Origin of the sequence: Paenibacillus sp. P36 (genome assembly GCF_045866505.1) — a bacterium.
GTDB lineage: Bacteria > Bacillota > Bacilli > Paenibacillales > NBRC-103111 > Paenibacillus_E > Paenibacillus_E chondroitinus.
Map to the genome: position 1 here is coordinate 8,270,567 of NZ_AP038372.1, position 46,934 is coordinate 8,317,500.

General features: G+C 48.1%; 37 protein-coding genes, 12 tRNA genes and 2 rRNA genes (2 of these 51 running past the window's edge). 3 read left to right on the forward strand and 48 right to left on the reverse strand.

Annotation, left to right across the window (positions count from 1 at the left end):
- From kdpB to ACKTT9_RS36165, 5 genes are all read right to left on the reverse strand, one after another.
- Nucleotides 1–920, reverse strand: the beginning of a protein-coding gene (gene kdpB, locus ACKTT9_RS36145) for a potassium-transporting ATPase subunit KdpB (protein ID WP_407869799.1). The gene continues 1,123 nt to the left of window position 1, outside the view; only the first 920 of its 2,043 coding nucleotides appear in the window; it begins with the start codon at nt 918–920; the stop codon falls past the left edge of the window.
- Nucleotides 921–950: 30 nt separating this feature from the next.
- Nucleotides 951–2,621: a potassium-transporting ATPase subunit KdpA gene (gene kdpA / locus ACKTT9_RS36150; protein ID WP_407873182.1), complete on the reverse strand. Its 1,671-nt coding sequence runs from the start codon at nt 2,619–2,621 to the stop codon at nt 951–953.
- Nucleotides 2,622–2,669: 48 nt separating this feature from the next.
- Nucleotides 2,670–2,747: a potassium-transporting ATPase subunit F gene (locus ACKTT9_RS36155; protein WP_379171775.1), complete on the reverse strand. Its 78-nt coding sequence runs from the start codon at nt 2,745–2,747 to the stop codon at nt 2,670–2,672.
- Nucleotides 2,748–2,907: 160 nt separating this feature from the next.
- Nucleotides 2,908–3,342 (reverse strand): hypothetical protein, encoded by a 435-nt coding sequence (locus ACKTT9_RS36160; RefSeq protein WP_407869800.1) that lies wholly within the window; start codon nt 3,340–3,342, stop codon nt 2,908–2,910.
- A gap of 96 nt (nt 3,343–3,438) precedes the next feature.
- Nucleotides 3,439–3,855: a hypothetical protein gene (locus ACKTT9_RS36165; protein WP_157324233.1), complete on the reverse strand. Its 417-nt coding sequence runs from the start codon at nt 3,853–3,855 to the stop codon at nt 3,439–3,441.
- A gap of 295 nt (nt 3,856–4,150) precedes the next feature.
- On the opposite strand from ACKTT9_RS36165, the gene ACKTT9_RS36170 reads away from it, so the two are divergent.
- On the forward strand, nt 4,151–4,672 hold the full coding sequence (locus tag ACKTT9_RS36170) for a hypothetical protein (RefSeq protein WP_407869801.1): 522 nt from the start codon (nt 4,151–4,153) through the stop codon (nt 4,670–4,672).
- 242 nt (nt 4,673–4,914) lie between these two features.
- The gene (locus ACKTT9_RS36175; RefSeq protein ID WP_407869802.1) at nt 4,915–6,018 is read left to right on the forward strand and encodes an IS4 family transposase; all 1,104 of its coding nucleotides are present in this window, start codon (nt 4,915–4,917) and stop codon (nt 6,016–6,018) included.
- Nucleotides 6,019–6,339: 321 nt separating this feature from the next.
- Here ACKTT9_RS36175 and ACKTT9_RS36180 read toward each other — a convergent pair whose 3' ends face one another.
- Complete coding sequence (locus ACKTT9_RS36180) at nt 6,340–8,166, reverse strand: APC family permease (RefSeq protein WP_407873183.1); 1,827 nt, start codon at nt 8,164–8,166, stop codon at nt 6,340–6,342.
- A gap of 162 nt (nt 8,167–8,328) precedes the next feature.
- On the opposite strand from ACKTT9_RS36180, the gene ACKTT9_RS36185 reads away from it, so the two are divergent.
- Nucleotides 8,329–9,219, forward strand: coding sequence for an AraC family transcriptional regulator (locus tag ACKTT9_RS36185; RefSeq protein WP_407869803.1), 891 nt, complete (start codon nt 8,329–8,331; stop codon nt 9,217–9,219).
- Here the strand turns inward: ACKTT9_RS36185 and ACKTT9_RS36190 are convergent, their stop codons facing one another.
- From ACKTT9_RS36190 to ACKTT9_RS36395, 42 genes are all read right to left on the reverse strand, one after another.
- Nucleotides 9,220–10,722, reverse strand: coding sequence for a response regulator (locus ACKTT9_RS36190; RefSeq protein WP_407869804.1), 1,503 nt, complete (start codon nt 10,720–10,722; stop codon nt 9,220–9,222).
- On the reverse strand, nt 10,719–12,512 hold the full coding sequence (locus ACKTT9_RS36195) for a sensor histidine kinase (protein ID WP_407869805.1): 1,794 nt from the start codon (nt 12,510–12,512) through the stop codon (nt 10,719–10,721). The genes ACKTT9_RS36190 and ACKTT9_RS36195 overlap by 4 nt, the downstream gene beginning before the upstream one ends.
- Nucleotides 12,475–13,293 (reverse strand): carbohydrate ABC transporter permease, encoded by an 819-nt coding sequence (locus tag ACKTT9_RS36200; RefSeq protein WP_407869806.1) that lies wholly within the window; start codon nt 13,291–13,293, stop codon nt 12,475–12,477. The genes ACKTT9_RS36195 and ACKTT9_RS36200 overlap by 38 nt, the downstream gene beginning before the upstream one ends.
- On the reverse strand, nt 13,290–14,228 hold the full coding sequence (locus ACKTT9_RS36205) for a carbohydrate ABC transporter permease (RefSeq protein ID WP_127456666.1): 939 nt from the start codon (nt 14,226–14,228) through the stop codon (nt 13,290–13,292). Before ACKTT9_RS36205 ends, ACKTT9_RS36200 begins: the two co-directional genes overlap by 4 nt.
- A 68-nt stretch (nt 14,229–14,296) precedes the next feature.
- Nucleotides 14,297–15,634, reverse strand: a complete 1,338-nt coding sequence (locus ACKTT9_RS36210; RefSeq protein WP_407869807.1) for an extracellular solute-binding protein — start codon at nt 15,632–15,634, stop codon at nt 14,297–14,299.
- Nucleotides 15,635–15,801: 167 nt separating this feature from the next.
- Nucleotides 15,802–17,124, reverse strand: coding sequence for an alpha-galactosidase (gene melA, locus ACKTT9_RS36215; protein ID WP_407869808.1), 1,323 nt, complete (start codon nt 17,122–17,124; stop codon nt 15,802–15,804).
- A 32-nt stretch (nt 17,125–17,156) separates the two neighbouring features.
- Nucleotides 17,157–17,930 (reverse strand): SDR family NAD(P)-dependent oxidoreductase, encoded by a 774-nt coding sequence (locus ACKTT9_RS36220; protein WP_407869809.1) that lies wholly within the window; start codon nt 17,928–17,930, stop codon nt 17,157–17,159.
- Nucleotides 17,931–17,966: 36 nt separating this feature from the next.
- Nucleotides 17,967–18,776, reverse strand: coding sequence for an SDR family NAD(P)-dependent oxidoreductase (locus ACKTT9_RS36225; protein WP_407869810.1), 810 nt, complete (start codon nt 18,774–18,776; stop codon nt 17,967–17,969).
- A 20-nt stretch (nt 18,777–18,796) separates the two neighbouring features.
- A complete protein-coding gene (locus tag ACKTT9_RS36230) occupies nt 18,797–19,786 on the reverse strand; it encodes a sugar phosphate isomerase/epimerase family protein (RefSeq protein ID WP_407869811.1) in 990 nt (329 codons plus the stop codon).
- A gap of 19 nt (nt 19,787–19,805) precedes the next feature.
- Nucleotides 19,806–20,573 carry an SDR family NAD(P)-dependent oxidoreductase gene (locus ACKTT9_RS36235; RefSeq protein ID WP_407869812.1) on the reverse strand — a complete coding sequence of 256 codons (768 nt, stop codon included), beginning with the start codon at nt 20,571–20,573 and terminating at the stop codon, nt 19,806–19,808.
- A complete protein-coding gene (locus ACKTT9_RS36240; protein WP_407869813.1) occupies nt 20,570–21,592 on the reverse strand; it encodes a zinc-binding dehydrogenase in 1,023 nt (340 codons plus the stop codon). Before ACKTT9_RS36240 ends, ACKTT9_RS36235 begins: the two co-directional genes overlap by 4 nt.
- Before the next feature lie 34 nt (nt 21,593–21,626).
- The gene (locus ACKTT9_RS36245; protein ID WP_407869814.1) at nt 21,627–22,772 is read right to left on the reverse strand and encodes a mandelate racemase/muconate lactonizing enzyme family protein; all 1,146 of its coding nucleotides are present in this window, start codon (nt 22,770–22,772) and stop codon (nt 21,627–21,629) included.
- Between the two features lie 214 nt (nt 22,773–22,986).
- Nucleotides 22,987–23,505, reverse strand: coding sequence for a TetR/AcrR family transcriptional regulator (locus ACKTT9_RS36250; protein WP_407869815.1), 519 nt, complete (start codon nt 23,503–23,505; stop codon nt 22,987–22,989).
- A gap of 109 nt (nt 23,506–23,614) precedes the next feature.
- Nucleotides 23,615–24,355: an SDR family oxidoreductase gene (locus ACKTT9_RS36255; RefSeq protein WP_407869816.1), complete on the reverse strand. Its 741-nt coding sequence runs from the start codon at nt 24,353–24,355 to the stop codon at nt 23,615–23,617.
- 182 nt (nt 24,356–24,537) lie between these two features.
- Nucleotides 24,538–25,125 (reverse strand): TetR family transcriptional regulator, encoded by a 588-nt coding sequence (locus tag ACKTT9_RS36260; RefSeq protein WP_407869817.1) that lies wholly within the window; start codon nt 25,123–25,125, stop codon nt 24,538–24,540.
- 99 nt (nt 25,126–25,224) lie between these two features.
- Nucleotides 25,225–25,797 (reverse strand): TetR/AcrR family transcriptional regulator, encoded by a 573-nt coding sequence (locus ACKTT9_RS36265; protein WP_127456678.1) that lies wholly within the window; start codon nt 25,795–25,797, stop codon nt 25,225–25,227.
- A 52-nt stretch (nt 25,798–25,849) separates the two neighbouring features.
- A complete protein-coding gene (locus ACKTT9_RS36270) occupies nt 25,850–26,953 on the reverse strand; it encodes an NADH:flavin oxidoreductase (RefSeq protein ID WP_407869818.1) in 1,104 nt (367 codons plus the stop codon).
- Between the two features lie 73 nt (nt 26,954–27,026).
- Nucleotides 27,027–28,295 (reverse strand): MFS transporter, encoded by a 1,269-nt coding sequence (locus ACKTT9_RS36275; RefSeq protein WP_407869819.1) that lies wholly within the window; start codon nt 28,293–28,295, stop codon nt 27,027–27,029.
- A gap of 133 nt (nt 28,296–28,428) precedes the next feature.
- Entirely contained in the window at nt 28,429–28,956 is a 528-nt protein-coding gene (locus ACKTT9_RS36280; RefSeq protein WP_407869820.1) for a CBO0543 family protein, read from the reverse strand.
- 98 nt (nt 28,957–29,054) lie between these two features.
- Nucleotides 29,055–30,227, reverse strand: coding sequence for an MFS transporter (locus tag ACKTT9_RS36285; protein WP_407869821.1), 1,173 nt, complete (start codon nt 30,225–30,227; stop codon nt 29,055–29,057).
- Nucleotides 30,228–30,485: 258 nt separating this feature from the next.
- A complete protein-coding gene (locus ACKTT9_RS36290) occupies nt 30,486–31,985 on the reverse strand; it encodes an MDR family MFS transporter (RefSeq protein ID WP_407869822.1) in 1,500 nt (499 codons plus the stop codon).
- 212 nt (nt 31,986–32,197) lie between these two features.
- Nucleotides 32,198–34,027 carry a glutamine--fructose-6-phosphate transaminase (isomerizing) gene (gene glmS, locus ACKTT9_RS36295; RefSeq protein ID WP_407869823.1) on the reverse strand — a complete coding sequence of 610 codons (1,830 nt, stop codon included), beginning with the start codon at nt 34,025–34,027 and terminating at the stop codon, nt 32,198–32,200.
- Between the two features lie 459 nt (nt 34,028–34,486).
- The gene (gene glmM, locus ACKTT9_RS36300) at nt 34,487–35,827 is read right to left on the reverse strand and encodes a phosphoglucosamine mutase (RefSeq protein WP_407869824.1); all 1,341 of its coding nucleotides are present in this window, start codon (nt 35,825–35,827) and stop codon (nt 34,487–34,489) included.
- Between the two features lie 27 nt (nt 35,828–35,854).
- On the reverse strand, nt 35,855–37,150 hold the full coding sequence (locus tag ACKTT9_RS36305; RefSeq protein ID WP_407869825.1) for a YbbR-like domain-containing protein: 1,296 nt from the start codon (nt 37,148–37,150) through the stop codon (nt 35,855–35,857).
- Nucleotides 37,143–37,958, reverse strand: a complete 816-nt coding sequence (gene cdaA, locus ACKTT9_RS36310) for a diadenylate cyclase CdaA (RefSeq protein ID WP_127456697.1) — start codon at nt 37,956–37,958, stop codon at nt 37,143–37,145. The genes ACKTT9_RS36305 and cdaA overlap by 8 nt, the downstream gene beginning before the upstream one ends.
- A 178-nt stretch (nt 37,959–38,136) precedes the next feature.
- Nucleotides 38,137–38,742: a zf-HC2 domain-containing protein gene (locus tag ACKTT9_RS36315; protein ID WP_407869826.1), complete on the reverse strand. Its 606-nt coding sequence runs from the start codon at nt 38,740–38,742 to the stop codon at nt 38,137–38,139.
- A 69-nt stretch (nt 38,743–38,811) separates the two neighbouring features.
- On the reverse strand, nt 38,812–39,408 hold the full coding sequence (gene sigW / locus ACKTT9_RS36320; RefSeq protein WP_407869827.1) for an RNA polymerase sigma factor SigW: 597 nt from the start codon (nt 39,406–39,408) through the stop codon (nt 38,812–38,814).
- Nucleotides 39,409–39,725: 317 nt separating this feature from the next.
- Nucleotides 39,726–42,512: a phosphoenolpyruvate carboxylase gene (gene ppc / locus ACKTT9_RS36325; protein ID WP_407869828.1), complete on the reverse strand. Its 2,787-nt coding sequence runs from the start codon at nt 42,510–42,512 to the stop codon at nt 39,726–39,728.
- A 531-nt stretch (nt 42,513–43,043) separates the two neighbouring features.
- Nucleotides 43,044–43,114: transfer RNA gene (locus tag ACKTT9_RS36330), tRNA-Gly, on the reverse strand.
- A 7-nt stretch (nt 43,115–43,121) separates the two neighbouring features.
- Nucleotides 43,122–43,195, reverse strand: a tRNA-Pro gene (locus ACKTT9_RS36335).
- Between the two features lie 22 nt (nt 43,196–43,217).
- Nucleotides 43,218–43,294, reverse strand: a tRNA-Arg gene (locus tag ACKTT9_RS36340).
- Nucleotides 43,295–43,302: 8 nt separating this feature from the next.
- Nucleotides 43,303–43,377 (reverse strand) — tRNA-Gly (locus ACKTT9_RS36345).
- Between the two features lie 38 nt (nt 43,378–43,415).
- Nucleotides 43,416–43,495: transfer RNA gene (locus ACKTT9_RS36350), tRNA-Leu, on the reverse strand.
- A 19-nt stretch (nt 43,496–43,514) separates the two neighbouring features.
- Nucleotides 43,515–43,590: transfer RNA gene (locus ACKTT9_RS36355), tRNA-Lys, on the reverse strand.
- 11 nt (nt 43,591–43,601) lie between these two features.
- Nucleotides 43,602–43,673, reverse strand: a tRNA-Gln gene (locus tag ACKTT9_RS36360).
- 9 nt (nt 43,674–43,682) lie between these two features.
- Nucleotides 43,683–43,755 (reverse strand) — tRNA-Thr (locus ACKTT9_RS36365).
- Between the two features lie 12 nt (nt 43,756–43,767).
- Nucleotides 43,768–43,843 (reverse strand) — tRNA-Val (locus tag ACKTT9_RS36370).
- A 15-nt stretch (nt 43,844–43,858) separates the two neighbouring features.
- Nucleotides 43,859–43,933: transfer RNA gene (locus tag ACKTT9_RS36375), tRNA-Glu, on the reverse strand.
- A gap of 14 nt (nt 43,934–43,947) precedes the next feature.
- Nucleotides 43,948–44,023 (reverse strand) — tRNA-Thr (locus ACKTT9_RS36380).
- Between the two features lie 2 nt (nt 44,024–44,025).
- Nucleotides 44,026–44,101 (reverse strand) — tRNA-Asn (locus ACKTT9_RS36385).
- A gap of 5 nt (nt 44,102–44,106) precedes the next feature.
- A 5S ribosomal RNA gene (rrf, locus tag ACKTT9_RS36390) occupies nt 44,107–44,223 on the reverse strand.
- A 69-nt stretch (nt 44,224–44,292) separates the two neighbouring features.
- Nucleotides 44,293–46,934: ribosomal RNA gene (locus ACKTT9_RS36395) — 23S ribosomal RNA — on the reverse strand; it runs 276 nt beyond the window's last position.

Below are 46,934 nucleotides of genomic sequence, written 5' to 3' on the forward strand. Positions count from 1 at the left end.
GTTTTATCTAAAATCATCGTATCGATGTCGCCTGCGGCTTCAACCGCTTTACCGGACATCGCAAGCACGTTAAACTGTGTGACACGGTCCATCCCGGCGATACCGATCGCGGATAAGAGACCGCCGATGGTTGTCGGAATCAGACAGACCAGCAGCGCGATCAGCGTGGAAATCTCCAATTTCACATTCAAATATTGGGCCATTGGCACCATGGTCATAATGACGATCAAGAAGATCAGCGTCAATACGGCAAGCAGTGTTGTTAAAGCAATCTCATTCGGCGTTTTTTGCCGTTTCGCGCCTTCAACGAGTGCAATCATACGGTCTAAGAAAGATTCACCAGGATCGGTCGTCACTTTGACAACGATATAGTCGGACGCTACCCGTGTACCGCCGGTTACGGAAGAGAAGTCGCCTCCCGCTTCCTTAATAACAGGAGCGGATTCACCTGTAATGGCGGATTCATCAATGGAAGCCAAACCTTCAATGATTTCTCCATCGGAAGGGATGATCTCACCGATTTCGATCCGAACGATATCGCCTTTACGGAGTGTAGTAGAAGATACTTCCTTGTAGGAGCCGTCCTTTTGAACCAGACGAGCTTTCGTATCGGACTTCGTTTTCCGTAGAGAGTCAGCCTGCGCCTTGCCGCGCCCTTCTGCCAAAGCTTCCGCAAAGTTCGCGAACAGCAGGGTAAAGAGCAGAATCAGAAAGACCGCGATATTATAAGCCCTGCCTACTTCCGTCGAGCCAAATAGGTCAGGTGCAAGTGATAACAGAAAGGTAATGACGGTACCTACCTCTACGACGAACATGACCGGATTTTTAATCATTACCCATGGATTTAATTTCTTAAATGAATCCACGATAGCTTGATTGACAATTTCTTTTGTTAATGTTTTTTTACGTTCCACTGCCATGTAAATCCTCCCTCTCTATTACGTCTATCCTTAACGCGCTGCTAAATGTTCAGCAATCGGTCCCAATGCCAGCGCCGGGAAGAACGTTAGAGCACCGATAACTAAAATAATCATGATCAAAATCCCCATAAATAAAGGTGTATTCGTCCGAAGCGTACCTGTTGTAACGGGCACAACACGCTTAGTAGCAAGTGAGCCTGCTATAGCCAGCATGGCGATAATGGAAATATAGCGTCCAACCAGCATGACAAGACCAATGCTCATTGCATAAAAGTTCGTTCCAGCGCTCAAACCGCCAAAGGCAGATCCGTTATTGGCTGCACCGGAGGTGAAAGCATACAGAACTTCAGATAGGCCGTGCATCCCTTGATTCGCTATGGACGTGACCGATTCAGGACGAATCAACGCCCAAGCCGTCGGTGCTAAAATGATGAGCGGATGCGTCAGAATCGCGATCGCAGCCAGCTTCACTTCTTTACCTTCAATCTTTTTGCCCATAAATTCTGGCGTACGTCCAACCATCAGTCCGCAAATGAATACAGACAAGATGAGATAAAGCAGTCCGTTTAATAAGCCGACCCCTTTGCCGCCAAATACGTTATTTAACATCATTTCCGCAAAAGGAACAATGCTTCCTAGCGGTGTAAGCGATTCATGCATCGCATTAACAGAGCCTGTTGTAGCTGCTGTAGTAACGGTTGTGAAAAGGGCCGTTTCGGATAATCCGAAGCGAACTTCCTTGCCTTCCATATTGCCATGAACGCCCAACGCATCTACGGCAGCAATACCTTTATACTCCGCGTAGAACACCGTGGAGAGCATAACCAGGAAGATAATTCCCATAGCAGCGAATACGGTCCAGCCTTGCTTCTTGTTCTTAATCATTAGTCCGAATGCGTAGACGAGTGAAGTAGGCAAAAGCATCATACAAATGATATGGATCATATTCGTAAATGGCGTTGGATTTTCAAAGGGATGCGCAGCATTCGTCCCGAACCATCCGCCACCGTTAGTGCCGATATGTTTAATTGATTCAAAAGAAGCAACTAAACCGCGAGTAATCGTTTGTTCTGCCCCTTCAATGGTTGTCGCTTGAACAGCGCCCAGCAAGGTTTGAGGCACACCTTGAAAAACTAGAACTAAAGCAACAATGAAGCTAAGCGGCAGAAATACGCGAGTAATCGCCCTTGTCATATCCACGTAAAAGTTTCCGAGATTGTCTTGACGGCCAACTAATCCGCGGATAAAAGCTACAGCTACAGCGAAACCGGTTGCCGCCGACGTAAACATCGGAAACGTTAGCCCTACCATCTGTGAGAGATAGGACAGTGTATTTTCACCGCTGTAAGCTTGCCAGTTCGTATTTGTAATAAAAGAAATAGCCGTATTAAAAGCGATTGTTGGTGATACATTATCAATTCCATCGGGATTCAGCGGCAGATACTTTTGAAGCCGAAATACAGCGTACATAAGGATCATCATGACAAAGTTGACGATTAATACAGCTCCTAAATACTTTTTCCAGCCCATCGCTTCCTCTTCTTTAACACCCATTAGGCGATAGGACACACGCTCGAAGGGGCCGAACACACGATCCAAGCCACTCTTTTCATAACCAAACACTTTCACCAAGTAGCTGCCCACCGGCTTCACCAAAAGCATGATAATCACCAGTGTGATGACTACTTGCAACAATCCCATACCCATAGTAGGTTCTCCCCCTGCTTTATATAAGTTCTGATTTATCCATTAAAATTTCTCCGGCTTCACTAAAACAAAACCTAGATACACCATGATCGCTAGCGCAATTAGTCCAATCACAATCATTTGGTTGCCTCCTATAAGTTTTCATTCAAAAACTCGCATCGAAAGCATCAACCTGCCTACGCTTTTTCGCAAAATTTCATAAAGCCCCAAAACCCCAGAAAGGTTAATGCCATTAATAAGACCATCGTTACATCGTTGTACATCGCGCATCTCCTCCAAATCAGACAGATCCTAGTTTATTGGTTTGTAATAGAGATGATAGAAGGAACTTCACATCACCGTTTTTGGAATAAATAACATAGTCAGCGCCTAACCCTTTATAAATCAATCTTGGATTTACACTTTGGGTAATCACATACATCGGCCCTAACGTCCAACTGCGGCATATCTGAATATAGCGGCAGCATAACGTCAAGCTTTCTTCGAATAGAATAATGCTCCCAACCGGATAATCGGGAATATGGGGTGAACCCGGTAGTGACGTATCCACCTGGATGATCTTTTTTACTCCCTGCCCTTCTAGCTTGAGTTTTTCCATCTTGTTGTTCGTTAATGCAACATAAGGAAACCCAGCCAACCTGATCTGTTTCATAAACTCCTCGCCTGCCTTGGTTGGAGCAGCTATTAGCAGCAAATCGCTTTGCATGGCCTTCATCGCTTCCTTTCCTGACTCATTGTAACGCCGAACAGTATAAAAATGAGGTAAAGAATCCCTAGCCTGCATATAAAAAAAACATAAAAATGCGCATGCTTAGAAAGAAACATAGGCCTCTGAATGGTCAAAAATATAAGAACGATTCGATAGAACATCCAATTCTTTGTTGCCTATAGATTTATGTTGAAGCTTCTCTGACAGGTCTGTTAATGCGGACTCGATCACATGAGTCCTTACTTCTCCCCATGCCTCTTTTTTCTGACGGACATAATGCAAACCATCCTCAAGGGAAAGTCCTTTGAGCTTCTGAAAGACAACAGCCCATTGAACGAAGTCTCCCTTCAGATTGCCGCACGGAATTTCATAATCTCCTAAACCGCTTGTTCCCAGGCTTGTTGAGATGGAAAGCATGCCGCAATGGCAGTCGCGGCCATGTCCAGGCAGCAGTTTGTCGGATAACTCATCATCAAAGCGATAGCATTCAATTCGGGTAATCTTGCATTCGGGAACCATGTGTAGATTCACTCTCCTCATTTGATGCTCTGAATCTTACGCCTTGGAGATCCGCCTTGTAAAACGTGCCTCGACCTTCTTTTTGCCGTATAGACGAATGGATGCGCTTTCAAATAATTCATGCATGAATTTTCGCTATTCAAGCTTCGGTTTTCTTTCATTTACGCCATTTTATCGTTTTTTTATGGGTTTCCCCACGTTTCTTTACCCCATTTTTATTCCTCTCAGCCTTACAATTGAGGAGCAAAACACACACATTATTGCTGTAAGTCTTACGTACAAAGGAGAAATGACGATGGCTTCCGCTCCCCGTTATTATTTAGGGTTAATCCCCGAAATGTTAAATCCGATTCCCTTAACTTACGAATGGTTCGGTGTCTTATGGTTAGAAGAGGCTAACCGTTTCCCTGTTATTGTCGGGTATTGGTTCTCTAAGGAGAGGTCAGACATTATTCAAAAAGCAGAGCGAGCCGGTTATGCCAATTGGACCGAAATGTCGGAGCACTACGTGATCATGAACATGTACAGGTCCATACGAAATAAACAAAAGGAGCAAGATTGGGAGAAGCGCTCCAGACTGTCAATTCGCATGAATTTCACAGCACCTTGGAAGAATGTTCCCTCTGGCCTGTATGTTGTCAAATCAAGAGAAACTTTTCCGCTGCATGCTTCCGCCATATGTAAAAAAAGGTTCTTCCTTTGGTTAGAACACGCGGCGGTATGTGAAAGCGAGCAGGAACTTCAAGCGTTCATCCGGAGGGTGCAAAGAGAGCACCACCTTGGGAAAACGATAAAAACAGGGAGCCCTACGCTGTAGGGCAACCTCACCATCCCAGAAATAAAAAAGACACCGTCCACATGGACGATGTCTACCTCTACCTCTACCTCATCCTCCGTTATCGACGAACGAGCTCCATCTCCACTTGACGATATCTCGATTGCAATCCCTATGTTGTACTTTGTGCAGGCCTGTTGATTATCCACAAAATGGCAGGTAAAAAGGCCGCCCATTCGGTAAACTGTTTGTACCCCTACAAACATCCGAAAGAAGGCGACCTCATGAAAAAGTCTACTATGTTCTCGAATATTCTGCAAACAATTATACCGAAAGAAGAAGTGCTTCCTCTTATCAAAGAAGAGTCCTACGTTGATTCTGCGCGGAAATTTACTGTTTATGATCTCTTTCTTTTTTTATCGCAAGCCGCACTCCAGCAATGGGACGGCTACCGAGATGGTGAAAAACGCATGTCTTCTTGTGGACTTGTAAAAGCTGATCACTCCACGATTTCAAAAAAAGCCAAAGATGTCCCATTTGAGGTGTTCAAGCAGCTGTTGCGTCTGATGATTCAGAAATGTAATCGCCCAACGCGTCGTCGTTTAGGTATCCCTAAGGAATTGCTTGTAGTGGATTCCACTAAGATTACGGTTGGTAAAGAACGATGGCCATGGGCGCCGCTAAAAGGTGAAAAAGCAGGAATTAAACTCCACGTTTCAATCATTGCAGATGCAGGTCAGCTACATAAAGTTACAGAAACAACGGGGAATCGCCCAGATCTATTAAGCTGTAATGACGTACGCGACGACCGTTTCATACTAGTAGCTGACCGCGCTTATGGTAAGCATAAACAATTTGATGATTATCAGGAACAAAACCAATATTTCGTGATTCGCCTCAGGGATAACACACATTTTCATGAACCTAAACGGAGGACACGAAAACGTCCATTTGCTGGCACAATTGAACAAGATTTAACCTGTCAGTTAGGAGCGAAGTCGACGCTTTCAAAAAATAGGTTTCGTGTCGTTATTCTAAAGGATCCGCATGGCAATCCTGTTATTCTGGCAACCAATCTACATAGGCCCTCTGTCGAAAAAATTGCTGAGATGTATAAGAAGCGGTGGCAAATCGAGGTTTTTTTTCGTTGGATTAAGCAGCATTTGAATGTACCGATGATATTTGGAACAACGCCAAATGCCGTTTATGGCCAGTTGTACACAGCTTTATTGGTATATGTCTTGCTTAAATTTGTATTTGAACAAGGAAATTCCAAAGTACATCCAAGTGCCCAGTTATCTTTTGCCGAATTCGATCGGTTATTTGGTATGAACGATTTGCAAGCAGAATGGTTGGTCTATTTGACGAGTAATTTTACTTTCTCATGAACCCACTTATTGGTAAATCAACAGGCCTGTACTTTGTGCAATATTATAACCGCATTTTGCCCTCCGCACTCCCCTATATTGTACTTAGTACAATATAACGGACTACAAACCGCTTTTTTCGGGCAACAGCACCAAAATGAGTGTACTTTGTGCAACGAGGGCTGCGATTGCAACCAAAAGACCGCTCTCCTGTTGCACAAAGTGCAACGAAGCATCCCATGGCACCACAGGATGACCCGTGTTAGCCCCTAAACTCATTCTTATATGTTAAAAAAGCACAGAAATAGCGCATTACCGCCGTATCCTGTACTTTATGAACAACTACTTTTTCAAATGATACGGTACCGTCGTCACGATCAGATCCCGCCTGTACAGCAGAAACGCGCGGATCAGCAAGCTGGACTGATTATGGAGTATGTGCTGCCAGTTTCGTTTGGGTATAAACTGGGGGATCAAGACGGTTACCCGGAAATTCGACTCGTTCGCCTTATGCTCCACAGTATCGATGAATTTCGTCAATGGTTGAATAATGCTCCGATAGTGAGAATGCAGGGTGACTAGCCGCACATCCGGCTGCCAACACTCCCATTTCTCTTGGAACTGCTTCTCGGCCTCCCGATCAAAGGCCACATACACCGCAATAATCTGGTCTGGCGCCAGCGATTTCGCGTAATTCATGGAATTTTCCACGACATGGGTAATTCCCGCGACTGGTACGATCATCACATTCCCCTTGATCGGGATAGAAGGCTCACACGTTGTGATCCGCAGCTGCTCGCTCACGGCTTCGTAGTGCTTTTTGATTTTATGGAACGTATAAACAATCAAAGGGAGGAAAATAAACACCGGCCATACCTGCCCCAGCTTCGTGATAAAAAAGATCAGCATGACGGTGAAGCTAATCAAAGCGCCAATCAAATTGATCGTCAGTTTAACAATCCAGCCTTTGGGCTTTTCGCGCACCCATTTGACCAGCATCCCTGTTTGCGCAAGTGTAAAGGGAATAAACACACCCACAGCATATAGTGGAATAAGATGCTCTGTTCGGCCTTTAAACGCAATGATCAAAATGATCGACATAATCGCCAGAAAAATAATACCGTTCGAATACCCTAATCGATCCCCACGGATCGTGAACATTCTAGCGATATATTTGTCCCTGGCCAAATTAACGGCGAGTAAAGGAAAAGCCGAGTACCCGGTATTCGCGGCAAGCACAAGGATCAACGCGGTCGTGCCTTGGATGAAATAGTACATGTAATTTCTCCCAAAGGTTTGAGAGGCGATCTGCGAGACGACGGTTTCCTCCGCTTTAGGGGCAATGCCATAGGCATAAGCCAAATACACGATGCCCGAGAACAAAATGGCAAGCAGCAATCCCATGGCCGCTAAGGTTTTGGAGGCATTCTTCGGTCCCGGATCCTTGAAGTTCGGAATAGCATTGGAGATCGCTTCCACACCCGTTAAGGCCGAGCTGCCCGATGCGAAAGCTTTCAATAACAAGAACAGGGTAATCCCGGCAACCGGTGTCCCTATAGGAGCATGCATCTCAGGTGTAACTGTGCCAGTCACCCCTTTATACAAGCCTACACAGATTAATATAATCAGAGCCAAAATAAATAGATAGACAGGATAGGCCAAGATGGAGGCAGATTCGGTAATCCCTCTAAGATTCAAAATTGTTATGGCGACAACGAGCAGAGTAGCAATATCCACATTGTACGGATGGAGCTGCGGGAAGGCAGACGTAATCGCATCGGTTCCCGCCGAAATGCTGACCGCCACCGTTAGGATGTAATCCACCAGCAAGGACCCTCCTGCGAGAAGGCCAGCGTTCACACCCAAATTTTCCTTCGAAACGACATAGGCCCCGCCCCCATGGGGATAGGCGAAAATAATTTGCCGATAAGACAAAATGAGAGCCAATAACAGAACGAGCACACCCACGCCGATCGGTACCGAGTACCAAAGAGCCGCGGTGCTTATGGTGATAAGCACAATCAGTATCTGTTCAGGTCCGTATGCGACTGATGATAGAGCGTCAGAAGACAGGATCGCTAGCGCCTTTGTTTTATTCAGCTTTTGCTCCCCTAATTCGGCTGATTTCAAAGGCTGACCGATGAGTAACCTTTTCAATGCAGAAAACATCATACCACCGCCAAATGTTTTGAGTTCATCCTCCCTTAAATTACCCCCTAAGATAGAATAAGAACCACAAAACCTACTGCCAAGTTTCTACAAAAGTCGAACAAGCTATGTGATAAAATGGTACAGAGTGACTACCAGTCTATCCATTGGATGGTGATGACATTGACAGGCATCTCCCCGATTCGGCATACCACTTATCGTGATTTGGCACCCAGCGTCCATTGGGCCCAATTGCACCAAAGAACGCCTCAATTCAAATGGGCGCGGCGCATTTACGATTTTCAGTTTCTCTATGTCATTCAAGGCGAGCTGCAGGCCACTTTATCAGGAAAGTCGATGTTGGTTCCTGCGGGGAGGCTGCTCCTTATACCAGCCAATGTTTATCACACCATCGAAGTATTAACAGCGCCGCATGTGCATCTATTAGGGATTCATTTCGATTTCTTTAGCGATCTGCGTGTTAAGCAAGGGGATCTTGTCGTGGATGAAAGCCATCCTCTCATGGATTGTTTTTGCGCGATGCCTTATATCGACGGGGCACCTCTGTTTCCGTACGGTTATTCCATCTCGCTGCCTCCGGCTGTCGTTTCCTTGATGGAAGCGACCATCCATGAAATGACTGAGCAGAAACAAGGCTTCGAAATGGTCTCCAAGGGGCTGATGCTCCAAATGCTCACGCTGCTGATTCGTCATCAAGCTGAGACTAACCGCACCCTTCATCCGAAATATCAAGAAAGCTTACTGCATTTAGCTCATGAACTCAAAACGAGTTACCGAAAAAAGTGGACCAATGTCGAAATGGCCGCTTTTATCAACGTTCATGAAGACTATATGAGTAAGCTTTTTAAAGATATGCTGGGCATGAGCCCTAATAAATACCTGCAATCCGTCCGGCATCAGCAGGCCAAGCGGCTATTGCGCGAAACAGATGATAAAATCGAGCGAATCTCGCTCGAAGTCGGCTATGATGACTTTCATTATTTCAGCCGTATTTTTAAAAAATGGGAAGGCATGTCGGCACAGCAGTATCGCAGGTTCTCTCAATTTATTTGATTAAGCGTGACTCTTCCGGTAATCCGACGGATAGCTGGAACAGTTCTCGACAAACAGTTTGGTAAAATGCCGCGTGCTGTAGTAGCCGACCTTCTCCGCGATTTGCTTCACTTGCAAATTCGTGTTCAGCAGCAGCTCTTTGGCCTTCAGCATGCGAATATTCGTTAAGTATTTAACGAATGGCGTTCCGGTTTTTTTATTAAACAGCATGCTTAAATAATTGGCAGACACATTGAGCTGTTGGGCAATTGAACCTATCCCGATATCGTCCATATAATGCTGCTCCAGATATTGAACAACCTGTTCGACCAAATCCGCCGTGACCGGCTCCCGGGGCTTAATCTCCCGCAGCTTGCTTTCCCCGATCTTCCTAAGCTCCCTGATCACTTCAGCCTCTGAGCGCGCGGCATCATCTGCCTCTGGGGCGCCCAATGCCTGCACCATATACAGGTGAACAGCCTGACGTGTTTGCTCGTTCGAACTTCGTTTGCCCGCTAGCAGCAATCCCTCCAGCTCACCCACCGCCGTTTGGTAATTCAAATACGCCCTGAAATACATATGCTGCTTAATAGCGCAAAAGAGCTGACTGATTTTCGAGCTTTCAGGCACCTGAACCTCCGCCTCCAGCTCCATGTACCTGATGCGTTGGCCGATGCCGCGAACCACACGCAGATGGCTCCATTCCCCGAGCTGAGCGAGCTGGGCATTCAATTGATCGAAGCCGCGGCATTCTCCGGTCTGCAGAATCGTTATAGCCAAGCCATCTTGGCGATACGGTTCAGCCACACCTGCCAGCTCGTCAAAAAATTGCTGCACCTGCTCCCTGCAATCGAACCCTTTCGCCGGATCCCAGGAACCGATCACCGCACACTCCCCATCAGGCAGCGACACCATGGCGAAATTCATGCCATAGACGAGCAAACTCGTCATCCGCTCACGCAAATCATCATAGAAGGCGCAGGTCATGTCCGATAAGGCTTTTCCGGTTTTCGTCGTGTCAAATATACAAACGGCTCCGATGAACCAGCCTTGCACATAGACACTGTCCAGCTCCTCAAACTTCAAAGTCGTTAGCCCATTGCAAAGGGCGAACAAGCTATTTTCGAATTGCTGGTTAAGCATTTGTATGAATTCTTTGTTGTGCTTGGCAGTATTGGTCAGCGCCCTCTCCAAATCCAGCGGATTCACCGGCTTCAGCAAATAGTCAGACGCCCCGAGCTGCAGAGCCTCCTGCACATAAGCAAAATCTGAAAATCCGCTCAAGATGATCCATTTGGTGCGAGGCGAGATCGCTTTGCCCAGACGCATCGCCTCCAGCCCATTCATACGAGGCATCCGGATATCAATAATCGCAACATTCGGCTTATGTTCGCTGACCAGCTCAAGGAGTTCCTCGCCATTGGCTCCCTCGCCAACAATATGCCAGGAGGATTCTACATCCTGAACCATACTGCGAATGCTCGCCCGAATCAGATTCTCGTCATCAGCAATGATCAACTTCATCCTCGTCTCACATCCTTTAAAGGTATTAGGATTTGAACACTGGTTCCTTGATCCTTAGCACTATGAATACTCATGGATGCTCCTTCGAAAGACAGCTGCAACCGTTCCCTAACATTCCGAATACCTAAGCCCTCCTGCACCTTACTGGACTCAAATCCCACCCCGTTATCGCTGATATGTATCGCTAATATTTCTTCCTTCTCGCCAGGAACCGACTGCATCTGGATGTCCATCCGCAGCTCGCAGCTATGATCGCATGGCTCAATGCCGTGAATGATGGCATTCTCAATGATCGGCTGCAGCAGCAGCTTCGGAATTAAGAGCGACAGGGCATCCGGATCACAGCTAATGTGCACCTGAATTTTCTCGGCGAAACGAACCAGTTGAAGTCCGCAATACTTGTTGATAAAATCAATTTCCTCTTGCAGCTGCGCCCAATCGTTATGCTCCAGGGTGTAGCGCAGCATCCCGCTTAACGATAAAATAGCCCGCTCCAGCTGCATGCTCTGGCCCGTTCGATTGAGGCCAATGAAGCCATTTAACGTGTTGTACAGAAAATGCGGCTGGATTTGCGATTGCAAAGCCCGGTACTCCGCGTTCCGCTTCCCGAGTACAGCCTTGTATTCCCGGTCGATCAGCTCATCAAGCTTGTAGATCATCGTATTCAAATTGCTGCCCAACTGGGAAATTTCATCGTTGCCCTTCACCCGATACAACGTATTCATATCCCCGCGTTGGACGCGCTTCATCACCTGAATCATCTGTTTGAAAGGCGTAACAATCCAATGGGATACTGTGAAATACAAAATCAACGCGATCAGCAAGCCGCTGGCCGCAAAAGCCGTGCCAATCCAATATACCCGCTTCAAATGGGCTTGGATAAAAGCCTCCGGCGACAGGATCGCAATCACCCAATTCGAACGGGAAATCGTTTCGCGAACAACCGTGTAGGAATCCTTCACGTCCATGACCGTCCGGCTTCCTGAGGCAATTTGGCTCTGCATGTCGCCCGAAATAGGCTGATTCGAATAGATCAATTGCTGATTATCATCAAGGATGACCACCTTAGCCCCCTTGCTCAGCCGAATGCCTTTCATCATTTGATCCAAAAGCACCGTGTCGGCATCCGCCATAATTATACCCAGCGGCCGACCTGAATCCGGGTCCTTGATCAGACGTGTTACGGAGAAAACCTCACTATCGGCGTTATTCAGATAATCCTGCTTATGCACACCGGTGAACGCTACATTCCCGTCCGCCTTCACCGCCTTGATATACCAATCCTGCTCTTTAAAAGGGAAACCTTTCACCGCTTGATCCGAGAAACTAAGGGGCGGCGTAATGTAAACAGAACCATCCATCGGCAGAAGAATGGTTCCGAGTATGTCCTTTCGCATATTTTTCAAATAGCTGGGGAGGGTCTTATTCAGGACTTCCTCAGCCTCGTATTGCTCATACGGGGTAAGGAGCTTCCACTGTGAAGTCGATTTCAATTTTAAAGCAAGCATTACTTCATTGTTCAAATAAGGGGTGACGGTCATGCGTTCCAAATCGTCCAAATACGTTTGAATATCGAACGTGAGAGCAGTTAAAGTCCCCTCTAGCAGAGAGGACTCTTGTTCTTTTATTAAATCGAGGTAATAGGAAGGTAATTTCACGACAATACCGACAATCGGGATGACAATGGTAATGAAAAATAGCAGAGATAACCGGAATCGAATCGATTGTCTGATTGTATCAACCTCCTGGCGATTAACCTTTGATCGCGCCGGAAGCAAGTCCCGAGACAAAGTAGCGCTGCAAAAATAAATACACAATCGTCATCGGAATCGCGCCCATGAAGGACCCGGCAGCCACCCAACCTACATTGCTCGTGTACTGGCCAAAGAATGATGAAAGCGCTACCGTGATGGTCCGCATCTCTGGTTTTTGCAAGAAAAAGATCGAGAATTGATAGTCGTTCCATACAGCAACACCGGACAAAATAATGACGGTCGCCGTCACAGGCTTCAGCAGCGGCAAGATCACCGTGAAAAACAGCTGGAACCGGCCCGCGCCATCAATCATCGCCGCTTCATCCAAATCACGCGGAATCGTGGAGATAAACCCGGTGTACAAGAAAATCGTCATTGGCAGATTGAAGGTAATGAACAATAGAATGATACCCCAATACTGATTCATCCCACCAATATCTACCATAAATTTATACAACGGAACCAGAATAGTCAATGGGGGAACGATCAAAGCGGATACAAAAAGCGCATAAATGAACTTATTCCAGCTCGTTTGGCGCCGGGCAAGCGGATAAGCGGCAAGGGAGCCGATCACGACAATCAGGACGACCGAAATGACGGTCACGATGAAGTTGCTTCGGAAAGCATCCGCCAGATGCGCTTCCTTCCAAGCATCTCGAAAGTTATCGAAGTACAGATAGCCTGGAAACATCCATTTGGAGCTTAGATCGTCGAAAGCTTTGAGTGAAGTCGTTATCAAAATATAGAAGGGCAAAATATGAGCCAAGCAAATGACGAGGGAAAGCAGCGTTAACAGGCTCTTTCGTTTGTTCTTCATGCGTTAACCTCCCTCTTTCTAAGAAACAGTAAGGCTGTGATACTCACGATAGAGATCATGATGAACATCAGAATACCGATCGTAGCGGCATATCCGGCATCTTCCCGTCCAAAATAGAGCAAGTACATAATCGAAGACAACGACGCGGAGGCATATCCTGGACCGCTGTTGGTCAATGCGACGATGACGTCGAACAATTTCAGACCGCCAATCAGATTGAGCACCATGCTGACCGTAAAAGCCGGTGCAATCAGCGGCCATGTCACATGAGCGAAACGCTGCAAGGGACCCGCTCCATCAATCGTCGCCGCCTCGTAATAATCTCTTGGAATGGATTGCAATCCGGCCAAATAGAGCACCATCGCGATCCCCAAGTACTGATACGTGTTGACGAAGGTAATAATCCACACATTCAGATTCGGGTCTCCAAGCAAATTCGAAGGCTGATCATGGAACAACAGAATAATGTCATTGATCGCGCCGCCTTGATACTGGAAGAAGAAGTACCAGATATACCCCATAATCAAGGAGGAGATAATGACCGGCAAATAAATGACCGTACGGACAAGTCCTCGGGTTCGGATATTCAGATTTAAGAATAAGGCGTATAACAAGCCGATCACATTTTGAAAAACAGCGCTGCCGATACCATAAATTGCCGTATTGCGGATAACCTTGAGGATCTCAGGATCCGTGAACATCCGGCTATAGTTGGTGAAACCGATCCATTTGTAGTCTTGATTGTAGCCGTCCCAATTCGTAAATGAAATTTTGATCCCTTTAAAAAACGGATAAAAAATAAAAATGAAGAATAAAAGAAGCGCCGGAATATAGAGCAAATTCAGCAAAGCCCCGCTGCGCACGAGGCGGCCAAAGGTTGTTTCCGTTTTTTTACCAGAACGGGTCTGCGCAAGCACTGTCCTTGATTCAGCCATAAATTCACCTTCCTCCTTTATGATCATAGACAAAAAGGGAGGGTGGCTGTCACCCTCCCTTTCTACGACTACTGATTGCGCAGACGTAAATATTCGGATTTCATTTTGTCAGAGAATTGCTGAGGAGTAACCGTTCCTGCAAGCAAGGCAACGCCTGTTTTACACATCACGTCCCACATGCCATTTGGCAGATACACACGGTCGAAATAAGGGAACACACGGATATTTTCAAATTGCTTGTAATATTCGGAGAATTCATGCTTGGATTCGATGTTTTTCAGACCTGCAGGCAGCTTGGTCGCATTGGCGATTTTGGACATATTGTCTGCTTTGGCAAAGAAGGCGATCAGCTTCTTGGACTCTGCCAAGTGCTTGCCATCTTTCCAGGCCCCCATCGTATAACGCTCACCGCCAGAGAAAGATTGGCTGTCTCCATCGACCATGGAGGTCAACGGGGCAATACCGATTTTGGCAGCTTTATTGTATTTATACACTTCATCCGCGAAAGAAGGTGCACCGAATACGAAAGCTACTTTGCCCTGTGCAAACAATTGCGGCATGTCACTGTATTTAGCCGTCAACACATCTTTGTTGATGTACCCCTTCTTGCTCATGTCTTGCAGCTTTTGTGCAAGCGGTGTCCATTTGCTCCAGTCAAATGTGCCGTCGAGCAGCGTCTTGGCATCGTTCGTCGCCGGGGAGATGAACATCGATGTGGCGTACAGATCGGAGAAACCGCCGATCATCCCGTTATCCACACCGGACATGAAGAACGGTGTCACCGCTCCGTTGCTGGATGATTTGATTTTCTCGGCTGCCGCCATCAGCTCATCAAACGTTTTTGGCGGGGTGATGCTGTATTTTTCAAGAATTTCAGCGTTATAGGAGATCCCGTCTTTGGCTTCGCTCATAACAAGCGCTTCTACTTTGCCGTCTTTATCCGTAACAACAGGTTTGATTGTGTCCGTCATATCTTTTGCCCATGGCTCATTGCGTAGATCGGCTAGATATTTGCCATAACGGATAATCGCCCAACCGTGCGTATCGAAGACGTCCGGCAAATCGTTTGCCGCCATTTTAACCTTGAGAATGTTCTCGTATTCTGCACCGGGGAATTGGAATTCAACGGCAATGTTCGGATTTTCCTTGGTAAAATCAGCCGCAATGCCCTTCATCATTTCTTGATTCGGCAGTTCGGAGATCGTACTGTACACCGTAAGCTTGATCTTATCCCCACTAGGTTTGGCATCCGGGGTACTTGCCGCCGTCGTCGTTGTCGGTTTCGTAGTCGCCGCCGCCGGACTTTCCGTCGTAGATGTTCCCGAGCTTGGTCGGCTGGAACAGCCCATGAACACTACGGAAACCGTTAGCATCATGGCAGCAACGCTTAAAAATGTTTTTTTCATTTTTACGAATCCTCCCTTTGCATGATTGAAGTGATGACTTGCCCTCTGTGAATACGAAAATGTTTCACACCTTAATCATACCAATTTTGGTTGCGCTTACAAGTGTGCTAAATCTACAGTGGAAGCGCTATTTTCCATGGGAGGAATTCGGATTGGATTAGCTTGCTTTATTTGAGATGTTTAAATTGAGGCAGCCACTCTTTATTCGCTGCGAACATGCGATCAACCATTTCCTGAATCTCGGCCAGGCTGAGAACGGCGGACGTTAAGGGATCGAAGCAAATGGCGTGATAAATCATTCGCGGGTCCCCCGTAAGCGCCCCTTGAACCGCCAACTCCTCGCAGCGAGCGCTTGTATTGACCAGAATAGCCAAGTGATCCGGCAGCGCCCCGACGTGAATCGGGCTTAGCCGTCCTTTGGACGCCAGAACAGGGACCTCCACGCAGCAGCCTTGCGGCAAATTATCGATGTATCCCAGGTTCCGTACATTGCCATTAAATTCAAATAGCGTACCGTCACCGATTGTCGCGTTGAAGATATAAGACGCATACTCCTCGCCGCGCTTCAAATCGATAGGACTGTCCCGCCACTCTTCCATCTGCTTATGCCAGCCTCCGCGCAGCTTCTCGGCATAGTTGATGATCTCTCCATAATGCCCGGGATTCCAGCCTGTTCCATGGGTGCAGTATTTCTCGATCAAATCCGGTCGCTTGCGGAACCAGGCATTATATTCCGAATTATGGCCACTCGATTCCGTCACGTAGTAATCCAGATGGAGAAACATTTCGTTGCGGACCTGCTCCTCCTTGTAAATCTCAGGCCGCTTCATCACCGCTTCGCGAATAAGCGGGTAAGCGTCCTTGCCGTTCCATTTGTAATCCAAATAGAAGGCTTGATGATTGATCCCCGCACAACGGTAGGTAATCTCCTCCATCGGCGCCCCAATCCAACCGGCCAGCATCGAAGCCGTCCCTTGTACGCTATGGCACAAGCCTGTGACTTGCACGTTGCTTTGGCCTTGCATCGCTCTGATCAGCATCGCCATCGGATTCGAATAGTTCAGGAAAATCGCGTCCGGACAATAACGCTCAATATCCCTGCATATCTCCAGCATTACGGGAATTGTGCGCAAAAAGCGGAAAATACCCGATGGACCTCGGGTATCGCCAATATTGATATCGACGCCGTAAGCTTTGGGAATTTCGATATCGGTACGCCAGATCTCCAAATCGCCGACCAGGATCGTACAGACCACGCCGTCCGCACCAGTTAGCGCTTGCGCCCTGTCCGTCGTTGCCTCTACCTTCGCCTTGTATCCTCCTGCGGCGATGATGTTATCAACTGCTGTCTTGGCGTAAGCCAGCCGCTCCTCCGAGATATCCATCAAGGCGATGGTACACGCCTCAAAGGCGGGAAACGTTAATAAATCTCGAACCAGATTTTTCGTAAACACCAAACTGCCTGCGCCGATAAAAGCAATCTTTGTCATCGTCACGATCACTCCTCGCTCATTTATCCGAATTACAAACCAAGTCCACCATCAACTGTAAGCTGCTGGCCCGTAATTTGTCCTGCCTGATCAGAGGTGATAAAAAGAACAGCGGATGCAATATCTTGACCGTTTTGCATTCGCCCCATAGGCATACGTTGCGTTGCTTTCTCCAAAGACTTCTCGTCTTCCCCCGTCGACGCAAGGCGAGCCATCTCCCCTTCGGAAGCGACCCAGCCAGGATGTATGCAGTTCACACGAATCCGGTGTTTGGCTAAAGCTCCTGCCAAATTCAGCGTCAGCGTGACGATACCGCCTTTTGAAATCGAATAAGCCAATGTATCCGGTGATCCCTTCCTTGCGTGGAGCGAGCCAATATTAATGATATTGCCTCCTCCTCGGCGAATCATGCCAGGCACCGCCGCTTGGCAGGTCAAGTAAGCTCCCTTGAGGTTAACCCCCATCACAAGATCCCAGAACGCTTCATCCGTCTGGAATAAGTCCGCTCTGGGGAAGATGCCCGCATTGTTCACCACGATGTCCAGGCCCCCGTACGATGTCTCTGCGAAGGCCACCATCCGCTCCACCTCTGCGCCCTTGGATACATCGCACCGGAAAAATTGCGCTGGACGGCCTTCCTTCCGCCATGCAGCAGCAACATCTTCCCCATGCTCATCTACGTCAGCGATCACAACGTTCGCTCCGGACAGCAGGAACTGCTCGGCTATGGCAGCGCCGATCCCTTTGGCTGCTCCGGTGACGAGCACGGTTGTGCCATCATATTGAAAGCTAGCTGTATCTTTCATCGTACTCCTCCTTCGTCGCTAGAACCTGAACGCCTTCTAGAACTCGTAAGCACCTTCGGCTGCCGCTTTCTCATAAGCCATCCGCGGGATTTGTGTGGCCAGCTTCCCACCGCTGATATCCATCATCGTGCCGGTGATATAACCGGCATAGTCAGAAGCGAGAAAGCAAATCAGGTTAGCAACATCTGACTTCTCCCCCCAGCGGCGCAGCGTCAAGGTGTCGAGCAAGCGCTGCTGCTGGGGTTCCTGAAGCTCAGCGAAATGGTTCATGTCCGTCGGAATCATCCCGGGAGCGTAACAGTTCACCGTAATGTTCCACGGACCCAGCTCACCGGCCAGCACACGGGTAAATTGCTCCACACCGGCTTTGGAGGAGGCATAGGCTGCACTGCCATAGCTCGGCACGATGGCGGCGAACGAGGCAGCATTCATGATCCGGCCCGATCTTTGCTTTTTCATTACCGGCGCAACCGCCTTGCACATCAGAAAAGTCCCTTTCAAATTGATATCAAGGTTCAAGTCCCAAACCTCTTCGGAAAGGATATCCACAGGTGCTCCTCCGGCGACCCCGGCATTATTCACTAAAATATCAATACGGCCATACTGATCCACAACATGTTGAACGAGTTCTTGAATCTGCGTATAGTTGCGCACGTCACATTGGTACGTACTCCCTTTGCAACCGCTGCGATCAAACTCCTTCTGAACGTCCCCCAAATTCGACTCATTGATATCGGTGACAACGGTCGTCACGCCTTCCTTGGCAAGCGCCAGAGCAATCACTTTCCCGATCCCCCGGCCGGCGCCGGTAACGATTGCCACTTTTCCAGATAGGTCAATCTGCATCCTGGTCCCTCTCCTTCCCGTTACATCGTCTGCGAAGCGGTGTTATGCGTTTGCAGCAAATTTTGCAAATAAGACAAGCTCGTCAGGAACTGCCTCTGTTCATAGGCGATAATGTCTTCTTCCGGTGCACTCTTCTCAAAAGGGGTTCGCCAATCTCCGGTCGGTCTGGCATTGGCCTGTGCGAAACGCAACAGGTTGGCAAGCTGTGCTGCTGAACGCTGCGGGTAATCCTGCCAGTAATCCTCACAGAGTACTCTCGTGTGGCGCGCTTCAAGCGCTCCGAGCTCCATTGACATATTGACCTTCGGGCAATATTCAGTAAACACCTGAAGCAGCGCAGCGAAATCCACGACGCCTTGGCCTAATGGAGAACGTACGAGACGATAGCCGTCATCGCTCATGTAGATCCAATAGTCCTTCATGTGCACATGCTTAAGATGCGGTCCTATCCTCCTGGCAAAATCTATTGGTTCCTCGGCCGTTGCCAACGGATTGCCGGTATCCAGCGTAATACCGAAGTTAGGCGAACCGATCTCCTGACAGAGCCATAACAGCTCCTCGGAAGCCAGATCTTGATGATTCTCCACCGCCAGTACGACGCCTGCCTGCTCCGCCACCCTTGCCGCCTCTCCCAATCCAGATAACACTTCCTGCAAAAATGACGGCCACCGCCCGGCCATTCTGCGCCGATCACCGCCAAAATCCGCACCGCCCACGACCGTACGGACGGTTGGCGCGCCTAGTCTCGCAGCCGCTTCTATAGCTTCCTTAAGCGGTTTCGGATCGTAGCCACCTGAGGCTACTACGAGATACTGCCCTCTAGCTTTAGCTTGACGAGTTAAGGCAGCTGCATCTTCGCCCTCAAGCAGCGATAACGGAAGCTCAATGCCTTGGAGACCATACCCGGTCGCCTGCTCAAGCAATTGAGATGCCGTAATACGCGGACGTGTCGAACGAGGGTGGATGCCCATCATAAACGTAGTGCCATATACAGCAAGTCCGAGTTTCATCCGAATTCACCTTTCCCTTCTATCTCGCCGTCCAACCGCCATCAACAACCATGGAAGCCCCTGTCATAAAGCTGGACGCCTCCGATGCCATGTAAATAATAGCCCCGATGATTTCCTCAGGCCTGCCCCAACGTCCCAAAGCAATATTTTCGATAAAAAAGCGATTCGCTTCCGGATTATTCATCACCACCGTGTTCAGCTCCGTCGCAATCGGCCCAGGGCAAAGCGCGTTCACCGTAATGTTATAAAGCGCCCATTCCAAGGCCAGCACCTTCGTTAGCTGAATAAGGCCGCCTTTACTGGAACAATAGGCGCCTCTTTCCGGTAGTGCGATGCTCCCTAGCATAGAGGACAGGTTGATGACCCTGCCGTAACGCTGGCTTTTCATCGTTTTGGCGACTGCGCGGGCGCATAGATACGGCGCTTTTAAGTTCGTGTTCTGAACGAGATCCCAGCTCGCTTCATCAAAATCTTCGATCGGCTTCCGCACATTAATCCCTGCATTGTTGATCAAAATATCAATCCGTCCGAACGCCTGGACGGAGTCCGCAACCATCGCTTCAACCTGCTCGGCTACTGTAACATCCACCGCTAAGCCAAGCGCCCGTCTGCCGGTTGACTCGGCAATCGCGCGTGCTGCCGCTTCCGCCTTCTCCTTCTCGCGACTTGTCACGATCACATCAGCCCCAGCTTCTGCCAAGGCCTGAGCCATGACATAGCCAAGCCCCCGCGTCCCGCCTGTAATTAAAGCAACACGGCCATCTAGTTTGAAGAGTTCCAAACTCATTGGACAGATTCCCCTTTCTCATCCAGTGTCATAAGTATCTTCGCGATCTTCCCCGGATTCTTGATGAGCATCTCAAAACAAGCACTTCCGCTTTCAAGCGGAGCCAGCTTTGTCCACGGCGACAAGCTGACACGCCCCTCGCTAATCCACTGAAGCGCCGTCTCGAAATCGTCCGAATGGTACGCGAAAGCTCCCGTCATCTGGATCTCGCTGCGGATTATCTGATTAATCGGCAGGCGGCTTGTTTCTTCGTGCAGACCTGTGAAAATGACTCGCCCACCCGGGCGCACCGACTCCACGCAAGTTTGACGGGTCAGTTCCATACCGACGGCATCAATGGCCGCATCGAAGGTATGCCCCTCCACAAGGCTGCTTACGCGAGTTACGGTTACAGCTCCAAGTTCCTTGGCAATTTCGAGTCGCTGCTCATTGATATCAACGACTACGACCTGCTGCAAGCCGTACACCTTGGCTGCCTGTAGAGCCAGAAGACCGATTGGCCCTGCCCCCATAATCAAGAGGCGGTCGGTTGGCAGCGGTCTGAGCAGCTTGCAAATATGCACGGCACAGGCGAACGGCTCCGCGAAAGCGCCTTCATCAAAAGAAACGTGATCGTCCAGCCGGTACACGTTCTTCTCTGCAATCGCGACATACTCCGCGAATGCCCCAGGGCGGTGCGCGCCAATTAGTTGGCGCTCCGGGCATAGCTGGGCTGCCCCTATCGTGCAGGCGCGGCAGCGGCCGCAGGACACGAGCGGGTTAGCCGTCACGCGATCCCCTGGGCGGAATCTAGCCTCTCCATCCCCGCCACTTCCAACTTGTTCCACGACGCCGGAGAACTCGTGCCCCATGATGAGCGGCGGCTTGCGCAGCGAATTGTGCCCCAAAAAGCCGCTCAATTCGGAGCCGCAAATGCCCACCCGCTCCACACGAATCAGCACCTCATTTGGTCCAGGGATCGGCTTCGCCACTTCCCTTATATTCATCGTGCTAGGCCCTTCATACACCAAAGCTTTCATGCGCTATCCTCCTTTGGGCAACATGCCTCGCTTATCAATGCTTCTCGCGCTTTTCCCAGCCCTGCTTGAATAGGGGGAGCCAGTGACCGGGATCATACGGATGCTTCGCAATCTCCTCCAGATTAAGGTCAATGCCCAAACCCGGCTCTTCAGGCGGGAGCAGATAACCGCGGTCCACTTTCAGCGGAGGTGTGAGCAGCTGCTCTTCCCACGGCTCATTAAATTCGTCGAAAATTTCATGGATGAAGAAATTCGGCGTCGCCATATTCAAATGAGCGCAAACTACCGAGCAGATCGGCCCTTGAGCGCTATGCGGAGCTGTAACACCGCCATGCGCATGAACCATCCCGCATATTTGCTTGGAAGCGGAGATGCCGAGGTATTGCGGCTCCAGTTGCACGATATGGACCGCATCATGCTGCAGCAGTTCGGCGAACTGTTCGCGATTGTAATAGTCCTCGCCGCAGGCAATCGGCACGGGACTGCGCTTCGCTACCTCGACCATGGAGGAGATCCGCTGTGGAGGCACCGGCGCCTCGAACCACGTAGGCTCATAAGGCAGCATGGCTTCTGCGAATTGAAGAGCTGTATGTACACTGAAGCGGTTATGGCCTTCAATCAGAAGGTCAACATCTGGACCTACCGCTTCACGAACCGCCGCGATAATGTCAAGCCCCATGCGAAAATCCTTCCTATCCACGGTACGCCATGCGTTACCAAAAGGATCAAATTTAAGCGCCGTATAGCCCCTTGCGACAACGTCCTTTGCCTTCTCATGAAAGCTTTGCGGATCACGCGGCCCTCGGTACCACCCGTTCGCGTAGCAGCGCAGCTTTTCGTGACATTTGCCACCCAATAGCTTATACAGCGGGAGTTCAGCCTCTTTGCCGATAATATCCCAGCAAGCGGTTTCAATTGCTGCCAGCGCCGAGCCCTGAATTTGACCGCCATCCGAATACACGTCGCGTGTCATCTTGAGTGCGATGGTTTCTACATCATGAACGTCCATCCCGATATACAAATGCTTCAGCTCATGAATCGCTGCTTCCACCGTTTTGGCGAACCCATTGAGGGTTCCCTCACCGATGCCATAAATGCCTTCCTTCGTATGCAGTTTGACGAAAAGCCAATTTTTCCATGAGTTCCCGACGATGAATGTCTCCACATTGGTAATGATCATTCCGCAACCTGTCCTTTCACTTTCCATAATAGAAAAATGAGCACCATTACAAGCTTTCATATGCATTGTAACAAATCCATTTGCCCTGATATTTGCCTAAAGGAGAAAACATGTTGGACTTTTCCGATAAACGACAAAGAAGAGGGCAGCTGGATGCGCTAGCCCTCTTGCGTTATGATTGTTCAATCAATTAATGGTGTTGAAAAAAATCTTATTATTTTTTTATCATCAAATCGGGCATATCCAGTGCCAAGGAAACGTTGCACAGCATCCCCCGTGCCAAAAAGTTCGTCGTCCGCTCCTCAGCCTCTTGGAGTCCTGCCTCCTCAAAAGCCTGCATCACGAACTGCTTCACCTCATTCATCCCCCGCTTCATGACAGCGCGGATGGGTGCTTCCTGGATCGTCTGCGCCTGCATCTGCAGCAAAATCTCATTTCTGTGCGATTCCGTAATCTCTTCGTAAGCGCGGATGAAGCCAAGTTCTAGCAGCTCTGGCGATGTCGTTTCCTTTACGCGTTGGAAAGCTTGAAGGATGCGTTGCCATGAGAGCTCCAGTGCAGCTTCCAGGAGCGACTCCTTGGTGAAGAATCGATACACATAAGGCTGTGAAATGGAAGCACGTTCTGCCACTTGCGCAGTTGTCGCACGATAATAACCGAATTCGGCAAATACTTCGACAGCGGAATGAATAATATCATTACGTCGATCGGTAGACGTTACACCCTTCACCATTTGCCGCGACCTCCTCATCTGTTAAAAAGTCCGATTAGTGATTGGTCAATCACTAATCGGACCTAGTATATCCCACATCGTTGGAGATTGCAACTCTAACTTGCCGCTTTTACACCATGCCGCCGTTAATTCGGATGGTTTGGCCTGTGATCCAACGCGACTCTTCGCTGGCCAAGAAAAGCACCGCGCCTGCGATATCTTCCGGTTCTCCCAAACGGCCAAAGGCGTTTAAATTCGCGATCCCTTGAATCTGCTCCTCTGACTTACCGACGGTGAACAGTTCGGTATTTACCGGCCCTGGTGCTACCGCGTTAATCGTGATGCCCGCCGGTCCCAATTCTTTGGTGAGCTGGCGTGTAATCTGCTCAACGGCCCCCTTTGTGCCTGCATAGGCACTATAGGTAGGAAACATCATCCCGGCAACGGAGGTTGAGAAATTAATAATGCGGCCGCCTTTATTCATATGCTTAAGCGCCTGCTGGATCGCAAAATAAGTGCCTTTTACATTGATGGCATACTGCTTGTCGAAGTCTTCTTCCGTCATCACAGCCAGCGGCTTTGTGATCATAATGCCTGCGTTATTGACAAGAATATCGATTTGTCCGTACGCGGCTAATGTTGTTTGAAAAAGCTGCTCAATATCGGATACTCGGCTAATATCCGCCTGGACAGGCAAAGCTTCTCCGCCGTTTTGCTTAATGCTCGCCACCACTTCTTCTGCCTTAGCAGGATTGCTGGCGAAATTAATGACCACCTTCGCGCCATGCTTGGCGAGAAGCTCCGCTATTTCTCTCCCGATCCCCCTGGATGCTCCTGTTACGATGGCTACTTTCCCGGATAAGTTAGACATGCGATGATTCCTCCTCGTTACATTCATTGTTTGGCTTATGAGTCTATTATATGTATAACGATAACAAATTACAACTGACAAAATTATATATTTGTCATTACGCACTTGCGTCGGCTCGCCCTCGCCCCTTTATGCAAAAAAAAGACCCAGCGGAAAATCGAAATCACCGCCAGGTCTTTCTATCACTTGCGAATCCCCGAAAGGATTAATTCCCACACTAAATCAAACTCTTGCTCAATCGTGGAAGTGGACCACTCATAAGCATGAGCGGGATGATGGAATCTCGTTGTCGCGAAAAAAATCGCCCTTGCCATAGCCTCAGGTTCGCCAGAACGAAACTCCTTCACGTTCACTCCATCTGCGATGATACCCGTCATTTGACCGATTAGGTGTTGGACATGCTCCGCAATCATTTCAACGGCATCCAAAGTCACCGCCGAGTACATGCCGAACATTTCCGGATCCTCAATCACATGCTTCCGTTTACTTTGGATCAGCGCCTGAAGCCATGTCCGCAGCCGATCTGCCGCACTGCCATCCAATTGATTCGCAAGCTCCTGTAGAGGCTCCCCAATCCTGTGCAGCCAACGTTCAGTCACGGCTTCGCGTAAAGCAGCTTTGCTGGGGAAGTGTCGATACAAGGTCCCGTGACTGACTTGCAGTGCTTTGGCAACATCGACGACAGATGTTTTCTCTGGGCCATAACGCCGCAGAACCTGTTCCGCGGCTTCCAGAATTGCTTCCTTTGTTAAGGGTTGATCATTCGCCATATCGGTCTTCTCCCTAAGTATGATTCTCATCATAGCACAAGGAATAAACAAACTTAAAGTATCAACTATGGTTTTCTGTCATTTGATTCAATGAATCCGTCAATCAAGCATAGATAGCGTTGTATCTACGATGCCTTGCAGTTTCTCTGCATCTTCCGTTGTTTTGACCAGAACCCGTAGCCCAAGCAACGTATTATTTAAAAACTGCGCAAGCTTTCGAGCATCCTGCCCAGCGTCTATTTCTCCCGATTTGATGCCGAGTTCAACAAGCTCTTGCAAGCGTGCCTCCGTCTTGGAAAAGCTCTCATTGACCTTAGCCGCAGCTTCCTCATCATGAATGGCGAGCTCCACAGCGGTGTTGACCATTAAACACCCGCGGGGTTTATCTTCTTTTTTACCAATCACTCGTTCAAAAATTTCTCTGATCGCCTTTTTCGGTGATGTCTGCCCATCAGCATGGTAGATCCGAGTACCGACCACTTCTTCGTAACGGTCAATCACTTTCATAAAGAGATCATGCTTGTCTCCGAAGGTATCATAGATGCTTCTTCGATGGACGCCCATTTCCGTAACCAGGTCCTGCATGGATGTTTTTTCATATCCTTTTTCCCAGAAAACGCCCATCGCTTTGCCTAGTACGGTATTCACTTCGAACTCTCTGTTCCTAGCCATACGCTACCCCCTTCATACAGAGATTAGTATAGCATTTGGGTCCGTTTGACACCTACATCAGGTCTTTCAGTCGATCCGCTGTGTACGGAATTAGCTCATTGTCGCGACCTTCGCGAATCTTTGCCGCCCAGGCCGGGTCTGCCAACATGGCGCGGCCAATGGCAGCCAGATCAAATTCCTTACGATCAAGCCGCTCCACCAACTCGTCGATCATTTCATGCTCATCCTTCTGGTCAAACGGCTCGGATTCAAGCCCCACCGAACCGACGGTGATGGTCGGCTTGCCGGTCAGTTTCTTGGTCCAGCCTGCAAGATTCAGTTCTGAGCCAGGAAACTCCGGCTCCCAGAAGTGCCGGCTCGAGCAGTCGAATATGTCCACACCCGCTTCCACGAGCGGTGCCAGAAACTGCGCCAACTCCTCCGGCGATTTTGCCAGCTTGGCGCCATATGAGCCTACTTTCCACTGCGAGATCCGGAGAATGATGGGAAAATCAGGTCCGACCGCCTGTCGGCAGGCTTCGATAATCTCTACCGCAAAACGCGTCCGCTTAACGAGGTTGCCGCCATAGCGATCCTTTCGTTGATTCGTTTTTTCCCAGAAAAACTGATCAATTAAATAACCGTGACCGCCGTGCAGCTCAATGCCATCAAAACCAATCCGCTTGGCGTTCGCAGCTCCATCCGCAAATGCCTTAATGACGTCGGCAATCTCTGATTCCGTCATAGGCTCGCCTGCTTTTTCCCCCATTAAGTCAATGCCTGAAGGGGAGATGGAAGCAGCCTCCAGATTCGGCTCTGAGCGAGTCCTCCTGGTAATTCCCACATGCCAAAGCTGGGAAATAATTTTCCCGCCTGCCGCATGCACTTCCTTCACAACATGAGCCCAGCCATTTAGTGCATCTTCCCCATGCATGTGCGGGATGTTCGGGTCGCCTGTCGCAGCAGGATGGTCGATGACCGCTCCCTCTGTCATAATTAGACCGACTCCGTTCTCTGCGCGTCTACGGTAATAAGCAGCCACAGCGGCCCCCGGTACGCCATTTGGAGAAAAGCTTCTTGTCATAGGTGCCATAACAATACGATTAGCTAAGGTAAGTTGGTTCAGTGTGAAAGGTTGAAATAACGGTTGAATGGATTGCTTTTGGCCAATACTCATGGGATCCCTCCATCTGTCGTGTTTCATCACGATCGTCACTGTTACCTTTTCCTTCGTTTGGCTTAATTATTTGTTAAGCTGCTGCTACAGCCACCGCTTTTCTGCTGCGGATTCTCAGTGCTACAATCGCTGCAATCAGACAGACGAAACCGGCGGCAACAAACGGCACCGTGTAACTGCCGAGAAGTTCACGCAAGAAGCCTGCGCCATATGCTGCAGTAGAAGCACCCGCTTGGTGGGCGACCAGAATCCAACCAAAAACCATGCCTGCTTTCTCTTTGCCAAAGGCATCAGAGGTCAATTTCACTGTCGGTGGAACCGTTGCGATCCAGTCCAGCCCATAAAATACCGCGAATACCGTAAGCTGCGTATAACCAGTACCAAGTGCATAAGGTAGAAAGATTAATGATAGACCGCGCAGGCCATAATACCAGAACAGCAGCCATCTGCTATCGAAACGGTCAGATAACCAACCGGAAAACGTAGTACCGACAAGATCAAAGATTCCCATCAACGCGAGTAGGCTTGCAGCGGTAACAATCGGAATATTGCTGTCTCCGCAGGCTGCGATTAAATGTGTACCAATCAGTCCATTGGTTGAGAATCCGCAAAAGAAGAAGGTCCCGGCCAGCATCCAGAATGTCAGATTCTTCATCACTGAGAATAGTGTGCGGATCGGAGTAAGCAGCAAATTCCCTTGGAAAGGTGCTGGCTTCACAACTTCCGTAGTACCAAGTGGAGCTAAACCTTTATCATAAGGATGATTTCTCATCCAGATCCCAACGATCGGCAGCAGGATAAGAAGGGCCGCCATAATGACATAGACGGCATTGCGCCAGCCACTTTCACTCGTAATTTTCGCTAGCAGAGGAAGGAAAAGAAGTTGACCAGTTGCGGCACTCGCTGTAAGCATGCCGATTACCAACCCTTTGTGCTTCACAAACCAGCGATTCGCGACGGTTATTCCCAAGACATTAGCCAAAGCCCCCGTGCTAATACCGCCGAGTACCCCCCACAGCAAAATGAGCTGCCATACTGCAGTAATGAATGGTGTGAGTCCTAAAGAGATCAGCATCAGTATAATGGCGAAGACCATGGTGCGGCGAACTCCGAATTTAGCCAGCATAGCGGCCGAGAACGGACCAATTAGCCCATATAATAAAATACGAATGGAAATAACGCCTGATATGGATGCTCGCGTCCAGCCAAATTCTTTTTCAAGCGACTGAATTAATACGCTCGGAAAAGAGCTGATTCCTGCCGAGACGAGCAGCGATAGAAACACAATACCTATAACAACCCAACCATAATAAAACTTGGAGAGTTTATTTTCCTTCAACATCTCTTCTCACCCTTTCTGGTTATTGAGAATGTTCATTCTCAAAAATATAATCTGTATGTTACACTACAGGTTTCAATGTTGTCAATGAAAAAAACATCCCGACGAATGACTACTTCATCAGGATGTTTTATGGTCAACCAGCAGCCTTAGCGGTTAGTTCCGCACTGTCATACTTAGCTTCGTCCATTTGTAATAATCCGTCATTCGGCAGTAATCTTCTAACTAGACCTACAAATCCTCGTATTGTAAATAACGTGAAGTTGAGGGATGCGAAAGTATGCAAAACTGTCCATGAATTCCACTTGAATAACTTCGTTTTCTTTTCTAAAGCCCACTGCAACAGGGACATAGGGACACTGAAGAACAGGCTTCTGAGCATCAGCTCAGCCGGTTTACTGTTATAAGTCGTTCTTACCCAAATTACGCTTAATAGCGGGTAGAATAAAAAGTCGTAAAGAATATTTGCATCAAAAATTTTGGGAAACGGACGTGCCGGATAAGCAATGCTCTTCTTTTTAATAAAGTAGGAATCTAACGTAACCGCGAGCACACCTTTTGCAAAGAACACGATTAAGAACATAAGCAAGTTTTTACGTCTCAAAACAAAGGGCACAGCTGCCACACAAGACAGAAACAGCATCCTTAATAATAATTTCTCCAACGTGATAACCTCCTAATAGAATAAATCTCTTAACCGTAGTGTGCTATCAAATGCGTACAAATATGAGTTGAGACAGAAATAGTTTTCACCATTAATGTTTAATGGGATGTAATTGTTGAATAATACCGTTTAAATTTGACGGAGTAAACCAGTACATAAATAACGAGTAAAGCGGCAACCGAATTTAGAATAACCAATGAAAAGTTTAAGCTAAAAAATTGAGTCAACACTCCGACGCCAATTGGAGGAATGATGAATCCCGCATAGGCGCACAAATAAAAGGCCGAAATGACGCGTGGGCGTTCTTCTGGCTTCGGCAGTTGGCCGGCAAACCTTAGCGCAGCTTGAAACGACCATCCAGCTCCAATTCCTTGAATGAGCATACCAGTCGCAAGTAAAAATAAGTTTTCTTTCTGACCGGAAAAAACAGTAATCCAGGGTCCGACGGCTAGGAACACGATACCAATACGCATCCGCGTAACCGGATTTTGCAACCAAGGAAAGAATTGCATCAAGCCGCCCACACCAAGAAGCATGAGCATTAACAATCCCGCTATAGAAAGATTAGACGTGTGAATGACGCTTTTAACGAAAGAAGGAATAAGAGAAAGTACAATCCCACCTAGCATGAAAAAAATAAATGCAGGAAGGCCGATTATTGAAAAAAAGTGCGTACGAATATTGTTGGGAATACCCAGTGAAATCTTCGTTTTTGCCTGCTTTTGGGAATCTTCAGTCTTCGGCAACAGTTCCAGGAGTACCAAAGAAATCACCAATAGGACGAGCAAAAACCAAAATGGCATCCGCAGCGGCTGAATGTGTATATATTGGACGACCAAACCTGAAATAGCTGGACCCAAGCCAAAGCCAAGATTAACAATGACCCCCGAGAATTTGATTGCCTTACTAATTTTATTGGAAGAGGTTTGTTTCAATAGAAAAGCAGTGGCCGTACCTGTAAAAGTCCCGTATGCGATACCTTCGAGAATCCTTGCCGTATAGAGCATCCAGACGTTCTGGCTTACTATAAAGAGCAGCGTTGCTACAATGGATATCCATATACTTATGCGAAGTACTCTTTTCAATCCCCACGAGTTCGCTTTGGCTCCCACAATAAGTAAAGTAGGCAGCAAAATAACAGCATATACAGCAAACAAAATGGTGATTTCCAGACTGCTCAAATGATAATACTTCCCATATACAGGGAACAAGGATGATATAAAGGTAGCTCCGCACGACATCATAAGAATGATCCAGAGCATTTTTTTCATATCTAGTGTTTCTCCTCTCCATAACTAGTAATAGTTAAATATCCACCCTTATCCACCCATAGCTTCAAAATACTTGATGTATGATAGAGACAGGTCTGTATCATATTCAATTACAAATAATACAGACAGATCTGTACCATGTCAATGGGTATTATGTACAGTCGTCTGATTTAGCTCTCAAGATGTTTAAAAAAAGCCTTAGCCTACTAACGGCCAAGGCTATTCCAAACGATCGAATCGGAAAATGCCGATTCACGGTTAGTGTCCCATCATCATCGCGGGGTCGGGATTTTCTCCGCCAGCGGTTTCTTCTTCTTTGAGTTTTTTCGGTTTTCGTAAAATAAGCGTTAGTAGCACACCCGCGGTCGCAATGCACGCAGACAAGAAGAACGTGTCCCCGTAACCCTGCACCACCGCATTCAACGGATTCGCTCCCGCTCCTGCACTTGCCGCGTACGATGTGATCTGCGATGTCAGGTAACCCGTTAAGCCGGCTACCGCGAACGAGACCACGACCTGCTGAGCGGCAGTTGTCAGCGGTGTAACACGGCTTACTAGGCTTCGAGGCGCAGAGTTCAGGACATGGGTATTCAGAGGCATCATGGAGAAGCCCATACCCAGACCCATGATACAGATGCACAGGATGATAACCCACAGCGAAGTATTCACTGAGATTCCTGACAAAATGAACAGAGCAACAGATACGGCGGCAAGACCGCCGAAGGCTAGGGGACGCGCACCGATTTTATCGAACAACCGGCCGCTGATCGGCATTCCGATTCCTGCGAATATGGCCTGAGGCATCAGAATCCAACCCGTCTCAAGAGCCGTGTAATGCATGACGCCTTGTAAATACAGGGGGACAATCAACATTGCGCCGAACAACGCCAGCTGTACGATCCATGTCAAAATGATACTCCGTGTAAAGTCCGACGACCTGAATACTTTCAACTCCAGCAGCGGCTCCTTCTGTGACAGTTCCACGAAGATAAAGATAATGAGCGCTATACCTCCGACCGCCAAGCCCGTAATGGTAGAAGCGGAGGTCCAGCTAGTGCCTCCTTCGCTTACGCCGTATGCTAACATGGAGAAGGCAATCGGAGCGAGGCACATGCCAAGGACATCCAGATGTGGCGCCGAATGTCGGACGGATTTCGGCAAATATTTATAGCCGAGAATAAAAGCGATAATGCCGATTGGCAGATTGATGATAAATATCCAATGCCAACTGACCGAATCGACCAACCAACCGGATAGCACTGGACCGAAAGCCGGCGCCATCAGCATGGGAATGCCAAGCACGCCCATGATGGATCCGCGGCGCTCTGGAGGCGCCAGCTTGAACACCATGGCCATCCCGATTGGGGACACCATGCCTCCCCCCAAGCCTTGAATGACACGGTATATGATCAATTGTTCCGGCGTTTGCGCAATGCCGCACAGCACAGATCCGATCGTGAACAAGGCAATAGTAACCATAAAAATTTGCTTGGAACCGAATTTATCGGTCATCCAGCCTGCAAGAGGGATAACGGCAGATAAGGCCAACGTATAGCCGGTGACGGTCCATTGGATCGTCTTCAGATCGGTGTTAAAGTATTCAACGAGTTTTGGAATCGCATTATTGACCACTGTGCTGTCTAGAATAACCATGATCATACCGACAATAATCGCCATGAGCGGCGGCAGAATGGCTTTCAGCGAGAAGTCGTCGTTCCCTCCGGCCGACGTTGGTTTTGCTTGCGTAGGAGCTGACATAGGTCCCTGCTTTCTGCTCATCGAGCTCTAGATAATGGATAATAATGACTGAGCAACTATTCATTCTGTATTGTTCGATAGACTCGGAGAAAGAGGCGCTGTTGGACTCTATTTTAATTTGTCAATTAAGCTATCGATTATACCTGAAAACAAAAAGAAACCATCACCTTTTGATAGGTAATGGTTTCTTATTTGATATAACCGTAGAAGGTCTACTCCACTGTCACACTCTTCGCCAAATTCCGCGGCTTATCAACATCATTCCCACGCGCCAAGGACGCATAGTAGGAAAGCAATTGCAGCGGAATAACCGACAATGCCGGAGAAAGAACATCCAGCGTTTTCGGAATCACAAACGTGCTGTCTACTGACTTCAGCAGCTCATGCTCGCCTTCAACAGCGATCCCAAGCACGTTCGCGCCGCGCGCTTTTACTTCTTTAATATTGCTAACTGTTTTCTCCAACAGTTCAAGCTGAGTACCCAGCGCAATGACAGGAACGCCATCCTCAATCAGCGCTAGCGTACCATGTTTCAATTCACCCGCCGCATAAGCTTCAGAGTGAATGTAAGAGATTTCTTTCAGCTTCAAAGAGCCTTCTAACGCTACCGCATAATCCAAACCTCTACCGATGAAGAAGAGGTTATCATGTTTAGCCATTTCTTCTGCTACTGCTTTCAGATCTTCCGCTTGAGCAAGAATTTCTTCAACTTGTTCAGGCAACTGTTTCAAAGCTGTAATCATCTCAACGATTTCCGACTCCGTTTGTGTACCAATGGTTTGTGCCAAATGGATTCCAAGCAGATAGAAAGCAATCAACTGGGATGTGTAAGCTTTTGTCGATGCTACAGCAATCTCTGGTCCCGCCCAAGTTGTGATAATATCATCCGCTTCACGCGCAACCGAACTGCCGACTACGTTCGTAATCGCCATTACGTGCGCACCACAACGTTTCGCTTCACGAAGCGCAGCTAGCGTATCCGCTGTTTCACCGGATTGGCTAACAACGATCACAAGCGTATCCTTCGTGATAATTGGGGAACGATAACGATACTCGGACGCAACATCCGTTTCAACCGGAATGCGCGCCATTTTCTCAATCACATATTTCCCAACCATACCTGCATGATACGCAGTTCCGCAGGCCACAATATGAACTCTGCTGATGTTGCGGATTGCTTCCGCTGTGATCGACAGCTCATTTAACGTTACTGTACGGCCATCCGTTGCAATACGGCTTCCCATTGTGTCGCGATATGCTTTAGGCTGATCGTAGATTTCTTTCAACATAAAGTGATCGAATCCGGCTTTTTCCGCCGTAACAATATCCCAATCGACATGAAACATTTCCCTGGAAATAAAATTCCCTTCCAAAGTCATTAATTCGACACCATCTCGCGTCAACAGCGCCATTTCGCCATCATTTAGAATAAACACATTACGCGTATATTCGAGGATAGCCGGGATATCGGAGCCAATGAAGTTCTCGCCTTCACCGATACCGATAATCAAAGGACTTGCTTGACGTACCGCAACTAGACGATCCGGTTCATACTCTGTTAAGACACCCAATGCAAATGCGCCTGTCATTTGTTTTACGGCTTTTTGAACCGCTTTAAGGATATCTCCTTCGTATAGATCAGCAATGAGGTGTGAGATCACTTCTGTGTCTGTTTCGGAGACGAACTGGTGGCCTTTCGCGGTTAGCTCTTCTTTAAGAGAAATGTAATTTTCGATGATCCCGTTATGCACAACGGAAAACTTCAACGAATTATCCGTATGAGGATGCGAGTTCACATCAGACGGCTTACCATGCGTCGCCCATCGGGTATGTCCGATCCCAACGCTTCCGTTCAGAGGGGTTTCCTCAAGCTTGGATTCAAGGTTCGCAATGCGGCCTTTTGCCTTCTTAATTTCCAGACCATTAGCTGTATACACGGCTACACCTGCAGAGTCATAGCCCCGATATTCAAGCTTTTTCAGCCCTTCCAGCAAAATTTCCTGAGAATTACGCTTTCCAATATAACCAACGATTCCGCACATAGTGTAGTACCTCCATAGTTTTATGAGCCTATTCAACAAGGCTATTTTTCAAAGATCCAAATCCATATATTTAACGATTACCGATAAGTTCGCATGAAAAAGAAACGGACGTTGGATACTTGTCAGCCCGGTCGCCCAAGCGTTTTTGCTCTCCAACTTAACGGCATTCCTAATGCCGGAAGGTCCCCGCCGAATGTTTCGAACACCTTCACCTCGTCAACTCACCTGCGTAGTAGTAGCTTATACTACATTCCCGTTCCGCCTGCGAGTTCTGGCGCTATTTGTAAATGATTAACCTCTACCCTGCCTTTCCTTCTTGAGTAAATACATCATATTCATTTTTCAGTCATCGTGCAACTTATTTTTTCTATCAAAATCCCCCTATTCGCCCAGAAAAGCACACATTAATGCTAAAAAGCGCGAAAGGGGAACTTCAATAAACGTCAACTCAGCGAACCGTTATACCAATTGCTCTTGGATAACCTTCGCAATATCATGCACATAAGCCTCAACTTGCTCTTTATCCGGTCCTTCCGCCATAACGCGGATTAAAGACTCCGTTCCCGAAGGACGCACGAGAACCCGCCCGTTATCGCCAAGCTCAGCTTCCACCTTGCGAATAGCTTCTTCAACAACCGTATTATTCTTCAGCTTGCTCTTGTCTGCTACACGAACATTAACGAGCAGCTGCGGGAATTTACGCATAATTCCTTTTAGCTCACTCAATTTATGCCCAGAAGCAACGATCGTGTTCACCAACTGTAAGGCAGTTAAAATGCCATCTCCCGTCGAGATGTAATCAAGGAAAATAACATGCCCGGACTGCTCTCCGCCTAGGTTATAGCCGCCTTTACGCATCTCTTCCATCACGTAGCGGTCGCCTACTGCTGTTTGCAGGGCTTTAAGACCCGCTTTTTCAATCCCTTTGAAAAAGCCGATATTCGCCATCACCGTCGTCACAATCGTGCCGTGGTTGAGCTTGCCTGCGCGGTTCAGCGCATCTCCCAAAATGCTTAAGATGAAGTCGCCGTCGACTTCCTCGCCCTTCTCATCAATCGCGATCAAGCGATCCGCGTCCCCGTCAAAAGCAAGACCAATGGCTGCGCCATGTTTCACCACTTCTTCGCGAAGCTTCTCAGGATGCGTGGAGCCGCAATGTTCGTTGATATTGCGTCCGTTCGGCTCAGCGCCGATGGTGATAACTTCCGCTCCCAACTCGCGGAAGATCGCAGGAGCCAGCTCGAAGGCTGAGCCGTTCGCGCAGTCAAGAACAACCTTGTATCCGGTGAAAGACTCGGATACCGTTTCTTTCAAGAACGCCAGATAGGCTAGCTTCGCATCCGGGTCGTCTGAAACCGTACCGATCTCGCCGCCAACCGGGCGAGGCAACTCGTCTACAGCTGCGTCAAGCAGCTGTTCAATCTCAAGCTCTGTCTCGTCCAGAAGTTTGAAGCCGTCGCCCCCGAAAAACTTGATCCCATTATCCTCAACCGGATTATGGGAAGCCGAGATCATAACGCCTGCATCCGCTCCGAGCTTTTTCGTTAAATAAGCCACCGCTGGTGTGCTTACAACACCAATGCGAATAACCTCCACACCAATAGATAGCAACCCTGCTACGAGGGATGCTTCCAGCATAGGACCCGAAATGCGTGTATCTCTCCCGATCACGACTTTCGGATGCTTAGCCTGTCTTGTTAATACATACCCGCCGCAGCGGCCAACCTTATACGCTAATTCTGGTGTCAACTCGCCATTGGCGACGCCGCGCACACCATCTGTACCAAAATATTTCCCCATGTCTCTATTCTCCTCTTGTTCATCCCATTATGGATTTGCTGCTTTTGGTGATGCACTTGGTGATGCACTAGGTGCTCCATTTGCTGTTGTATTTGCTGCCGCTTTCTCGCTGATTTCTACAGTTGCTTTCACATCTTGCGGTGATCCAAGCTTGACATACGTTGGAAGGTTCAGAGTAACCTTCAGTTCGTGCTTCCCTGGCGGTAAATTACTTACATCCAGAATAGCTTGAACGTCCTGCACCTTTAATTGATCGATGATGGTAGGAGCTCCTTCAACCGTTATGTTCAGCTGCGCCGATTCCGGCGTCGTCACCTTCGTTGCATAGTTTTCATTTGCACCGATGATCGTAATCGGGACATTCTCCAAAGCTCTGGTAATAGAAGGAACAATTTCTACTTTCACAGTCACTTTGGCGGGATCCAGTTGTGTTACTTTATTCCTTAAAGGAATGTCCAGTGAATATTCTTTTGTTTCCTTCTGATCTTGAATATTCAGCTGCGGACCCTGATAAAATTCCATCCGATCCACAACATCCTGAGTACCATAGACCGTAACTTTGTCTGGACTTTGCGTCACCATCGAAATAGCAAACCCCTTCGGCGGCTCTCCGCTTATCTTCAATTGCAGAGGTATTGTCTGGAACGGACTTGTTATCGGCACCTCAACATCCACGACAGGCGGATTCATATTCACAGTGACTTCTTTGCCTTCCTTATCAAAAGCTTGCAGCTTCACTTGCTTTGTTACGGCAGACTGCGCCTTATCCACGGAAACCTCGCCGCGTACATTCTCGATCTGCTCAAGTTTGCTTGTTTGCGCAGTAATGTACACCTTGTTAGGTTTCACAATCGGTTGGCCGGCTTTCAGCCCTGCTGAAGGCGTACCCTTAACGTTAATAACGACAGGCACTTCTTTCATTTGCAGCTCTTCAATGATCACGTGGACCGTTTTAGGAATGATTTGCACTTCAACATCGGTTGGAAACCCTACCGGCTTCAGCGCAAGCTGATGATCTCCTTTGCCTACTTGGGTTAAATCAAGCTCAATTTGATACGTATTGCTAGCTGTTACTTTCTTAACGGCAGACTCTTTGCCGCTCAGGATGATCTGCACATTCGCTGGCGACATCGACGAGATATGATAATGAGTTTCATCATATTTCGTTGTGATGGCTACATTATTAATCGTTTCATCCCGTTGCCTCAGAGGTGAACTTCCCGATATATTCGTCTCCTCCATATGCACGACAACCCATAGCAAAATACTAATTACAAGCGCAACGATGCGCACCACATTCGTATTACGCAACCATTTATCCATTCGAACGCCCCCTCCATTTCAAGAAAGGGTTCTTCTCATTTGTTTTTGCCTTCGGCTTAAGCTCTTCGAACAGTTTCGCGATCAGGGATTCCTCTTTAATATCCCGGACAATGTGACCGTTCATCGTCAAAGAGATCTGGCCGGTCTCCTCGGATACAATGATACACATCGCATCTGAGACTTCACTCATCCCAATAGCGGCTCGATGCCGCGTGCCAAGTTCTTTGGAGATGAATGGATTTTCAGACAACGGCAAGTAGCAGCCCGCGGCCATTAATTGCCCTTGACGAATAATAACCGCTCCATCATGCAACGGCGTATTCGGAATAAAAATATTGATCAACAGCTCAGCGCTGATTTTACTCTCTATGGCAATACCGGACTCCACGTAATCCGTCAAACCGGTTTCTTTCTCGAACACGATCAAGGCCCCTATCTTTCTTTTGGCCAAATAATTCGCAGCCCGTATGACTTCACTGATCCGTTTGTTGACGTCCTGATCCTCTTCGCTTGAGGAGCGGCTAAACAGCTTTCCGCGGCCTAATTGTTCCAAGGCTCGTCTAAGCTCGGGCTGAAAAATAATAATAACGCCCAATACCCCGAACGTAAAGGTTTGATTCATCATCCACTGGAGCGTACTGAGTTTAAACCAAATACTAAATACCCATGTAATGACGACAACAAGAATACCTTTCATGAGCTGAATGGCTCTTGTCCCACGAACTAACAGGATTAATTTATAAATCACATAGCTAACGATCAGAATATCAACGATATCCTTAGCCGAGATGCTCGTGAGTAAGTCCATTTATTATTCTCCCCCAGGCGACTGAACACAGTGATCTCTCTATACCTAGAATCATAACATAATCCTAAGTATACTTCTATTTTTCTCTCTTTATCTGAGTGTTTCCCAGTTGATTTGGTTCAATGTACCTAAAAAAAAACGTCCCCTTCGGCTCAAAGCCAACGGCAGACGTTTCAAGCTAATTCGAGAGCATCCCTACGAATTCGCCTAATTTATACCAAACCCAACCAATTGCTTCATTCACCTGTGTAACTTGACCCGAAATATGCGCGGTAGACGCCAAATTCAGTGTGCCATCGATAACGGTTAAATTACCCGTTACATCGCCTTCCACCTTCAGCGTTCCCCGTTGTACAACGAGATCTCCTTGCACGGTATGACCCTGCGGTACAATGACGGTATCCCCTTGGATGACTACATCCTGCAGGTTGCTTCCTTTGACCATCAAGTTCGTATCGTCATTCCACATGGACATGAAGCTGCCGAACATGACAGCCCCGAAAACGACAGCCACCGAACCAGCAGGATGCCTGCGAATGAAGTCCATCCAGCCGCTTCTTTGCTTCATTGGAGGCAATCCGCTCATAATCTGCTCTGTCAGCGTATCAGAAGCTCTTAGTGGTGGCAGCATTCTAACTAGCGCATCTGTTTTCTCTAATTGTTTGAATAACGCATGACAGGCCTGACAAGCAATCAGATGTTCTTTTAACAGCCGAGAATCCGATCCTTGCAAATCACCGTCTAGATATTCATGTATGAGCGGGAGGGCTTCTTTGCAGTTCACCGGGCAGCCACCCCTTTCTTAGACTTTTGCATGTTGTGATATACCATACGTTTCGAATTTAAATATGTTTCACCTTGGAACAGGATTTGTATTGGCATCTTGTTCCTCCTGTTCTAACCGTTTGCGCAAGTACTCTCGGCCCCGGTGTACTCGTGTTTTGATCGTCGTTACGGGCATATCAAGCACTTCAGAGATCTCCTGAAGGGACATATCCTGCAAATAGCGCAAAATGACGATTGATTTATATTTTTCCGGTAAGGTATCAATCGCTTTACGAATCTGTTCCTGTGTCTCGGACACGATGATTTGTTTCTCAGGCGTGTCTTCATGACTTGGCAGCATTGCATAATAGTCATTGCCTTCTCCGTCCGGCATTTCCGCGTCTAAGGAATACGTATTCTTTCTTCTACGCAATTTATCGATACACAGATTTGTTCCAATTCGAAAAATCCAAGTTGAAAACTTCTGATTCTCATCATATCGGTGCAAATTCGTATATACCCGCAAGAACGTTTCCTGCACCGCATCCTCGGCCTCTTGTTTGTTATTCAGCATACGGTAAGCCAAGTGAAAGATCTTATCCTTATAGAGCTCTACAAGCTCCGCAAAAGCATTTCGATCCCCATTTCTGGCTAGTTTAGCCAGACGTGCTTCAACAAAATTCAATTCGTTTTCCTCCGGCTTCTTAGGCAATTCGACTCTTTTCTAATACATACGCAAAAATAACGTTTTGTTTTCAGAAATTAAAATTCCAACCAAAATTAAACCCATCCCTATCCATTATAACCCATTTACCGGCTCCGCAATAATGGAAAACGTAGCGATAAACGCCACAGGAAGCTCAACCGAACCTAACATCCCCGCAAGGTGCTGCCGATTCGAGGAAAACAGATCTTGTATAGAACAAGAAAAGTCGAGCTGCGCTCGATATACGAGGCCCCCGACTTTATCATCCTGTCTATACGCTTATGCACTCTATAGTATCAGCCTGTGTTTCTCAGCCCAGCTGCAATGCCGTTAATTGTAAGCAGCACTTCACGCAGCAGAATTGCATCGTCTTGATTATTTTCACGCAGAGCACGAAGCTCTGTAAGCAGTTCAACCTGCATATAGCTCAGTGGATCAACGTAAGGGTTACGAAGGCGAATTGACTCTTGAATAACAGGAACATTATCCAAAATCTCTTGCTGCCCTGTAATTTGCAAAATGATCGAAGAAGTTAATTCATATTCTTCCCTAATGAGGTTGAAAATACGCTCTGCAATCGCCGATTCCTTCACTAAATTCCCGTATTCTTTCGCAATTTGCAGATCCGCTTTGGCAAGCGCCATTTGCAGATTATCAATCATAGTACGGAAGAATGACCAATCTTCATACATTTCTTTTAAAGTCTCTAGATTCGCTGCATTTCCTTGATAAAAGCTTTGCAGACCCGTGCCTGCCGCATACCATGCAGGAAGCAAATAACGAGTTTGCGTCCAGGAGAATACCCACGGAATCGCACGCAAATCTTCAAATCTGTCGCTATTTTTACGCTTGGATGGACGTGAACCAATATTCAGCTCGCCAATCTCAGGCAGCGGTGTTGATTCTTTAAAGAACGTTAAGAAGTCTTCGTCCCGGAAAATGAGATCCTGATATTTCGTCTGTGCCTGCTCCGAAATACCTCGCATAATCGTCTCCCATTTGTCTTCTTGTGGAAGTCTTTGTGGGGAAAGCGATAGTTTGGACGCTGTAATTAATGCAAAAGTCGCCTGCTCTAAGCTGCGATAAGCAATCCCTTGCAAGGAATAACGAGAAGATAAAACTTCCCCTTGCTCTGTGATCTTAATACCTCCGCCAAGCGTTTCTACCGGTTGTGCAAGGATACTGCGGTTAAGCGGCATTCCGCCGCGCCCTAGTGCGCCACCACGGCCATGGAAGAACTTCAGCTTCACGCCGAATTTTTTCGCAGCTTCCGTGATATCCTGAAGCGCCATACGAAGCTCCCAGTTTGCTGTGATTACTCCGCCGTCTTTATTGCTGTCCGAGTACCCAAGCATGATTTCGTGAAGCTGAGTTTCCGGATCAAGGCTGTCACGGTAAGCAGGAATTGCTAACAGTGTGCTCATAATACCTGGTGCCGCGTGCAAGTCGTCAATCGTTTCAAATAAAGGTACCGACTGAAGCGTGCTTGTTACGCTGCCATCGTTCTCTTTACGGTATAGGCCTGCTTCCTTCGCAAACACTACAACTTCCAGAAGATCACTAGCACCCTGTGTCATACTAATTAGGTAGCTATTGATACAATTACGTCCAAACTCTTTCTGTGCTTCGCCTACCGTACGGTAAACGTCTAAACACTCCTTCGTACCTTCGGAGTAATCCAGGTAAGTTGAAGTGATTGGTCTCGGATCATTCAGAACATCTGTCAGAAGCGAGATTTTCTCTTTTTCAGAAAGCTTACTGTAGTCACTCGTAATACCCATTTTCGCTAAAATCTCTGTCATAGCTGATTCATGCTCTTTACTGTGCTGTCTGATATCAAGAGCAGCTAAGTGGAAGCCGAACAGTTCAACTTGACGGATCAACTTTTTAATATATTTGTCAGCAACGTAATCGGCAAAATGCGATCTTAAGCTAGCATCAATAATTTGCAAATCACTAATAAATTCGTCGGGGCTGTTATATTTCTGACTTGCTGGCACATTAGGATTGCCTGTGTTATGCACCTTTTCGATCATATATGTTGTTTTGATACGGTAAGGCTCTTTCTCATTGCGCCATACATCCTGCACATTACCAAGAGCTACACGGTCGCATTGAATGGACTCCAGTAAGGCATCGCTAACTGTCACGATATTTTTGCTGAAGCTCATATTTTCTAGAGTTTCCTTAAGAACCTCTTCATACTTTTGCAAAGCCAGCTGACGGTGCAGTCCTAGCGTTTCCCATGTTACATTCGCTCTCACAGATGGATTGCCATCACGGTCTCCACCAATCCATGAACCGAACTTCAAGAATGATGGCACGTGCCAAGTATCCTGCGGGTAATATTTATTTAAGCAGCGTTCAAGCTCATGGTAAACCTCTGGCAGCACATCGAACAAAGTTTCGTCAAAATAGTACAACCCGTTACGAACCTCATCGATGACCGTCGGTTTGCGATCACGCAGCTCGTCCGTTTGCCATAGATTCAGAACTTCTCCAAGCAGCTTCTCACGCAGCTGTTCACGCTCGCGGGAAGTTAGCATCGGATTATCCAGCTTCATCATATCTTCCGAAATACGCAGATTAATATCAAGCACGGCTCTGCGCATTGCTTCCGTTGGATGAGCAGTCATGACAAGTTCTAAAGAGATAGATTTAAGAATTTCTTGCACTTCTTCAAAAGGGATATGATTGTTTCTTAGTTCCTGAACAATGCTCTCTATGGAACCAGGCTGCACGGTCTCACCGGAGGAACGCTCGTAGTCTCTTTTACGACGAATCCGATGATTCTGCTCAGCAATATTAACCAGCTGAAAGTAAATAGCAAATGCTCGGATCACTTGATGGCGAATTTCCGGATCAAGCGAAGAAATCGTTTCTTTGAACTCATCATAGATTTCAATGACATAGTGTGCTCTTAATGACTTACTCATCTCACGAATTTTCTCGACAACATCGAGGAGATCATTGCCGCCCTGATGTACCAGAACTTCACCTAGTATGTGCCCCAAGAAACGTACGTCCCTGCGAAGCAGATTATTCGTTCCTTGCTTTTGTAGGCCGATTACATTCTCTAACATAACTCTCCACCTCATCTATTCACTATGTTGCATTAATGCTTCTCTCTATAAAAGCTTGACGTTACAAAAACTCATTTCAGAATATTTTACCACAATCCGCTCTTTGCACATAGTAGTAAAATAAAAAAAGCCCTAATTAGGCTGTGGTAATTATTGTATGTTACAACAAAGGGATATCTCCTCCCTTCTCACAAACAAAACAAAAGCCACTCGAAGGTGACTCTTTCTTACGCCTCTAGTTCTTTATAAGCATGCTTTTTCAGATGAGCCCAAGCTATGTATTGTGTTAACGGAAGTACAGGTCTCTATTTAGCTGGATACTGTTGCATCCGTCCCTCGAAGGGAACTATGGTAAGCTATTTCGTAGATTTCAGCTAATATACTTGCCTTCGCTGACAGATAAAGCCCTGTAGTTCCCCCTAAAGGAGAATTTGGCTGATTTGCCCGAAATAGCGTACTCCAGTTCCCTTACTCTTTCCATACTTGCACAAAAAGAAAAAGCCACCCGAAGGTGACTCTCTCTTTTTGTGAAGCGGGTGATGGGAATCGAACCCACGCTACCAGCTTGGAAGGCTGAAGTTCTACCATTGAACTACACCCGCGCGTATATCGGGATGACACGATTTGAACATGCGACCCCCTGCTCCCAAAGCAGGTGCTCTACCAAGCTGAGCTACATCCCGATACGATAATACTAATAAGAAATGGCGCGCCCTGAGAGATTCGAACTCCCGACCTTTTGATTCGTAGTCAAATACTCTATCCAGCTGAGCTAAGGGCGCTTAAATTATGGAGCGGAAGACGGGGATCGAACCCGCGACCCTCGCCTTGGCAAGGCGATGCTCTACCGCTGAGCCACTTCCGCAGGGTACCTCAGGAGTATAAATACTTCTGAGGATTTAATGCGCGTAGAGGGACTTGAACCCCCACGGTCGCCCGCTAGATCCTAAGTCTAGTGCGTCTGCCAATTCCGCCATACGCGCATGTTCTAAATAAGGCAAATGGTGAGTCATGTAGGATTCGAACCTACGACACCCTGATTAAAAGTCAGGTGCTCTACCAACTGAGCTAATGACTCATAAAAAGAAACTGGGGATCAAGGATTTGAACCTTGGCATGACGGAGTCAAAGTCCGTTGCCTTACCGCTTGGCTAATCCCCAATGATAACATGCCGTCGAGAGGACTTGAACCCCCAACCTACTGATTACAAGTCAGTTGCTCTACCAGTTGAGCTACAACGGCATATACAGTTAATGGTGGAGGCTGACGGGATCGAACCGCCGACCCTCTGCTTGTAAGGCAGATGCTCTCCCAGCTGAGCTAAGCCTCCATGGGAAATACGTAATGGTGACCCGTAGGGGACTCGAACCCCTGTTACCTCCGTGAAAGGGAGGTGTCTTAACCACTTGACCAACGGGCCTTACAAAAAACTACTGGAGCTTCCAACCGGAATCGAACCGGTGACCTCATCCTTACCATGGATGCACTCTACCGACTGAGCTATGGAAGCAATGGCTCCCCGAACAGGACTCGAACCTGTGACAACTCGATTAACAGTCGAGTGCTCTACCAACTGAGCTATCAGGGAATACTGCTTGGCAACGTTCTACTCTCCCAGAACCCTGCGGTTCAAGTACCATCGACGCTGGAGGGCTTAACGGTCGTGTTCGAGATGGGAACGCGTGGGTCCCCTCCGCCATCATCACCAAACAGTCAAAGCGTGTTTGCGCCTTGAAAACTAGATACGAAACTTGCGTAAAGGTTTGATTCTTAGGATTTGTGGTTAAGCCCTCGACCGATTAGTATTCGTCAGCTGCATACGTTGCCGCACTTCCACCTCGAACCTATCAACCTCGTCGTCTACAAGGGGTCTTACATACTGGGAAATCTCATCTTGAGGGGGGCTTCGCGCTTAGATGCTTTCAGCGCTTATCCCCTCCGTACATAGCTACCCAGCGGTGCCTCTGGCGAGACAACTGGTACACCAGCGGTACGTCCATCCCGGTCCTCTCGTACTAAGGACAGCTCCTCTCAAATTTCCTACGCCCGCGACAGATAGGGACCGAACTGTCTCACGACGTTCTGAACCCAGCTCGCGTACCGCTTTAATGGGCGAACAGCCCAACCCTTGGGACCTACTTCAGCCCCAGGATGCGATGAGCCGACATCGAGGTGCCAAACCTCCCCGTCGATGTGGACTCTTGGGGGAGATAAGCCTGTTATCCCCAGGGTAGCTTTTATCCGTTGAGCGATGGCCCTTCCATTCGGTACCACCGGATCACTAAGTCCGACTTTCGTCCCTGCTCGACTTGTAGGTCTCGCAGTCAAGCTCCCTTATGCCTTTGCACTCTGCGAATGATTTCCAACCATTCTGAGGGAACCTTTAAACGCCTCCGTTACATTTTAGGAGGCGACCGCCCCAGTCAAACTGCCCACCTGACACTGTCCCCATACCGGATCACGGTACCAGGTTAGAACTCCGATACGATCAGGGTGGTATCCCAACGGCGCCTCCACCCAAGCTGGCGCTCAGGCTTCAAAGGCTCCCACCTATCCTGTACAGATCGTACCAAAGTCCAATATCAAGCTGCAGTAAAGCTCCATGGGGTCTTTCCGTCTTGTCGCGGGTAACCTGCATCTTCACAGGTATTAAAATTTCACCGGATCTCTCGTTGAGACAGCGCCCAAGTCGTTACGCCATTCGTGCGGGTCAGAATTTACCTGACAAGGAATTTCGCTACCTTAGGACCGTTATAGTTACGGCCGCCGTTTACTGGGGCTTCAATTCATAGCTTCGGGGTTACCCCCTAACCACTCCTCTTAACCTTCCAGCACCGGGCAGGCGTCAGCCCGTATACTTCGCCTTGCGGCTTCGCACAGACCTGTGTTTTTGCTAAACAGTCGCTTGGGCCTTTTCACTGCGGCCCCCTCGGGCTATTCACCCTACCGAGGCACCCCTTCTCCCGAAGTTACGGGGTCATTTTGCCGAGTTCCTTAACGAGAGTTCTTCCGCGCGCCTTAGAATTCTCTTCTCACCCACCTGTGTCGGTTTGCGGTACGGGCACCTTCGCCTGGCTAGAAGCTTTTCTTGGCAGTGTGAAATCATGACCTTCGGTACTTAAAATTTCCCTCCCCATCACAGCCCAGCCTTATGGTTAGCGGATTTGCCTACTAACCAGCCTCACTGCTTGGACGAGCATCCATCAGCTCGCGTCACTATCCTTCTGCGTCACTCCATTGCTCATAACGGCTACGGTGGTACAGGAATTTCCACCTGTTGTCCATCGACTACGCCTTTCGGCCTCGCCTTAGGTCCCGACTTACCCTGAGCGGACGAGCCTTCCTCAGGAACCCTTAGGTTTTCGGCGGATCAGATTCTCACTGATCTTTTCGTTACTTATACCGGCATTCTCACTTGTATGCGCTCCACCTGTCCTTACGGTCAGAATTCAACGTACATACAACGCTCCCCTACCCATGCACTAACGTGCAAGCCATAGCTTCGGTGGCGTGTTTAGCCCCGTTACATTTTCGGCGCAGAGTCACTCGACCAGTGAGCTATTACGCACTCTTTCAATGGTGGCTGCTTCTAAGCCAACATCCTGGTTGTCTGTGCAACTCCACATCCTTTCCCACTTAACACACACTTGGGGACCTTAGCTGATGGTCTGGGCTGTTTCCCTTTTGACAATGGATCTTAGCACTCACTGTCTGACTCCCGGATTTAAGTTTGTGGCATTCAGAGTTTGACTGGACTTGGTAACCCTTGGCGGGCCCCGCACCCAATCAGTGCTTTACCTCCACAACTCCACATCCGAGGCTAGCCCTAAAGCTATTTCGGGGAGAACCAGCTATCTCCGAGTTCGATTGGAATTTCTCCGCTACCCCCACCTCATCCCCGAATTTTTCAACATTCGTGGGTTCGGGCCTCCAGTGAGTGTTACCTCACCTTCACCCTGGACAGGGGTAGATCACACGGTTTCGGGTCTACGTCCACGTACTCAAGCGCCCTATTCAGACTCGCTTTCGCTGCGGCTCCGTCTCTTCGACTTAACCTCGCACGGGAACGTAACTCGCCGGTTCATTCTACAAAAGGCACGCCATCACCCATATAGAGGGCTCTGACTTTTTGTAAGCACACGGTTTCAGGTTCTTTTTCACTCCGCTTCCGCGGTGCTTTTCACCTTTCCCTCACGGTACTGCTTCACTATCGGTCACTAGGGAGTATTTAGCCTTGGCAGATGGTCCTGCCGGATTCCGACGGGGTTTCACGTGACCCGCCGTACTCAGGATACCTCTAGGAGATTCGTTTGATTTTGGCTACAGGGCTTTTACCTTCTATGCCGGACCTTTCCAGATCACTTCGCCTACCAAACTAACCCCATGATGAGGTCCTACAACCCCAAGGAGCAAGCTCCTTG

What these genes read in the sequence shown, in the direction of transcription:
- ACKTT9_RS36220 (WP_407869809.1), bottom strand. Translation starts at nt 17,930, where the DNA reads ATGAAAGATACAGCTAGCTTTCAATATGATGGCACAACCGTGCTCGTC.
- glmM (WP_407869824.1), bottom strand. Translation starts at nt 35,827, where the DNA reads ATGGGGAAATATTTTGGTACAGATGGTGTGCGCGGCGTCGCCAATGGC.
- ACKTT9_RS36260 (WP_407869817.1), bottom strand. Translation starts at nt 25,125, where the DNA reads ATGGCGAATGATCAACCCTTAACAAAGGAAGCAATTCTGGAAGCCGCG.
- ACKTT9_RS36255 (WP_407869816.1), bottom strand. Translation starts at nt 24,355, where the DNA reads ATGTCTAACTTATCCGGGAAAGTAGCCATCGTAACAGGAGCATCCAGG.
- ACKTT9_RS36240 (WP_407869813.1), bottom strand. Translation starts at nt 21,592, where the DNA reads ATGAAAGCTTTGGTGTATGAAGGGCCTAGCACGATGAATATAAGGGAA.
- ACKTT9_RS36275 (WP_407869819.1), bottom strand. Translation starts at nt 28,295, where the DNA reads ATGTTGAAGGAAAATAAACTCTCCAAGTTTTATTATGGTTGGGTTGTT.
- ACKTT9_RS36155 (WP_379171775.1), bottom strand. Translation starts at nt 2,747, where the DNA reads ATGATTGTGATTGGACTAATTGCGCTAGCGATCATGGTGTATCTAGGT.
- ACKTT9_RS36225 (WP_407869810.1), bottom strand. Translation starts at nt 18,776, where the DNA reads ATGCAGATTGACCTATCTGGAAAAGTGGCAATCGTTACCGGCGCCGGC.
- ACKTT9_RS36205 (WP_127456666.1), bottom strand. Translation starts at nt 14,228, where the DNA reads ATGGCTGAATCAAGGACAGTGCTTGCGCAGACCCGTTCTGGTAAAAAA.
- melA (WP_407869808.1), bottom strand. Translation starts at nt 17,124, where the DNA reads ATGACAAAGATTGCTTTTATCGGCGCAGGCAGTTTGGTGTTTACGAAA.
- ACKTT9_RS36305 (WP_407869825.1), bottom strand. Translation starts at nt 37,150, where the DNA reads ATGGATAAATGGTTGCGTAATACGAATGTGGTGCGCATCGTTGCGCTT.
- ACKTT9_RS36285 (WP_407869821.1), bottom strand. Translation starts at nt 30,227, where the DNA reads ATGAAAAAAATGCTCTGGATCATTCTTATGATGTCGTGCGGAGCTACC.
- ACKTT9_RS36250 (WP_407869815.1), bottom strand. Translation starts at nt 23,505, where the DNA reads ATGGTGAAGGGTGTAACGTCTACCGATCGACGTAATGATATTATTCAT.
- glmS (WP_407869823.1), bottom strand. Translation starts at nt 34,027, where the DNA reads ATGTGCGGAATCGTTGGTTATATTGGAAAGCGTAATTCTCAGGAAATT.
- ACKTT9_RS36265 (WP_127456678.1), bottom strand. Translation starts at nt 25,797, where the DNA reads ATGGCTAGGAACAGAGAGTTCGAAGTGAATACCGTACTAGGCAAAGCG.
- ACKTT9_RS36175 (WP_407869802.1), top strand. Translation starts at nt 4,915, where the DNA reads ATGAAAAAGTCTACTATGTTCTCGAATATTCTGCAAACAATTATACCG.
- ACKTT9_RS36200 (WP_407869806.1), bottom strand. Translation starts at nt 13,293, where the DNA reads ATGAAGAACAAACGAAAGAGCCTGTTAACGCTGCTTTCCCTCGTCATT.
- ACKTT9_RS36170 (WP_407869801.1), top strand. Translation starts at nt 4,151, where the DNA reads ATGGCTTCCGCTCCCCGTTATTATTTAGGGTTAATCCCCGAAATGTTA.
- ACKTT9_RS36190 (WP_407869804.1), bottom strand. Translation starts at nt 10,722, where the DNA reads ATGAAGTTGATCATTGCTGATGACGAGAATCTGATTCGGGCGAGCATT.
- ACKTT9_RS36235 (WP_407869812.1), bottom strand. Translation starts at nt 20,573, where the DNA reads ATGAGTTTGGAACTCTTCAAACTAGATGGCCGTGTTGCTTTAATTACA.
- ACKTT9_RS36160 (WP_407869800.1), bottom strand. Translation starts at nt 3,342, where the DNA reads ATGAAGGCCATGCAAAGCGATTTGCTGCTAATAGCTGCTCCAACCAAG.
- ACKTT9_RS36210 (WP_407869807.1), bottom strand. Translation starts at nt 15,634, where the DNA reads ATGAAAAAAACATTTTTAAGCGTTGCTGCCATGATGCTAACGGTTTCC.
- ACKTT9_RS36270 (WP_407869818.1), bottom strand. Translation starts at nt 26,953, where the DNA reads ATGAGTATTGGCCAAAAGCAATCCATTCAACCGTTATTTCAACCTTTC.
- ACKTT9_RS36180 (WP_407873183.1), bottom strand. Translation starts at nt 8,166, where the DNA reads ATGTTTTCTGCATTGAAAAGGTTACTCATCGGTCAGCCTTTGAAATCA.
- ACKTT9_RS36165 (WP_157324233.1), bottom strand. Translation starts at nt 3,855, where the DNA reads ATGGTTCCCGAATGCAAGATTACCCGAATTGAATGCTATCGCTTTGAT.
- ACKTT9_RS36290 (WP_407869822.1), bottom strand. Translation starts at nt 31,985, where the DNA reads ATGTCAGCTCCTACGCAAGCAAAACCAACGTCGGCCGGAGGGAACGAC.
- ACKTT9_RS36245 (WP_407869814.1), bottom strand. Translation starts at nt 22,772, where the DNA reads ATGATCATTACCAATGTGGAGACATTCATCGTCGGGAACTCATGGAAA.
- cdaA (WP_127456697.1), bottom strand. Translation starts at nt 37,958, where the DNA reads ATGGACTTACTCACGAGCATCTCGGCTAAGGATATCGTTGATATTCTG.
- kdpA (WP_407873182.1), bottom strand. Translation starts at nt 2,621, where the DNA reads ATGGGATTGTTGCAAGTAGTCATCACACTGGTGATTATCATGCTTTTG.
- ACKTT9_RS36230 (WP_407869811.1), bottom strand. Translation starts at nt 19,786, where the DNA reads ATGAAACTCGGACTTGCTGTATATGGCACTACGTTTATGATGGGCATC.
- ppc (WP_407869828.1), bottom strand. Translation starts at nt 42,512, where the DNA reads ATGTTAGAGAATGTAATCGGCCTACAAAAGCAAGGAACGAATAATCTG.